The following is a 47,141-nucleotide window of genomic DNA, read 5'->3' as shown; positions in this document are numbered from 1 at the left end:
GCTAACGCCTACTACGGTCAAAACAATGCGAAGTCGAAGGGCCACGCCCACAAGGCATAAATACAAAAAATAACACAGAAAATAAAGGTAATTGACTTCACCATCCGGAATCAATTACCTTTATTTTTTATGTGTGCGATATAGAATTATTGAAAAGAATCGCGAAAGTAAACTAATATTGATTAGTATTGTGGTGAAAGGAAAATTGTAATGAAAAAACCAAATTTAGTGACCTATCCGGCGTTAATTACACCAGATGAAAATGGTACTTTTGATATTGAATTTGTAGATGTCCCAGAAGCATTATCATTTGGTAGCTCGGTTACAGAAGCAGTACAACACGGTCAAGAGGCGTTGGGACTGGCCCTGTACAACAAGCGTACTTTACCTAAAATAACACCGATTGAAAAGATTCAACAAGATAAACATCAGTTGATCGTCTTAGTGATGGTCGATTTAAACGTTATTAAATCGCAGGTTAAACGACCAACAGTTCGCAAAAATGTGACGGTTCCCTCAGACTTAGCGCAACGAGCCAAGGAACAGGGAATCAATTTTTCGGCCACTTTGACGGAGGCGTTGGAAGCAAAGTTGGAATTGTAATCTTAACGCTTTAGATTATAAAAAAGCACGCTGATTTAAATCAGCGTGCTTTTGTGCTAATACACAGTAGCCAAGTAAGTCACTGTGTATCCTTTGATCAGTAAATATCTAATAAATGATAGGTTATTGGATATCTACAATTGTGCTTTTTCGTAACCAATGATTGGTGCCAAATTAAAAGCATTTCCAACAACTGCGAATAAGCCGTCGCTCGATTATCAGTTCAAAGAACGGATTGAAAGGGGATAAATAACACATAAAACAGAATTGTATTATCGGTTAGTTGCACGGTACTCTTTCGGTGATTTTTCATATATCTCGTTGAATTTTTTATAAAAAAATGTGAGATTTGAGAAGCCACACTTTTCGGCAATTTCATCAACGGGAGTATTGGTATTAGCTAAATAAAAACATACTTTAGCCATTTTATATTCACGAATTAATCGACTGTATGTTTTACCGGTACTTTTTCGAATAAAGGTACTGAGGTAGTTGGGACTGTAGTTAAAATGGCTTGAAACACTTTTCAGGGTACAAGTATCAAAATTATCCTCGATGTACCGAAGCACATCAATTCGTTGTTCAAAAGCATGGTTTTTGATACTGGAATTGTTATGTGCGTCATACTCAAATACTCGTAGCAAATCTATAAACAATAAATTTAAATAATTTTCGATAAAAGGGTATGAACAAACTGTTGGAAAATAAGTTTCCCAGAGTATTTGTCGAATATCTTCTTTCAAGTGGTTATTTTTATTGGTGTGAAATACAATGTATTGATTATGAGTGGTGGTATATGAAATAGCGTTCAACAAAAAATCAAAAATAATTCCATTATTCGAAAGGTTTTCAAAAAACATTGATGAGAAATATTCTTTTCTAATTAATATATTAATAATAATGTCATTAACATCAGTTTTCGCAATGGAATGTGGTACTTCAGTATCAATAATGATTAAATCACCCTGATGCAATTGAACCTTTTTGCCATCAATAATCTGATTGCACGTTCCCGAATAAATATAATTGAGTTCGATAAATGTATGAATGTGCGTTGGAACTGGGAGAAACCGGTCGTGTTTTGCAATTTTAAAGTTTAGTTCTTTAGGAATTAGTCCATCGAAGATGTATACAGTTTGATCTTCTATGATAGTGGTTGGTAGTTGGGCATAGTACTCACGCATGTCAGTGACTAATTCTGATTTTAATATTTTGTTTATTGAATTATTAAGAAGTTTAATTTTTGAATTTTCCATTATTGATTCCAATCAAATAGTATATTTTGATAGTTAAACATCAACTTTATGACATTGTATCACAAAATTGTAAGCGCTATATTTGATTTGTATTAATAATACATTTCAACATGTTGAAAATTAAGTACCATTATCAGAGTTGTATTAAAAAAATAGTTTTTGTTAGTCGTTTTACGACAAATAATTAAGGGGATAGTTATTATGGACAAAGTTGCAGAAGCTCCCAAGAAAAGATTTCCCATTCATTTAGGATTTGGATTGCTCATCGGTTGCTTGGGTTGGCTGATTCCATACTGTGGTTTAGCAATTACATTATTACCAGCAAAAATAGGGCAAATTGATCCTTCGCATAAAGTTGCTTGGGTAGCAACTTTTTCTGCCACGGCGATGGTGGTTGCTGCAATTTCTAACATTATTGTTGGTGCATTATCAGATCGAACAAGAACCAAAATTGGCAAGCGAACACCATGGATTATCGGTGGGACTGTTTTCACAATTATTTTCTTTTACCTAATTTCAATTTCGACATCAATTCAAATGATGTTGGTACTTTATGCTCTTTATCAGATTGCGTTAAATAGTTGTGTTGCTTCACTCGCTGCGTTTATTCCTGACAGGGTTGCACCAGAGCATCGTGGGACTGCCTCATCATTTGTTGGTATTGCTGCCACGCTTGGTAATAGCGGTGCTGGATTGATTGCTGCGCATTTTATCATTCATATTAATTTTGGAATTTATGTTTTTGCTGGTGTTGCAATTTTATTTGAAGTTATCGCTTTGCTTCTCATCAAAGAACCGGGAAATGTGGATGAGCCTCGCGAAAAGTTGAATAAGGCATCAAGCATCTTTAAAACATTTGCTCTTCCCATTAAGGGTGCACATGATTTTTATTTGGCGTTATCGGGACGTTTAATGTTCACTTCAGCACTTAACATGATTACGGGATTTCAATTGTATATCCTGACAGATTATATGCATCTCGGAACCGGGAAAACAGCTTCAACAATTTCATTAATTTCAACGATTATGCTGATTACTGGTGTCATTTGTGGTGTTATTGCCGGACCATTTGCAGATAAAATTGGACGTTATAAATTACCAGTTGCAATTTGTATGATGATGGTAGGATTTGGTGCCTTCTTCCCGTTCTTTGATGCTCACCCATGGACCATGATGGTGTTTACGTTCATTAACGGGATTTTCAATGGCGCATATAATGCAGTCGATCAAGCTCTGACTGTTGCAGTTTTACCAGATGAACAAACAGCTGCAAAAGACTTAGGAATTTTGAATCTTGCTAATACGCTTGGACAGATTGTTGGACCGTTATTGGCAGGAGCAATTATTGCATCAATGGGTTACAAGATGATTTTCCCAACTGTCATGGTAATCTGCCTCGTCGGTGCAGGACTTATCCTGTTGATCAAACGCGATAAGTAGGGGGTTAATATGAAAAGATATTTGAACAAAGAATTAAGCGCAAAAGAAAGGGCCACCGATTTATTAAATAGGATGACAGTCGCAGAGAAAATGGCACAAGTTAACTGCTATTTTATGACTAAGAATGATAATTTTGATGGACTAAAAAAAGATTTTCCGTTTGGTGTTGGACAGATCAGTGCTCTTGAAATGCGCAACAACTACAATATTGAAGATGACGTTAAAATGCAGATCTCGGCACAAAAAATTGTTCTGAAAAATAGTCGTTTTCATATACCTGCAATTTTTCATATGGAGGGACTATCTGGTGCTTATATATCTGGTGCAACAAGTTTTTCTTCAGGGATTGGGAGAGGTTCATCCTGGAATCCAATTTTGGAGCACAACATCGGAGAAATTGTAGGACGCCAAGAGCGTGCGCTAGGAATCACGAATACTTTGGCACCAGTTCTTGATGTAACACGAGATTCAAGAATGGGTCGACAAGGTGAATCTTATGGAGAAGATCCTACTCTAGTATCTGCCATGGGTACCGCGATGGTTAAGGGGTTGCAGGAATGTAGTTTTGGTAGAACAACGCAAGCAGTGGCAAAGCATTTCGCAGCGTCGCAAAGTACGCTTGGTGGAATTCATGGTGCAGAAAATGAACAATCTCAACGAGTTGTACAGGAAGTTTATGCCAAACCGTTTCAAGCAGCTATTTCGTTGGGAAATATACGAGGTATTATGCCTTGTTACGCGTCGGTAGATGGATTACCTACATCTGTGTCTAGACCAATGCTTACGAGTTTGTTACGTAATTCTATGGGATTTGATGGTTTAACTATTTCAGACTACGTTGCCATCAGCAACGCTCATAGTGTTCAAAAAATCGGTAACACATACACTGAAGCAGGACTTAAAGCTATGACGGCAGGCTTGGATATGGAATTGCATTTCAAGCAGTGTTTTAACGATGAGTTGGGAAAATGGTTTAAAGAAAATAAGGCTGATATTGAAATTTTGAATCGAGCAGTATTTAGAGTCTTGAAGGCGAAATTTGAAATGGGACTGTTTGAAAAGCCGTATTCATTGAGCGGTGATGAGTTGAAAGAAAACTTTAGTGTCCCGAATGACAAGAAAGTAGCATTGGATTCTAGCGAAGAATCTATGATTTTGCTAAAAAATGATGGAGTGTTGCCAATTGATTCTTCAAAAACAAAGAAGATATTGGTCGTAGGTCCACACGCTGAGTCTGCAAGATATTATTTTAATGGTTATACGCATTTCAGTATGCTGGAAGGCAATCTTGCTGCAATTGCAACCATGGCGGGACTTGAAACTAAGAACGATGGAAGTATCAAGGTAAATACTATCCCTGGGAGCAAGGTCGAAAGAGACAATGAAAAATTCGAAACAGTGTTTAAAAAGTTAAACCCCAGTGTTCCTAATTTATTGGAACAATTACAAAAAGATTTTCCTGAAATTGAAATTAAATACGAACATGGATATGACATAGCAGGAAATGATTATAGCGGCTTTGATTCTGCAATTGATAAAGCTAGAGGTGCCGATGTTGTAATTATGACTCTTGGAGGTAAATATGGTACGGGATCAGTAGCAACAACAGGTGAGGGCATTGATAGTACAAATATCAATTTACCCGAATGTCAGGATCGATTTATTGAAGCAATTTCTAAGTTAAATATTCCTCTTGTGGGTGTTCATTTTGACGGTCGACCAATTTCAAGTGACGCTGCAGACAGTAAATTGAATGCAATTTTGGAAGCATGGAGCCCCGCCGAAATGGGTTCACAGGCATTGGAAAATATTTTGTTTGGTCGAACAAATCCAAGTGGAAAGTTGCCAGTTTCAGTCGCACGAAATGCCGGACAAATTCCAGTACATTACAATCATTTGAATGGTTCTTCGTATCATCAAGGTGAGAGCGTGGGTTTTTCAGATTATGTTGATATTTCTCACCGTCCTAGATATTATTTTGGACATGGTTTGTCCTACACAGAATTTAAATATCAAAATTTAGTAATTGATAAATCAGAGATTACATCAGATGAATGTGTAAACATTAGTGTAGATGTTAGTAACGTGGGTCAATTGGATGGAACTGAAGTTGTCCAATTGTATGTAACTGATAAATATGCATCAATGACTCGCCCAGTTACGGAATTGGCTGGATTCACGAGGGTGTTTTTACGTGTGGGCCAATCAAAAACAGTTAAATTTATCCTAAAAGCCAGTCAACTGGCGTTCCTAGATGAAGATATGAATTGGTGTGTAGAGACTGGTGACATCATTGTTTCGATCAATAAAAACGCGGATGAAGTTGTTTTAAATGATAAGTTTAAGATAAGCAATACAAAATTAATTCAGGGAAAGGATCGGGCACTTTATGCCGATAGTATTGTGTTAGGAGATGAAAACGATGCGTAACTCAATAACTCCTGGTAAGATCTGGTTAGATAGCGACGGAAACAGAATACAAGCACATGGTGGTTCAGTTATGTACGTGGGTGACACTTACTATTGGTATGGTGAAAATAAGGAATTTACAACCGGCGACTCAGATATTTGGACCTGGGGAATTCGTTGTTATTCTTCAAAAGATCTATGTAATTGGAAGAATGAAGGTTTGATAATCAAACCTGATGAGAAAAATTTGAATTCTTCCCTAAATCCAAAATCAATGCAGGATCGACCACATATTATTTACAACGAAAAGACGAAGAAATTTGTTTGCTGGATCAAAATAATGCATACCGATGGAACTCAAACACTTACGAATCTGATTTCCGATTCAATTTTGGGACCATTCACAATTGTGAATGAAGGAATTCGACCATTAGGAATGTCGGCCGGTGATTTTGATTTGGCAGTTGCTCCCGATGGTAAGGCATACTATTACTTTGAAAGGGTTCACTGTGAAACAATATGTGCGGACCTTACTGATGATTATTTAAATGTTACAGGGTACTACACGACTCATTTTCCACATGCTCAGCCGCCTTATGTGCGGGAAGCGACGGCACATTTTGTACGGAAAGGTAAACATTACTTGTTAACTTCAGGTACGACGGGATATTTACCCAATCCTTCGGAAATTGCGATAGCTGACACTTGGCATGGGCCTTACACAGTACTTGGGAATCCGCATGAATCAGATACATCGAACACTTCGTTTCATTCTCAGGTTTCGTCGGTGTTCAAAGTTCAAGGAAAGAAAGATTTGTATATTGCATGTGCCGATCGATGGTTACCAAATGACATGAATATTCCGTACGAGAAATATGCAGAAGAATTTCGACTTCAATTTTCTGAAGGGTATGAAGGCATACCTGGAAAAGATCTACAAGACGAAGCTCATCGGAATACGTCAATTGCAAACTATGTTTGGCTACCGATTCGCTTTGAACACTCTTCAGAACAAGGAGATATGGCATTCATTGATTGGCACGATGATTGGTCTCCAGATGATTACGAGTAAATACTAGGTGAGAGGATTGAGATGAATGCAAAGCCAACTAAATTTGGGGTGGATTACAAGTAAATATGGTCTGCAAAATAGTTGTCCAGTTTTTGAAAAACAGTTTGAAATTAATAAGCCGGTTCAGACAGTAAGTTTGGAAATCTCATCGCTGGGTGTGTATAAAGCAGAAATTAATAACAAGCGTGTGGGGGCAGATGTGTTATCGCCTGGATGGACTAATTATGAAAAACGTGTGCAATATCAGACTTATGATATTACTCATCTTATTGAAAAAAAGAATACGATTAAAGTAGTCGTCGGTCGTGGTTGGTATAGTTCCCCGATGCCAGGATGGGTGGATACGAAGGAGAAAAAGGCGCGATATAAGCGTGAAATTGCTTTAACTGCAAACATTATTATCGATTACGTTGATCATAGTCGTGCTGTAATCGGAACAGATGATTCTTGGTCAGTTAAATCAAGTCAGGTAAAATTCAGTGAAATTTATGATGGTGAGATTTACGACGCAACTACTAAAAGTGAAATAATTGGAACAGCAATCAGATACCCATTATCAACGCCGAAGTTAATTTTGCAGGTTGGAGAGCCGATTCGAGAACATGAACAAATTTCCCCTGCGAGAATTTTCAAAGATAGTAATGGTTCTGCCGTAGTCGATTTTGGTCAAGAAATTACTGGATATGTGCAAATTGAATTGGACGCTCGATCTGGTGATCATGTCAAATTCATTCACGGCGAAATTTTGGATAAAAATGGAAACTTTTATAATGGGAATTACCGTAGTGCCAAGGCGATGGTTACCTATGTATGTAAAGATGGCAGCCAAACCTGGCATCCACAACTAACATTTTTCGGCTTTCGCTATATTCGTATTGATGAATTTCCAGGTGAAATTCAAAAGGAAAATTTCAAAGCAATTGCGGTATATTCGCAACTCAAACGAACTGGTTCAATTTTGACGTCAAAGCCGGCTTTAAATAGATTAATATCTAACATTTTCTGGAGCCAGAAGGATAATTATCTGGATGTTCCCACAGACTGTCCTCAGCGAGATGAACGTTTGGGATGGACCGGTGATGCAGCGGCATTTATCAAAGCTGCAACTTATAATTTTAACGTAAATAGATTCTTTGAAAAATGGTTGGGGGATGTACGTAGTGAACAGAGTGAACTGGGCGCGATTTATGATGTTTCTCCAGACTACTTAAACGATGAAAATGTCAGTGCTGGTTGGGGAGATGTAATGACAATTGTTCCTTGGCAGTTGTATATGACATACGGTGACCCTAAAATTTTATCCGAAAATTTTGATGCTATGAAGCAATGGATAAATTACATTACTGAAACAACGAACGATAAAGGGTTATGGACAGGGGCAGCGAATTTTGGAGATTGGCTAGGTCTTGATTCACCTGAGGGAAGTTATAAAGGTTCAAGCCGAGATGATTTAATCGCAACGGCGTATTATTTTCATTCTACCGATCTGGTTGTTAAAGCTGGGAATGTTTTAAAGAAAAATACTGATAATTTTGTACGTTTGCGTGATTTGATCAAAAAAAATTTTCAAACAGCATATCCAAAATACTACACCCAAACGGAATGTGTGCTTGCCTTGGAATATGGACTGGCAAAAGATCCAGATCGAGTTGCGAAACAATTGGTCCAACTTATTCATAAGAATCATGGAAAGATGGCTACTGGATTTATTGGTACACCACATATTCTGCATGCCTTGAGCAACAATGGATATGAGAAAGAAGCATACAAGTTACTGTTACGGCAAGAGTATCCTTCATGGCTCTACTCTGTCACCAAGGGGGCAACAACTACCTGGGAGCATTGGGATAGTTTGAAGGAAGATGGATCGATGTGGAGTACGGACATGAATTCATTTAATCATTATGCGTATGGTTCTGTTATTGATTGGATGTATGAAGTGATGGGAGGGATTCAACCTCTAAAGCCTGGATTTGAAAAGGCAATAATTGCTCCTAAGCCCACAAGTGATCTTGATTGGTGTGAGGTGTCGTTCGAATCAAAATTTGGACGAATTACTTCTAAATGGATTAAAGAAGGCGTAGTTTGTCGATATGAAATTCAAACACCTGTTGAAACTGAGGTTAGGATCGACGATGTGATTCGTCATGTACTACCGGGATCATACATCTTTTGGGGTGAAAAATAGACGAAGCGGAGTAGCTGATGAACAATGATGTTAAAATGGTAAAATTTGTTTCAATAATTGGTAAATTGGCTTCTATTGTATCGATTATGATGTATGTATCCTATGTATTACAGATCGTTGATAATCTCAATGGATCTAAGGGTAATCCAATTCAACCGTTGGTTGCATCAATCAATTGTATGTTATGGGTCTCATATGCACTCATCAAGCGCCAGAAGGACTGGCCGGTGGCCATCGCAAATATTCCGGGTATTTTTCTCGGATTTACGACTTTTATTACAGGATTATAAATTACGTGGCTGACGTCAGTGGTTACATAAAAATATATTCCACTTTGTCGCCAAAACGAGAATCGGCATATATGTTTATCAACACATGATGGTACTTCTGTTGATGTATGAGGGTAACTCAAACATTGACACCCAAAGAAAAGCTGTGAGTTGGATAACTTATAACGGATGCAGTTTGAAACAAAGACATGACATAAAAAGACCCAGTTAACAACGTTTATCAGTTGTTAACTGGGCCTTTTGTATGAAATACTGAGGTGCTTGATTTCGTAGAATGTTGGTCAATTTTGATGTTCACTTTTACTCAAACACAAATTGGTTATGGTACAGTTCTGAATAAAATCCTTTAGCTTCAACTAATTCATCGTGGGTTCCTTCTTCGATCACTTGACCGTCCTTCAAAACGACAATCTTATCAGCGTTTAAAATGGTCTTTAAACGGTGCGCGATCACGAATGAGGTGCGGCCCGCAATGGCGGCTTCCATGGCGTACTGGATTTGTTGCTCGGTCACAGTATCCACGTTAGAAGTGGCTTCATCTAAAATCAAGATCTCAGGGTCCGTCAAAATTGTCCGTGCAATCGAAATTTGTTGTTTTTGTCCAACCGAGAAGACGGAGTTGTTGTCGTCTACGTAGGTTTCGTACTTATCAGGTAAGCTATCAATGAATTCATGAATATGCGTTGTTTTAGCTACCGTAATCACGTCATCCATCGTGGCGTCAGGCTTACCGAAACGAATATTATCCGCAATGGTCCCGGAGAAGAGAACGGATTCTTGAAGCACAATCCCAACCTTAGCCCGAAGCTTATCGAGGTCAAAGTCACGAATATCTGTGTCATTATAGCGAATGGTTCCCTTATCAACATCGTAGAACCGGTTCATCAGGTTCATCACAGTTGTTTTACCAGATCCAGTTGGCCCTACGAGTGCGACCATTTGCCCCTTCTTCACGTTAATATTAACGTCTTTTAGAATTGGTTTGTTAGGTTGATAACCAAAGTCCACGTGTTCAATTTGAATGCCATCGTCAATGCTGTCAAACGACTGCCCGTTTACTGGCCGAATCTCTTCGGGTTCGTCAAACATCATGTTCAAGCGCGTTGCGCCGGTAACGGCTAGTTGTAGTTGACCGAATGATGATGAGATTTGCATGATGGGGTTGTAATACTGTTGAGCATACTGAATAAAGGTTACGACCAGACCTAGAGCTGCGGCAGTAGATAGTGAGTTATCGTGCAACGCAATTCGAGTTCCCAAAAAGATTACGAGGGCAACGGTGAGCAGTGAAAAGCCATTCATTAATGGGAAAATCATCCCCGACCAAGTTTGTGCCGCAAAGGTTGATTTTTGGACCTTCTTGTTGCGAGTCACAAAGCCATCAATGGCTTCTTGTTGTTGACCTTCCACGATGATGGCCTTTTGACCGGAAATCTTTTCATCCATGTAGGCGTTCAAGTCGCCGACTTCGGCTTGTTGCCGGTCGGTATAACGCTTGGCTTGGATGATAATGATGACGGCACAGAGTACTGCCACGGGCGTCGTGGAAACCGTGACCCAGGCCATGCTGACGTTTTGATGGAAAATCATAATCAAGATACCAATGAACAGGGCAATGTTGGTTGTTACGTTAACGGCTGCCTGATTCAAAGTATTTTGAATGTTATCTAAGTCAGAGGTGAAGCGGGCCAGAATATCACCATCTTCGTGACTATCAAAGTAGGCAATCGTCATGCGTTCCAGTTTGCCAAAAAGGCCTTTACGCATCCGGTTCGTTGAGTGAGCAACAATGCGGGTAAAGAGGAGCGTGTAGATCAGTTGGGCAATCCCCGTCATGACGTAGAAGGCCAGGAGCTTCCACATGGACGCAAAGAAATCATGTTTGCTGGCCGGATTGGATGTTGCGACTTGATGGAGGCTGTGGATTGTGGTGCCATCTGGAAGAGAAGAGATGATGCTGGCTGGCACGTTAGCGTCCGTCAGCTGCTTCCAATTAGTTGGCATGTGAGCCATTTGTTGGAGACTGTGAATCGTCGTTCCCTTTGGTAGCTTATCCAGTACCTGTTGTGGGACGTTAGCATCGGTGAGGGATGTCCAAGTGATGGTATGACCACTGGCTTGGCTAAGTTGGCCGGCAATGGCCTTGAGTGAGTCTTGTGATTGACTGGCACCATCAGCGATTTTCTTGAGCGCTTTAATGGCGTCATGGGCATGCTGATGAGTGAAAAAGTCGCCTACATAGGTTGTCAAATGGGTGATTGCATCCCCCATCACAACCGGTGCTTCGACTTGCAGGTAGGTGGCCGCAAAGATGAAGATGGCAATGATGAGAAATTGAAGTTTATATTTTTTGAGGTACAAATAAAAGAACTTAATTGCACGTGCTGTATCGTTCATTCTTTTTAAGCCTCCTTTGCTTTTTGAGTATCGTAAATTTGACGGTAAACGTCGGAAGTTGCCACGAGTTCCTTGTGGTTTCCTTGGGCGACAAGGTGGCCTTCATCAAGCACCAAGATGGTATCAGCGTGCACCACTGAAGAGATTTTTTGGGCGATAATGATGGTCGTGGTGTCGTTTAATTCGCGGTTGAAGGCGTCTTGCACAAGCTTTTCAGAGCGGGCATCTAATGCCGACGTTGAGTCATCCAAGATAAGAATCTTGGGTTGCTTGATCACACCGCGGGTGATGGACATCCGTTGTTTTTGACCACCGGAGAAGTTGTTACCACGTTCTTCCACCTCGGCGTCGTAGCGGTCGGGCAGCCGATCGATAAATTCAGCGGCTTGTGCAATTTTAGCGGCACGGTTCATCTCTTCTTCGGTTGCATCGGGCTTGCCTTGTTTCAGGTTGCCGGCGATGGTACCGGAGAAGAGGATGGCTTTTTGCAGCACGATCGAAACGGTCTTTTTAAGGGTGCCCTTTGAGACGTGTTTCAGGTCCTTATCACCGACCTTAACCGTCCCATCGGTTGGATCAAAGAGTCGTGGGATCAACTGAGCAAGGGTTGATTTACCCGCTCCGGTGGCCCCGACGACCCCGACCATTTGACCAGGCTTGATCTTAAATGAGATGTCTTTCAAAGTTGGAGCATCATCATTGGGGTATGAAAATGAAACGTGATCAAATTCAACGGAACCATCAAGTGTTTCGTCGGCGACGTCGTCAAAGGTCATTGAAACCTGGGTGTCATTGATTTCACGAATCCGGCCCATTGAGACTAAACCACGAGAGGCAAACATCGACATCATTCCACCCATGATAATGGCGAACATGATTTGCATCATGTATTGAATAAAGGACATGATACCGCCCAATTGGTCCTGAGCGTACGAAGCGGACTTGGTGATGAACGTGGAAACCAGTAAGATGGCCACGAAGATTGCCAATTGTGAGATGATCGTGAACGCTGGGATCATCGTTGAAAAGGCGTATCCAACGGCGAGGTTGTGTCCCATCAGTTCATCTGATTCCTTATTGAACTTCGCTGCTTGGCTCTTTTCTTGAACAAATGACTTTACGACCCGGGCACCACGGAGGTTATCTTTGGCAATGCCGTTGATCCGATCCATCAATTTTTGGAAGGCCATGAAGTGGGGTCCCATGAGTTTCATGGAAAAACCGGTAACTAGCATGATTAAGATCACCATGACGACGATAATCCACCATAGGCGGGGCATCGTGATGATTGACAGGATAAAAGCCCCGACGAAAAGTAGGGGCACCCGAATGAGAACTTGGAAAATCATCATCAGGAGCATCTGAATTTGGTTGATATCGTTAGTCATCCGCACAACTAAGTTTTCGGATTTATATTTTTCGATATCTTCATATGAAAAGGTTTGAATTTTGCGAAAGGTCATTTCACGTAAATCTGCTGAAACAGCTTGTGAAATTTTAGCGGCCGTTACAGTGTTGAGAATCGAACCGACCAAACCAATGATCGCGATACCGATTAGGGCAACACCATAATCGCTAATCTTATCAACTTTCCCGTTGGTTGATAGCGACATGTTAGCCATGACACTCAGGATTTTCTTCATATAGCTGGGTTGCCAAAGAGCAGCACCCACCTGAAGTAGCATGGTTAATAATGCGGCAGTGACGAGTAATTTGTACTTGCCAATTGCTTTAAGCACCATATAAAAGTTCCTCCATAAATAGGTTTCAATAATTGTATTTGCAAACGACAAAGCGCGTTTGTATTCCGGTTCATTAACCGGCCAGTCAAACAGAGCAAGTAGGATTATCCCACTATCAGTTAGTGATGTAAACAGCTAATGAACCGATTTGGTAAATTTCGTGTTAATCGATTTTGATGGTACCGGAGTGGGCCCGGCCTTTGACTTCGTACTGGGCTGAAGGATCAGTTTTTCCGATCGCAGCACCGATTATCTGGACATCAAAAATGGCTTGGCGATTGACTTTAATCGTCCCCGATTTTGCTTGGAGGTTGAATTTGAAAGGTTCATCGAGTGGTAGTTCGCTCTTGATGGAGCCTGAATGAGCCTCTAAATTGATATCGCCGGTCATCTGCGTCCAGTGTAGTTTAATCGAACCCGAGTGGGCCATGAAGCGGCCTGCTCCGGTGAGGGTTGTTCCTTTGACGCTACCCGAGTGGGCTAATATATCAAATTGAGCGGTGGTGTTGCTCATTTTGATTGAACCCGAATGATTGTCGACGGTGAACTGGTCGGCGCTCACCTGATCGGTTTTGATACTACCAGAGGTGAGACGAACATTGAGCGTCGCGAATGAACTTCGTGACAGATTGGCGCTGCCGGATCGAAGGTTAAGTTTTACATCGGTGTGATTATCAAGATCACGTGCTACCAATGAGCCCGATTTTAGAGCTACATCGAGCGTTCCAGTGAAATCACTCGGTAAATTAATTTCGACAAGTGATGTGGGGTGGCGGAATGGAATCATGTATTGAAGCCAACTTGGGGCTGGAACAGTGAGGCGGATGCTATCTTGAACCAGCGCAATCTGTAATTGACCAGAATCTGTTTTCGGCCGTTGAAACTGCCGGATGTGAATGTGTTGATCACTGCTTGGGGTAATTCGGACATTACCATAATCAGCGTCCAGAAAAATTTGATGAATTGCTTGAGGTGAAAAAGTTTGATCGACTGTGGCTTGAGAATTGGGTGTTGCGATAATTTCAGATTCGGGGGTAGCAGTGATTAGCCGAAGCGGTTCAGCCAGATCACCCAACTCTTTGACAGCGATGTTGACAGCTTCTTGGGCGGAAGCGGCGTCATGGTTGTCTAGCAAATCTTGGGCATGCTCGCGGACATCTGTTTTAACTTCGTCGTAAAGATCAATCAAATCATCGGTTTGGGGATAGCCCGCAAAAATGGGGTTTAGGGCAGCGGTAATAAGAGCTTCATTAATCATTTTTTAACACTCCTGTCGTTAATTTGGTGATAATGTCCTTCGCAAATGCCCAGTCTTGATGAAACTGATTGAGTTCTTCGGTACCGACATTGGTAATATGATAGTATTTGCGTCGACCACCCTGTGTTTTATCGCCATAATAACTTTCGATGAGGCCATTTTTACTCAGTCGGCGAAAAACGGTGTAGAGGGTCGCCTCATTAATTTCGTAGGTACCATTGGAAAGCTGTTTAATTTGTTGCACCATTTGATAACCGTACGAGTCACCCTGGGACAAAATATTGAGGATGATACCGTCGGTTGCGCCACGGATCATGTCTTTTGAAATATCACGTCGAGTGGTCATGTATTTGCTCCAATCTGATTACTATTTGACGAATAGTAATTTACAACATATTACTGTGTGTGTCAAACTAATTTTAAATTTGATTGATACCGATTTGGTAAATTTCGTGTTAATCGATTGTGATGGTGCCGGAATGGCCCCGGCTTTTGACGCCGTACTGGGCTGAAGGGCTAGACGTAAATAATAGTGAGTCCAGACATCCGGAGGCGTCCTTGAAGCGTGACTGTTGGTCCGGTTTTAGTATTCGCCAGCCCCTTTTCTTCAATGCCACTCAGAAAGACATCATCTTGAATTTTGACGTTCCAATCGCGTGGCATGTATAATTCCAAGCCCCCTAGTTCAACGTTTAGGTTCATAGTCGCCTGATCTTTGATTTGGGCTTTATCCAGATAAATTTTGGCACCACCCATATAGATATCAGCATTTAATACACGTAAATCTTCAGATTGAACGTAGCGAATGCTGTTACTCATACTAACGGTCATGTTTACCGTGGTAGGGTCGTTTTTTTGTGGGGTATCCGTTTGCCACTGGGAGTGATTTCGATTAGCGTGATGATGGTACATATTGTGATGTGATTTAAAGCGGTGGTGCCAACTATATGGGGAAAAGATGAGGGATAAGCCAATGCTAAGAAGTAAAGCCGTGCCCAAAACTGTCCATGGCACCAGGGCTGTAATTCCGAGTGGTTGCGCGTAGAGCATACTAGCGAAAGCCGCGGAAAATACGATGCCTGGGATTGTTAATGAAAGAATGCTCTTAATAAAAATTGCGAGTAATACGATGGATGCGATGATCGTGAATGTACCGGCTGTGTAAGTGAGCCAGTGCATTTTGGTAGATACGAGAATAGCAGCTCCTAAAATAAAAAAGATTCCCCAAAACCAACGTTGTTGTTTCATTTTCATTACCTCATTTTCTCTAAATGCGTTTTTAGTGTTTTATAATACCTGCGTGATGCGTAAACTTGCTTATTAGTTTTTTGAAATGTCACTAAGTATGTTGAAATTGATCGTGTTATTGACCGAATTTGATAGACGTTAACAATTGCAGACTTCGAAATTCTAATAAACTGCTTGGGCAACGATTGTTCAAGTTCGTATAAATGATCGTGTGTTGTGTACATATCATCGATCGTATGAGCAATGACATGTCGATCTGCCGATTCGAGAAATAAAATATCATCAACGGGCACATAGACCTGACTTTCTTTGAGCCAGGCAGTGATTGTCTGTTGATGCTGTAATTGTTTCTCAAGGGTCGTTTTTAGTTGTTCAATCATGGGTGTTTCAGTTGGAGTTCGGATGATAAGTTCTGGTTCTGTCAAACTGGCATCCTTTTCCACTCTTACTTTCAATGTGACCCACATCCTTTCGCGTTGTTTAGTACACCATATTTTGTGATTGACGTAAATAGCAATTGTCTAAGAGGTTGGTAAGCGTGATCAAGTGGTATTGTTAGAATACAAAAGGCCAAGAAACACGTTCGTTTCTTGGTCTTTCAAGTCACTATTCTATTGTGCTTACCACACCATGTTTTTTAATTCATCTGGTAATTCGATTCGACCATGTTCAAAGTCATCAAAAACTTCTGCCATGATGGTAAAGACCTGATCGAGTTGGTCGCGGGTGATGACCAGAGGTGGCTGGAAGCGTAGGACGTTGCCATTTAACTTAACGAGGATGAGACCCTTTTGGAAGGCCCGGAAGATAATGTGGGCTGCTGCGTCATTATCAGGTTCCTTTGTTTCACGATCTTTCACGATCTCGATTCCGCCGTTTAAGCCGTACATCCGAACGTCACCGATGAATTCGTACTGATCCATAAACTTGAGAAACTGGGCTTTTGCGTATTCGCCATCTTTGGCCGACTTTTCAGGCAGGTGTTCGTCCTCGATCACATCAAGCGTGGCCATCGAAGCGGCCGCACAAAGTGGATTTCCTCCGGCCGTGAAGACGTGGGCAGAGGTTCCAAGCGCATCCATGATGTCACTTTTACCGATCACAGCGCTCAGTGGCAGTCCGGTGGCGAGTGATTTTCCAGTAGAAATAAGATCTGGTTCGATATCAAAGTGTTCGATTGACCACATCTTACCAGCACGTCCGAGTCCTTGGTTGATTTCATCAACCGCAAAGAGGATTCCATTGGCTTGGCAGAAATCGTAAACTAAGTGGACGTATTCAGCCGGTGGTTTGATAATGCCCGAGTCTCCCTGAATAGGTTCCATGAGCACGCAGGCAACCTCCTCGGCAGGTAAGTAGGTTTCAAATGGACGCTTGAAAGCCGCAAAGTAGCGTTGCGCAATCGCATGCTCGTCTTCGCCGGCCATGTGCCGATAGGTGTCTGGGTAGGGGACGTGGACGACGTTGGGGACTAGCGGACCGACTTTTCGAACCATGTCAACATCACAAGCACCAACGGTCAACGCTCCAAATGTTGACCCATGATACGCATTTTCATATGACACAATGTAGGACCGCCCCGTTGCGGCCCGTGCGAACTTGATAATGCCATCGTTGGCGTCTGATCCGGATGTTCCAAATGAGACTTTACGCGCAGAATTGCCGGGGGCAATTTGTGTTAGGCGTTCACCTAGTGCGATGCTGGTAGGATTGGTGAAGTAGCCAACGTCGTAGCTAACGAGTTTATCGATTTGGGCTTTGAGTGCTTCCGTTAGATGGGGATGATTGTGTCCAATGTTAGCGGCCGAAGCACTTCCCAATAAGTCGATGTATTGCTTGCCAGCCACGTCAGTGACGGCAGCGCCACGGGCTTCTTTAATCACTAAATTGTAGTATTGAATAATCCCCGTGGGGGCGATATTGTTCATGTTTTCATGGAACAATTGGTCGCCCAGCTTGTTTTCCCAAACCATATTAAAACCTCATTTCTTATATTAGAAACTCATTAAATTGTTACCAGCATACCGGCTGTAATGGGCGATTGTCAAGATGGGAAGTGGATGAGAATAATTGGTGGTGAATATGGGCCGGCTTTATTGAATCGAAAAAATAAGTACATAATTTTTAATTAAAAAAACTTTCCCGTTAAGAACACAGGAAAGCCTAAATACTGTTGTTTAACTTTCAGATTAAGTGGGAGCTAGTAGTTGATCTGAATCAGTGAATAATTGTAAGTTGATTAACTAATAAAATAAACTATTTTAAGTGTAACTTCTTATAGTCGTCAAAAATTAGATGTGTAGCTGCAGTGTCTTCATCAATCGATGGAATTCTGGGTAACTTTTCATAAAATCTATTGTCCGTATTATCGTCATTCGTAGAAGAAACTTCAAATAACATAATTTTTCCTGTCCCTTTTTGACCACGCCAACGATGATAAATTTTTTGTGTCAAAGTGATACTTTCTCCTGGGAGGAGTTCTAATGTTGTCCCTGCTGGCACAGTGATATGATGACCATCCATAACAACGGTGACTTCACTATCAGTATCAAATTCTTCATCTGGTGTTGAATTATAGAGCGTTAGTTCTAGTGTTCCGCCACCGCGGTTAATGATATCTTCTTCTTTATACCAATGAAAATGGAAGGGAAGTTCTTGTCCATCTTCAACAATTAATAGTTTTTCACAATATGGCTTGGGATACTTTTCTTTATTATTGAAGTTACCATTACGGAATGTAAAAGTTGTTAATCCACGTTTAAAGTAATGTCCTTCATTGAAGTCGGTAACATCCCAACCAAGCATATTATCAATAATTTCTTGATATGAGCTATCGGCTGAATCCCAATTATCCATATTCCAGTACGCAAAAGGTGGTAAATATAGTCCACGTTCTTTTGCAAAAATAATTGTATCGTCTATTATTTCATTAATTTTTGATCGTTTCATAGGCTTTTTCTAGTTCCTTTCTTAAGATGACCCTTATTTTTTGATATTCATCATCATCTAAATATTGAGGGTTGCTTGGATTATTGACGAATGCATCATCCCAGTCATCATTTGTCGGTAATTTTGGTACGATGTGAACATGCAAATGTGACACTGTATCACCATAAATTCCGAAATTGATTTTTGATGCATTGTAGTGTTTTTTTATGGTTTTAGCGGTAAACGAAACTTCTTGAATAAATTCAAAACGTTGTTCACTAGTTAGTTCAAAAATTTCATCAACGTGCCAATTAAGTGCTACAATAACCCGTCCCGGGTGTGTTTGGTCTCTATTTAAATATACTGTTGTTGCATCAAAGGTGATAATTGGAATCATTCTTTCATGCATAGTTTGATTGTGCTCACAATAAAAGCAATTGTCCCTAAATCGATTGTTCATTGTTACTTGTCCTCACTAGTGGCTTTATTCACGCCTTCTGGAATATTACCGTTTTCGTAACGGCCATCATCATGTGTTGAATCGCAGTCAATCATGACATGAATCACATCACCACGTGTTTGATTCCGAAGTGAAAAGGCTTCTCCAATCTTTGAAAGTGGGAAAATATTTGTGACTGTTTTTTCAGTATTAATCAAACCATTAATAACCATATCACGACCCCGACGGAATAAATCATGATTATCAACGTCACGCTTAGGTTCGGTGGTTAAGATATCAACACGTCGACGATGCATTTTGAAGAAATCAATGGTTTTACTTGTTTTACCAATACCGCCATACATAATTAGTCGTGCATCTTGAGCGCAACAGTCCAGAGCATCAATCACTGAATCACCTTCGAGACGAGCGGGAATGACAACGTCAAAACCATCAGGGAAATCTTTGCCGACTACATCCATGGTTGGAGTATCTTCTGAAGGAATTTTATAAGTTTTATTAGCGCCAAATTCTTTTGCAATTTCTAGCTTTTCGTCAAACAAGTCTGTAACGACCAAATTTCGTGGACTATATAGATGAGCAAATTGAGTAAGTTGCAACCCACTTACACCTTGTCCCATGATAAGAACATTTTTGGCTTGATTGATGTCAGCTCGCTCCATACCGGTTTGAATGGTTGGAGTAATTTCAATTAGAGAACCATGCATTAGTGGAAATTCTTTTGGTAGTACAACTGCTGAAAATGGATCACAAGTAATATATTCAGCAAAAGCACCCCATACATAACGGAGAGAAACATGATCACCAACGTTAATACCAACAACGTCTGGACCAACTTCATCAACAATTCCGGCAACTTCATGTCCCAATCTCATTGGATAACTCAAGAATTCTGGGGTGCGAGCACCGCGATAAACTTCGAGGTCACTACCACAAATTCCAACCCATTTAACATCGACACGAATTTCACCACTCTTGGCATGTGGAATTTTTGCATATTTGATATCAACAGTTCCAATTTTTTCCATAACGGCTACTTGTTGAGTTCCGGCTTCTTTTTGATCTACCCATTCCATTTCAGGAACTTCCATTTTACGTACACTCATAATTAAATTCCTCCTAAATAATTAAAGTTCTTGTTGTTCTACTTTTTTTACTGGATCATTACCACGGCGTAACGATAGTACGATTAAACCTGCTAAGATTAAAGACGTGGCCAGGAAAATCATTGCGGTAATTTGTGAACCTGTGGAATCTTTTAGCCAACCAACAGCATATGGACCGACAAAACCACCTAAATTACCTAATGCATTGACAATTCCTAAGCCAATTGCGGCAATGCGAGGGTCCATCATTGTTGTAATTGCCCAATATGGCCCGGACCATGCATAAATACCGATGGCGGCTAAGCATAAGAATCCCATGGCGACCCATGGCATATGGCCAGTTAATGCGGCACCGATAAAGCCAATACCACCTAGAAAAGCGCCACAGGCAGTATGCCAAATCCGTTCGTGTGTTGAATCTGAATGGCGTGAGTTTAGGACTAGAGCAATGGCACCGAGTAAGTATGGCGCGGCAGTTAACCATCCAATAGTCATGGTAGAAAACTTGGAAGATAATTCACCAATCATTTGTGGTAACCAAAACGTTAATCCATATAATCCCACAACATAAAAAACGTTGATGAATGTCATTTTCCAAACGCGACCATTGGTGAACGCCTCTTTGAATGGAGCACCTTGAACTTTATTATCTTCAGTTAGTTTTGCATCAAAGGCTAACTCTTCATTGAGGGCTTTCTTTTCATCTTGCGTTAACCAGCTAGCTTTATTTGGATTATCTGCTAGATACCAAAAAGTAAAGAAGCCTAATAATACAGCTGGAATACCAACGATCAAAAATAACCAACGCCATCCAGCTAAATCAAGAGCCATGTGAATGTGTGTGATAATCCATGTGGCTAGTGGTGCTCCAAATGAATTCGCTAGCGGAGGAGCTATCATGAAAAGTGCGACGGCTCCAGCACGATCAGCGGATCGTACCCAGTACGTAATTATCAAAGTCATACCTGGAAACAGAGCTGCTTCGAACACGCCTAAGAAAAAGCGCAGCGTCGTCAGTTCAACTGCTGAATGAACAAATGCAGTCAGCAAGGTTACTGCACCCCAGAGTACTAAAATTAGACCAATCCATTTACGAGCCCCGACCTTTTCAAGAATCATATTTCCTGGAACTCCGAACACAAAGTATCCGATAAAAAATATTCCGGCAATAAATCCATATGTTGTTGCTGTTAATCCTAGTGATTGATCCATTCCACCAATAGAAGCGTAGGTAATACTACTTCTATCTAGGAAAGCAACAAAATAAATGATGAAAAGATAAGGGAGAATATGCCAGCGTACTTTCTTTCTGGCACTTAGAATATCTGTCGAATTCATTGTTGATCCTCCTTCAGGTAATTTGCCCGATTTAAATGAAACAAGTTATAATGACGTTTTAGATTTTTAGTTGTTAGGTATCTTTGCGCAATTAATACTTCAACTTGACTTGATATTAGCATCATAAAAGCGGTTACATTCGACGGTAAAATAACTGTCAGTCGCTGATTATTTAAAAATAGTGGCAAAATAGCTTTAAATAAAGCGCTTTAATAGTGTTTTTAGGCTTTTTCGCTTAAAATACAGCTTTTTATCGCTGATTATTTATAATGTGCAAAATTAGCGGTTTTTTTATTGAAATGGATATATTATAAAAGTACAAAAATATGAAAGTTGTGATGAAATTGGCAGATTTGAGAGATAGTCAACTAACAATTTTATGGATGAGTGGAAAAAAATATTCTAGGGAAATGACAGTCAAGCAGCATCGGCATAATTTTTATCAACTTCAATATTTATTGGAAGGAAACGAAATACTAACTATTAACGATAAAATATATACATTGAAACCCAACGATATAGCATTAATTGATAGCAATATTAGTCATTCATATTCATTTGAAAAAGAATCAAAAATTATTGATATTAAATTTAATATGATCGATGGACTACATGACTTAATGAAAGCCATTTTTATAAATTCTGTTTTCCATATTGATGATGAAATGATTCGAAACAGATTTTCTCAAATTATTGACCAAGGAGTGTATTTTCAGCACTATAAAAAAAGTAATATTTTAATTAACATTGATACTCAAGTTAAATTATTGTTACTTGAGCTCTCACAGCCAACAGTTCCAGAGCCACTTCAGTTGAGTCCTAAGGAAATTAAACTTCCATTTAGTGATTCTTATGATTCTGAAGATGCAGCCCAAATATTATCTTACATGATCGATAATTATCAATATAAGGTTTCTTTAGATATGCTCAGTGAGAAATTTCATTATAGTAAACCACAAATTATCAAGTTATTCTCAGATTCATATAATCAAACGCCGATCCACATATTACAAACTATTAGACTTCAAAAAGCAAAAGAATTATTAACAGAAACTACTAAATCTATTGGACAAATAGCTAATGAAGTTGGATTCAGTAACAACTATTTTACAAAAGTATTTTTTAAATACGAAAACCAATTACCATCTGATTATCGTCTCGGAAATCGACGTAAGTCTGAAGAAATTGTGATGGATACGTCCTTTGATATTACTGCTGAACCCTAAGATTAAAAATTACTTTAGATAATTAATAAAAAGAGATGCCTGTGAAGTGGGCCCTCGAGATTGAACAACGATCTCGGTGGCGCTTTAATGCAGACATCTCTTTGTTTATTTTTTATGTCGTTAAGTAACATAAGCACGTAACTTAAGAATGGAAAAAGACAGATAGTGACGTCCTATTTTTTAATTTGTTCTAATACTTGTGTAACTGTGGTTGCGGATTTTAAGTGTTCAAGCCAATCTTTATTTTGAATATTTTGGAAAAGTTCGGAAAGTACTTTAAGGTGACTGCTTTGATCAATTGGGGCCAATCCAATAATGATGTTCACGTTTTTTTGTGGATGGTTTGAAGTTGTTAACGCAATGGGGATTTTGCTGATATAAAGTGATAAGCCAATTTCTTTAACACCATCTTGTGGTGCAGCATGCGCAAGAAAAACACCATTCCCTAAATACATATAGGGCCCTTTTTGTTGAGTCAAAGCGATGATTTTATCAACATAACTTTGTGAAATAGAATGGTTTTCGAGCATGTTATTAAAAGCATGTTGAATTGCATATTGCCAACTTTCGGCATGAGGTGAATCGTTGATAACGATGTTTGTAGTAGTTAATATTTTTTGAAGTTCATTGACCGGTTTATTTAGAGAAAGCGGATGAGATGTTTTTTGAGATGAATTTAAATAGTTATTAAGTGCTTCACGTAGTTTATCAAAGTCTTCAATTCGAGCAAATTCGCTAATAATGTCAATTAAGGCATCTGCATTAGGGTTATTAGACGTGGCAGTGTGATGACTACTTAAAATTGCATTATCAATTTTTTTGAGATCTCCTTCAGTAAGTAGCGGGGAAACTCTAAGTGTTGGTACACCATAATCTTTGTCAAAACTAATTGTTGAAATAATTAGTTTAACGTCGTCGAGCGGGCAGTTTTCAAATTGGAAAATGCTAAGTGGTTCCGAAAATGATACATCAGGATATTTTGCTGTTAACTGATTTTTTAGTAACACAGAAGTTCCAATTCCGCTAGAACAAACTAGCATAACGTCCGTGTTCCAACGATTTTTGCGACTGATCTCTCGTAGTTGACCGCCAAAGTAAATTGCAATTAACGAAATTTCATCATCAGATAGTTTTTGACCCACATAGGACTCGAAGGGGTGAATTGCATATTTGGTAAAGATAAATAGCTCGTGGTATTTTTTGAGAAATGTTTTTAAGTCTGGATGCGTATATTTGATCCCGAGAGTAACTCGATATAGCGTACTTAATAAGTGTGTCGAAAGAGCGACAACTAGTGAGTAAGAGTTGATGTTAGATCCTGAAACAATATTGAATTTATCAATAACTTTTTGAGCGACGTCCTGAATCTCGAGTGTTTTTTTACTAGAAGCATTAATACTTGAAAACTGACTCGTATTAAGAATTTGAGATAGAAAGATTGGCTCAAATTGGTTATTGATATGGTGCTGCTGTAAGAGTTCGTTGGCCCAGTGAAGGACAGTGGAATTAGTAATATCAAACTGTTTATCAATATTAGTCAATAAATATTCTGGATTATTTAGTCGATTTAATAACCAGGTAATAAATTTATTTAAAGTGATGTGGGCATTGTCAGTAAAGAAATTTTGGGTCCAGGCTTCTAATTCCTTAAGTGATAGATCAATTTTTGTTAGGGAGTCATCATTAAAGTGAAAGACCCTATGAATTGGAGAAACTGGATTATTCAGCTGTTCCAATACCCATTTTCGTTTTGTCACTTCTGAACCAACTAGTGTCTTACCATTATTTTGCTGTTTTAAGTGTAAGTTGATGTGTTCTAGTTGAATGGATATTTTATTCAAATCAGTAATTGCGGTGTGGTTCGAAATGTTAAACAGGGTCATTAAGTTAGAAATTGAAATAGTTTGACCATTGATGAGATTCCAAATACATAGTATTTCTCGCTCATTGGCAGAAAAATTTTTGTCTGAGGATATGGAAATATTTGCTGCCTTAATGTTTTTTTTAGCATTATCAGTTAAATAGTAACCAATGCCCTTTAAATTTGCGATTGGCTCAATGTGATTATGATCCAAATAAGTATTTATTTTTTTAAGAGAGTAGTAAAAGCTACGTCGTGATATAGATAATTTTTCTTGTATTTCAAGTGACGTAATATAGTGCTCTGTGTTTTGCAAAAGATTAAGAATGGCACGTCCATGCGGAATTGAGTCAATATTAGTGATGAAATTCACCTTCCTGCTAATTAATAGTGAAATAGTTGCACTTTTACTCTGGACATTATTGCACTTGTTAGCGTTTACATCAAGAGTAAGATATAAACCATACAGGAGAGGAGGACAGGAGTTGTTAGATAAATTATTAACCAAAAGGACGGTCCAAATTGTAAACGGCAATGATTTAAATTGGAGTGATGCGATCAAATTATCAGCACAACCCTTAGTAAATAACGGATCAGTCAAAGAGACATATGTTCAAGCAATGTTAGACACGGTTATTGAGAAAGGACCATATTTTAATATTGTTTCAAGAATAGTACTTGCACATTCACGACTAGAAGCGGGAGTGAATAAAATATCGTTGTCCCTGTTAAAGACTGATCAAGCAGTCAATCTAGTGAATCCTGATCATCCTGTTAATCTGTGGTTTGTATTGGCGGCGACAGATAACCAAACACATTTAAGTGTTATTCAAGGTTTGATGGAATTATTAATGAACGAGCAGAAAGTTCAAGCGATGTGTAATGCAACAAAAGTTGAACAGTTATTAGAAATTATTGGAACAAAATAAATTGGGGGGTCAAAATTATGAAATTTTTAGCAGTTTGTCAAAGTGGTTTAGGAAGTAGCTTTATGGTTCAGATGAATATTCAACAAATTTTAAAAGATGAGGGTGTTCAAGAAGAAATTGTGGTTGATCACTCAGATGTTGGTAGCACTACAGCAGATTCTGCGGATTATTTCTTTGTTGAATCTACGTTGGGAGATACGTTGGGTAGTATTCCATCAGATAAGTTAATTTTATTGAAGAGTTTAATTGATAAAGATGAAATCAAAGAACATGTTAACGGTATTTTGGATCGAGAAAATATTGCCCATAACTAACCATTGAAAGGAGAACAGCTATGAAGGGAATATTAAATTTATTCGTTTCAATTGTGACACAGCCTTCCATTTTAATTGCTCTAATTGCGCTTTTAGGGCTGGTGTTACAGCGTAAAAAGACAACTGAAGTTATTCAGGGAACGATCAAAACTTTTGCCGGTTTTTTGGTGTTAATTGGTGGTTCTACTATTTTGCAGGGTGCGCTTGATCCTTTTGCTAAGATGTTTAAATTTGCATTACATGTTCAAGGGGTAGTTCCAAGTAACGAAGCGGTAGTCGCGATTGCACTTGTTAAGTATGGTTCGGTAACTGCACTTATTATGTTTGTTGGTATGATTGTTAATATTTTATTGGCTCGCTTCACACGTTTTAAATACATCTTCTTAACAGGTCAAGCAATGCTTTATGTTTCTTGTTTGACTGCCGTGGTATTAATCTCTGCTCATTTGGGCGCTGGTTGGAAAACCATTATTCTAGGCGGGATTTTTGAAGGTACATTACTGACGGTTACGCCAGCTTTATGTCAGCCGTTTATGCGTAAAATTACTGGTGGTGATGCGGTTGCCATGGGGCATACAGGTAACATTGGATACGCAACTGCTAGTTTGATTGGGAAACTGTTTGGGAACCCGAAGAAAACAACGGAAGATCTTGATATTCCAAAGAGTCTCAGCTTTTTACGTGATTCTACAGTATCGATTACATTGTTGATGTCGATTGTCTATCTTGCTCTTGCAATTGTGACGGGACCACACTTTATCGAAACTAAGTTAAGCGCAGGTACTAACTATTTAGTTTACTCGTTAGTTCAAGCTGGTACTTTTGCTGCTGGATTTGTTGTTGTTCTCCAAGGTGTTCGGATGATTTTGGCTGAAATTGTTCCCGCTTTCCAAGGAATTGCTCAAAAACTGGTACCAAATTCAAAACCTGCATTGGATGTTCCTATCATCTTTCCGTATGCGCCAAATGCAGTTTTAATCGGATTCTTTACAAGCTTTATTGTTGGAACGATCAGTATGTTTATCATGATCGGTATGAAAACAACAGTCATTATTCCCGGAGTTGTGGGTCATTTCTTCTGTGGTGCCGCAGCCGCAATTTACGGAAATGCATATGGTGGTCGTCGTGGAGCGGTTTTAGGTTCGGCATTTAACGGAATTCTGATTAGTTGGTTGCCGCTATTTATTTTACCCGTACTCGGTAACTTACAAATGGCTGCATCGACCTTCGCAGATACTGATTACTTGATTCCTGGTATCATTCTAGGAAATTTAGGAAATCTAGGAACTGTCGCACTTGTGACATCAATTTTAGTATTCCTAGTTTTGGTTATTTTGATCAGCATGATGTTGAACGCACGGGATCGTCGTAGTAAAGCAGCAAAGTAGCTAATAGGTATTAAAAATTACATTTTTTGGAAACGTGGTAAATTGCGATCATCCAAGGGATGTAATTTTTTTGAAGAAAAATTACGTGGAGGTACTTATTTGATATGACACAGAAACAAGCAAATGCAAAGTTTAATGAAATTGATACGTTAGCGGTTAACACATTACGAATGTTAAGCGTGGATGAAATTCAAAAAGCTAATTCAGGTCATCCGGGAATTTGTTTAGGCGCGTCTCCAATGGCCTATGTACTGTGGAACTATCATCTGAAAGTCAATCCAGAGCAACCAACTTGGTTTGATCGTGATAGATTTGTTTTATCAGCAGGGCATGGATCAGCAATGCTGTACAGTTTACTTCATTTGAGTGGTTATGATCTTCCAATGAGTGAGTTAAAGCAATTTCGTCAGTTGGATTCCAAGACCCCAGGCCATCCAGAATATGGGCATACGGTTGGTGTAGAGGCAACCACTGGTCCTTTAGGGCAAGGAATTGGAATGGCCGTCGGAATGGCAATGGCCGAGAAACATTTGGCAGAGGTTTACAATCATACCTATAACATCGTCGATCATTACACTTATGCACTAGTCGGTGATGGAGATCTTATGGAAGGCGTTAGTCAAGAAGCCATTAATATTGCTGGTAATGAAAAACTCTCAAAATTAATTGTCCTATATGACTCGAATAACATTACTTTGGATGGTCCATTATCTAACGAATCTGTCGAAAATGCAGCCATGCGATTTAAGGCAGCCGGTTGGGACTATTTAAAAGTTGATGATGGTGAGAATTTAGCTGAAATTGATCAGGCAATAACAACCGCTAAAGCAACTTATAAACCAACGCTAATTGAAGTGAAGACAATTATCGGGTTTGGTTCTCCAGAAGCGGGAACAAACAAAGTTCATGGTGCCGCGCTGGGAAATGAAAATGTAAATATGACGCGTAATGCACTGCACTACCAGTATGCGCCGTTTGAAATTGATGAGCGAGTATATGATGTTTTTAAGAAACATATGCAGCAGCGTGGTAAGCAAAAATATAATCAATGGGAAAAAGAATTTACAGAGTTTCAGTCTAGTGATCCACAAGCCAAAGAATTTAGTTTACAGGCCAAACCTGAACTTAATATGGAAAAGGTTGCGGTGCAAGAGCAGACCGGCGATATGATTGCAACTAGGGCTGCTAATTCGGAAATTATGCAACAGATTTCCGAATGTAATTTAAACTTTTGGGGTGGTGCTGCGGATCTTTCTTCCAGCAATAAAACGCAATTAGCAACTAGTGGTCGTTTCTCAGATGAGGATCCACAAAATCGAAATATTTGGTTTGGAGTTCGTGAATTTGGAATGGCAACAGCGGCAAATGGCATTACGCTGCACGGAGGAACCCGTTGCTTTATCAGTACCTTCTTTACATTTTCGGACTATATGAAGTCAGCTATCCGCTCTGCCGCAATTCAAAAGTTACCGGTTACCTATGTGTTCACCCATGACTCAATTGCGGTGGGAGAAGATGGTCCGACCCATGAGCCTGTCGAACAACTGGCAGCATTACGATCAATGCCGGGGATTAATGTTATTCGGCCGGCAGATGCAAATGAAGTTCTTAATGCATGGCAATACATTGCCACAGACGTAGACACCCCAAATGCATTAATTTTGTCTAGACAGAAACTACCAGTTTTGAAGGAAACTTTAGATGCAGATGTTTCTAAAGGTGGTTATGTTGCTTCTCCAGCACGGACAGATTTACCTGATGGAATTTTGATAGCCACTGGATCTGAATTATCGTTGGCTTTAGAAGCTAAAAAAGTTTTGGAAGCTAAGTCATATGATATTAGTGTGGTATCAATGCCATGTGTTGAACTATTCCGTCAGCAAACTGCTGGTTATCAGCAACAGGTACTCCCTAATGACGTTACACATCGGATTTCAATTGAAATGGAAAGTACATTTGGATGGCATGAGTTTGTCGGACTTGGTGGCTGTACCATTGGGGTTGATGAGTTTGGTGCCAGTGGAAATGGAGAAGCAGTTCAAAGAAAATATGGATTTACTGTTGATCGCATTGTTTCTGAATTCGAAAGACTTTGGAAAAAATAGTGGTATGCGGTGAATAAGAAATTATTTACTCAATTAACGTAAAAAATGTAATCGGCCGTTTATTTGCTGATTACATTTTTTAAATCAAAGAAAAAGGATGATAGTTGATGAATCAAGAAACTTTAAAAAAGTTAGTTGGAAAATACGCGACTAGGTATGTGGAAGATGACATGACCGTTGGGGTTGGTAGTGGGACAACCGTTAAATATTTTGTAGAGGCACTGGCAGAAAAAGTAAAAAATAATAACTTAAAAATTAAGTGTGTAGCGACGTCTAGTCAAACTGCGCGACAGGCAAAACGATTGAAATTACCGGTGTACTCGTTATGTGATATTAACCAAATTGATCTTACCATTGATGGTGCAGACGAAATTGACAGCAACATGAATGGTATTAAAGGTGGTGGTGCTGCATTACTGCGAGAAAAAATTGTCGCTACTAATTCGCAAAAGAATATTTGGATAGTTGATCACAGTAAACTGGTAAAGAATTTGGGGCGTTTCCCGTTACCTGTAGAAGTAATCCCGTTTGGATACGAACAATTAATGAAAAAATTTGAAGCGCTTGGCTATCAGCCAGTTTTAAGAACTAATGAAACCAGTGCGATTGTAAAGACTGATTCAAATAATTATATTTTAGATTTACATTTGGGAAAAATTAACGACCCGATTAAATTAGCAACTATCCTAGATAGCACAGTTGGAGTTGTTGAGCATGGTTTGTTTCTGAATGTGGTAGATGAGGTGGTAGTTGGTAATTCCGATGGCATTTCTGTATTAAAGCGATAGGGGTAGTTGAGTGGAATTCTAAAGAAGATCGTGGAATTAAAAAAGTGGAGTCCTTTGTTTTTTGCGGCATATGGCAAGTTATTCAAATTTGCTGGGTATGCTTTCGAAATTTGGATAGTAGGGTATCCATTTTATTTTTATCTAAATGTGAGCGTTCAATAGCAAAGAAAATGATCGCTAACGCGAAATTTGAAAAAACACTAATGACCGATGCAATATCCAATGCGGTTTCATCTACTAATATTTCAGCTACCAGTTCAAGGGGAATGCTAATTAAGGTGATGATCATTAATAAGTTCCAAAATCTAATTTTAGATAATTCTATCAGACAGACAATGAGTATGAAAAAGATAAACCAGAAAGTGCCGATTTGAAGCATCCGAATGAAATTAAGGGTTGGTGTAGTAAGGTAAATTGACCAAAATAGGATAATCCCTGGAATAAAAACACTAATACTGGCCTTAATGAGATAGTAGCTGCTGGTATGTTTAAAAACGGTGATAAAAGTTCCTGATAATAAGCAGGCGGCTAAAACAATTAATGACCATGTTAGTGTATGGTTTAATGCCATATCCACAATTGCTGTAATTATGCCACCAATAGTTAAACTGATCATGAACGAAATGTAGCTGACTTCTCCTAAGGGACGCTTCTTCAAACTAGATATCATGTTGATATCCTCCTTCAGTAATTTGTCGAGAGAGAGATCAAACATGTCACTCAGAGCGATAAGACTTTCGATATCAGGATAGCTGCGACCAACTTCCCAATTCGAAATGGTTTGTCGTGATACATGAAGTCTTTTACCGAGATCTTCTTGTTTCAATTTTAATCGGGTTCGATTTAATTTAATTTTTTCTCCAAGTGACATATGATTTGCTCCTCGTGTCATTACTTTAGGAAAAGTATATCAGTTTAACAATCATAGAAAATGGGAATATCAAAAAAAGCCATGCTCAGTTTATGGGCATGGCTTTGTATCAGTCTTTAAGTTGCTATTTGAGGATAAAAAAGGACTACCGAGCTGGGGAGCTCAGTAGTCGAGGCGTAATTTTGTCTAGAAAAAATTACACTATTATTATCCTACATACGTATGTGGATATCAACGTACAAATACGTGAAGTGGTTGATATATTGAGTAGCTGTGCTGCTAAGTTAATTGAAAAGTATTTCCAAGGAAATAATCGAAATCTTAGTATCTGGTTTAGCATACCAGCAAAGTTCACGGCGAGTTAATCTACTACCAACAACGATTTAATCGCTTGGCGATTATCCATGGCCTGATAGGCGGTGTTAATCTCATCAAGGGTAAAGCTCTTAGTGAAGACCTTACCAGGATGAATTTCACCATCAAGAACGGCCTTCAAAAGTAACTGCTTATCATAGGTTGTAACCGATGCAATACCACCAGCAATGGTGATGTTGTTGAAGAATGAAGGCGCCATGTCCATTTTGGGTTCATGAGGCAATCCCACACGACCAATCGCGGCACCAGGGCGTGCGACTTGCATGGCGGTGACGTTGGCCAGCTCTGATCCCACGCATTCTAGTACGGCGTCGGCACCATCTCCATTAGTGAGTGCTTTAACTTTGGCGACAGCCTCGTCTCCCCGTTCGGCGACGATATCGGTCGCACCAAATTCACGTGCTAGTTGTTGCCGATCTTCATGCCGACTCATGGCGATGATTCGCTTAGCACCGCGAAGACGAGCGGCAATTACACCGCATAAGCCGACGGCACCGTCACCCACAACGACAACGGTATCACCCGTCGATACTTGGGCCATACGAGCGGCATGGTAACCAGTTGCCATGACATCGGCTAACGTGAGCAAGGATTTAAGCATTTCTTCGCTATAATCTTCTGGTTGGCCGGGCACTTTAACAAGTGACCATTCGGCATGGGTGAACCGAAGATATTCGGCCTGAGCACCAGCAGTAAAGTTATTGGCATGTTCCTGACAAACGCCGTCGAATCCGGCACGGCAGGCCGCACAGTGCCCACAACCGTGGGTAAAGGGTGCGATAACGAAGTCCCCTGGTTTGACGGTGGTAATGGCGGTCCCAACTTCTTCGACAATCCCAATGGCTTCGTGGCCACCATTTTCAGAATCGTGAGCTTTTTCTTCTAAGCCGCGGTAGGCCCAAAGGTCTGAACCGCAGACACAAGTCCGGACGACGTGTAAAATAACGTCGTCGTCGGCTTGGATAGTGGGTTTATCTACGTTTTTGATTGCGACGTTTCCTGGTTCGACAAAAATTGCAGTTTTCATATGAATAAAGACTCCTTTTAAGTTGAAAAATGTTTAACGAGGTAATACACGGACGGTTGCAGTACGGGGACCATCGACCGATTTTTCAGTCATGTGTTTAGTGGATCGGGCACTTTTAGCTGTGTACTTATCAATGTAGGCGTGATCGATGGCCGTCATTAAGGCCTCATGCCCTGTTTCGGGAACCAGTTCAAACTTGACGTCGTACAGGTGGCCGCCAAGTTGGATTTGGCCAGCTTTTTGTTGCCGAGCTGCGGCATACCATTTGGAGTGTTGGCCGTAGCCGCCACGAATATAGAGCTGATGATCGGCGACGACGGACCAGATGTAGGTCAGCGTGCCGGTCGTTTTCATATCTGGATGAAAGGGCGCAACATAGAAATCATCTAGTTGTGCGAAGTGTTGCAGTTGATCATTGGACCACATAGCAAGGCCTCCTTTGCGGTTATCATACCGCTAATGTGGTGGAATTTGAAGTGACGACGTTACAGTATGCGAACACTTTATAAAAATTAAGGTTGCGGCCGCGTCAATTGTTTAGCTCTGACTTAGATTCGCGTATAATAAGAAAGACGAATGATGACTACGATTAATAAGGAGGCTCCCATGAGTTTAGGCTTTGTACTCGGTACTGCAGCAAAGGACCACCGCAAAGTATTATTAGATCAGTTAGCGGCCGATATGGTGCAGTTTCCCAACGACCAATTTTTTTATTTAGTACCCAATCATATTAAATTTGAATCTGAAATTACCGTCATGAGTGAGCTGGTCAAGCGTGACGAACACGCTACAGAGAGTGGCTATGCCCAGTCCAACCTGCAAGTGCTGTCGTTTAGTCGACTGGCTTGGTATTTGTTGCGGGATACGGCAGCTTATCAGGTTCCCCGAATCTCACGGACGGGTTTATCAATGCTGGTGTTTCAGATTATTAGCGATCATGCTGGCGAACTGCAGTTGTTTGCCGGTGAAGTGAACCATCCTGGTTTTGTACAGGAACTAGTTGGTCAGTTAGAACAGTTAAAACAGGCCAATATTACGGCCGATGAGCTGGCCCAAATGACCGCTGATATGCATCACGATGATCCGACACTGACAGTGAAACTGCATGATATGGTTCTTGTTTATACTCGGTACGAGCAGGCATTGACCGGTCAGTATCTCGGTAACGCAGAAGTATACGATCAACTCGTGAGCTATCTCAACACACAGCCGATGAAGCACGCCCATTTTTACCTTGCGCGTTTCTCACAGTTTACGGCTAGTGAACAGAAGATTGTCGCCGCAATTGTGGCTAACGCCGCTTCCACGCTGATTTCATTGAACCTTGACCAACCGGCGCCGCACGAAGATCCGGATGTAAATAGTCTCTTTTTCGAGTCTGGTCGAGTTTACCATCGACTGTATCGACAAGCGGCTGCCCAACAGATTCCCATTTTAGTGGACCGGTTTGCAACGACCCCCCGAGTTAGTCCGGAGTTACAGCAGCTGGATCGTTTCTGGGCGGCGGAAACTAAGATGGCTCAAATTGAGCCCGTTTCATTGGCACACCCGCAAAATCTACAGATCTTTACGGGTGATAGTCGATTGACAGAGCTCCAGCAGGTTGCCCGCCAAATTCGTCAGTTAGTGGCGACCGGTCGGTATCGTTACCGCGATTTTTTGGTGTTGGCTCGCCGATTGGACCCCTATGCGGCCTTTTTGGAACCTGTATTTGATCAGTATGATATTCCTGCTTTTAACGACCACGAACGGTTGATGGATGATCATCCACTCGTTCTCTTTTTAGATGCGCTGTTCGCGGTTAAGGAGCACTACTATCGCTATGATGACGTGATGCAGCTTTTGAAAACGGAGTTACTGTTGCCCAAGATTAATGGTGAGTATATCTCCCGTGATCGGTTTGAAACGGCACTGGCGTTAACTGAAAACTGGTTATTAAAAACCGGTCTGCATGGTGATGATTGGTTGCGTGACGCCGACTGGCAGTATTATCGTTTTCAGGCTACCGACAGTGGTCAGACACAAAGTGATAAGGTTGCCCACTATACGACTGAAATTAACTTAATTCGGCACTTCATTAAAGAGAGCCTACCACCGTTATTTGACGCGCTAGAAACGGCAACTACGGGGACGCAAGCCGCGCAAAGTCTGTATCAATTTCTGGTCCAAAACGGCGTCACCGAACAGCTTGCACGGTGGCAAAATCGCCAACTAGATGTGGGACAACTGGACGCGGCGTCTCAACCGCAGCAGGTTTGGCAGACATTTTGTGGCATTTTAGACGAATACGTGGCAATTTTGGGTGACCGCCCCTTTAATCCCGATGACTTTCGCGATCTGTTGCAGGCCGGATTCAGTGCGGCAACGTACTCACAGATTCCTTCGACACTGGATCAAGTTGTGATTTCGGAAACCGGAATTATTCAAAGCGATCAGCGGCGAGTAACATTTATGATCGGAGCTACGGACGCCGAAATGCCAACCGTTAGCACCAGTCAGAGCCTCTTGACGGACGCCGATAAGGAACAGTTACAGACGCATCTGGATGAAAGTCAGTTTTTACCAGCGGATAATATTGAACAGCTGGCTAACGAACCTTACGTGAATTATTTGGGCTTCATGAGTGGCTGTGAGCGCCTTTATTTGTCAGCACCAGAGCTTGATGATGGTGGACAAGAAATTCGGGTGTCACCGTACGTGACGGCGATCATGAATTTCTTTAAACTCACCCCTCAACACTATACCCAGGTACCAGAATTGGGTGCGTCCAAGATTGCGCCCTATGTCAGCAGCCCGGCCGCAACGCTGAGCGCACTGATTCGGGTAAGTCGACAGGCGGCGGATCGTAATCAGTGGTTAGCGCCCAAGTGGCGATTTGTTTATCAACAACTGAACCGAAAGTCGCAGCTGCATGATCACTTTATGACCGTTATGGCGAGCCTACACTACCAAAATCAACCACAACCGTTACGAGCAGAAATTGTACAGGGCCTTTATGGCAATGTTATTAACACGTCGGTTTCAAAACTAGAAGAGTTTTATCGTAATCAATACGCCTACTTCTTGAAGTTTGGGCTAAAGCTTCAGGAACGGGAAATGTTTGAACTGACACCAGCCAACACGGGTGAATTCTTCCATTCAGCACTGGATCAATTAATCAAACGGGTTAATCAGTTGGGCCTTCGCCTCAACGAACTTTCTCAAGCGCAGTTAGATGAACTAATCAATGAGGTGGTTGACAATGTCAGTCAGGCACCGCAATTCATGATTTTAGCCAGTTCCGCGCGAATGCAGTACCTGCACCGTCAACTGAAACGGACGGTACAACAAATGAGTTATGCGCTCCAGCGACAGAGCCGCTATACACCAGCCCGACCAATTCAAACCGAAGTATTGTTTGGTCAGATTCAAGATCAACAGGGGCTTGACGGGCTCGTCTTCGATTTGCCAGATCATCATCAGGTACGGGTGCGTGGAAAAATTGATCGAATTGATGAATTTAACACGGGCACCGGGGATTATTTGGGGGTCGTTGATTACAAGTCGAGTGAACACGAGTTTAAGTTTGGTGAGGCATACTACGGGTTAGCGATGCAAATGCTCACGTACCTCAACGCGGTCGAACAGAACTTAGACAAGCTTGATAATCATCAACGTAGCGAATTAGCCGGTGCGCTGTATATGCATATTTTCGACCCGAAGCTTAATTTTGATCATGTGGCAGGCAAGGATCTCGATCAAGAACGGATGAAGGTTCACCACTATAAGGGAATTTTACTCAACGAGCCCGATCTTCTGGATAGTCTTGATCAGCAACTGGACGATAGGACTGGCTTTTCTGCAATTTATCCCTTTCGCAAAATCAAAAAAGGGTTTAGTGGTGACAGTCTAGTTACCCGTGATCAGCTGGAATTACTGCTGAAACGAAATCGGGAACGGATCGTATCGGCAGCCAAGGATATTTTTGCCGGTGCGGTGGCCTTGAATCCGGTGAAGATGCCGGATCAATCAACGAGTCTGCAAAACTCACCGTTTTTAGATGTATTTCAATTTGATGCTATGTTACCGGAAAATAATTATCGTCAATTGGAATCACTGAGTGCCAAGGATGTATTAGCGAAACTAAGGGAGGAACAAGATCATGAGTAAAACGCATTTCACCGTGACGCAGCAACAAGCGATTGATGATCAAGGACAAAACATTCTTGTATCGGCCTCTGCTGGGTCCGGTAAAACCTCCGTCCTAGTGGAACGGGTCATCCAAAAAATTCTCGGTGGTGAAAGTATTGATCGTCTCTTAGTCGTCACCTTTACGGAGGCTGCCGCGAAGGGGATGCGCGACCGGATCGGTCAGGCGCTCAAAGAGGCCATTGCCCAGACCAACACGACCGATGTGAAACAGCATCTTAAAAATCAACTGAATCGATTGGCAGTGGCGGATATTAGTACGTTGCACGCATTTTGTCTGCACCTCATCAAGCAGTATTATTACCTGATTAATTTAGACCCACAGTTTCGGTTGTTAACGGACGAAACGGAGGGGATTTTACTGCGTGAAAACGTATGGAATGACGTCCGTGAAACACTTTATGCCAGTGGCGACCCAGCGTTCGAACAGTTAACTCGGAATTTTTCAAGTGATCGTAGTGACGATGGATTAACGACCGTTGTCAATCAATTGGATAGTTACGCGACCGCTACCCCTCGGCCGCATGAGTGGCTTGCTCAACTGCCGACCACGTATGCGGTAGGTGGGGGTCCGTTGATTGAAACGGCGATGTACCAGCAGCAGGTTTTGCCAGCGCTAGTTGATGTCCTGCAACAAATCGAAGCCGATCTGGCCGATGCCTTGCACCAGGCTGGTGGAGATGGGTTTGAAAAGGTCCAAGCGGTACTGGAAGCAGAACTCGAACAGGCAAAAACGGCCGAAAAGCTGGTGGGAAGTGCGAGTTGGGATGATTGTCGTCAGTTTTTACAAGCGTTAAAATTTAGCACATTGCGGGGCCCCAAGGACGATGAAGCGAAAGCTACATTTGAATCAATCAAGGAACTGCGTAATAACGCGAAAAAGGCAATTAACGCTCTGGCACCGCACTACTTTGCACTCGATGAGGCAACCACGAAGCAGATTTCAAGTCAGGCCGAGCAATTAGTGACCACGCTGGTCGATGTGGTGGAACGCTACCGTGCGGCCTATCAGGCCGAAAAACAACGTCGGCACGTACTCGATTTTAGTGATCTGGAACACTATACCCTTCAAATTTTAACCACGGCAACGCCCGATGGTCAGGCCGTGGTAGCTCAATTGCGGGATCACTATCATGAAATTATGGTTGATGAGTATCAGGATACGAATCAACTGCAGGAAAGTATTTTACAAACGTTAGTTAATGACGATCCGGGTAACATGTTTATGGTGGGGGATGTCAAACAGTCCATCTACCAGTTCCGGCAAGCCGACCCGAGTCTCTTTTTGCGAAAGTACACGACTTACCGTCAGCCGGAGAGTACGGACGGGGAAACAATTGTCTTAGCCGAAAATTTTCGCTCGGTGAATAATGTGACCGACTTTACCAATCTGATCTTCCAACAGCTAATGGATACACAAGTCGGGGAGATGGATTACGATGAGGACGCCCATTTGAAGTACGGGGCGACCGACTATCCGGACCGAGGCGTGCCGACCGAAATTATGCTGTATGATTCGACGACGGAACCCACGGCGCTTGATCAAAAACTACCGCTGTTAGAAGCCGGTGATAAGTTGACTGGTGAGATTCAGATGGTTGGGTTACGAATTCAGCGGATGATTGAGCAGCATGAACTGGTTTACGATCGAAAGGCCCAGCAGATGCGGCCCATTTCATACGGCGATATTACCCTATTATCAGCAACGAAGAATAATAACAATCTAATTGTGGAACAGTTTAGCCAACTGGGCATTCCAGTGACCGTCCGTGACGCTCAAAACTACTTTCAGGCCACGGAAGTTCGGATCATGATGGCGCTTCTCCGGATCATTGACAACCCCTATCAGGATATTCCGTTAGCGGCTGCGTTGCGGTCACCGATGGTCGGACTGGATGAAAATGAGCTGGCCTATCTCCGGATTCAGGATAAAACGGATGAATATTTTGCGGCCGTGACAAAGTTTGCCCGTGCAACGCCCAAGGATGCATTTGCGGAACAATTGCAGGTTAAGATCCGGCGCTTCTTGGATCAATTAACCAAATTTCGAACGATCGCTAACCAAAACCGGTTAGTCGACCTGATCTGGGCCATTTATGACGAGACCGGGTTCTTAGATTACGTAGGTGGAATGCCAGGTGGTAAGCAACGACAGGCCAATTTACACGCATTGTATCAACGCGCAGCAATGTATGAGCAAAGTAGCTTTAAAGGTGTTTTTCAGTTTGTTCGGTTTATTGAACAGATGCAAAAGCGCAATAAGGATCTTGCTCAAGCACCGGCGCAAACGTCTAGTGATACGGTATCCGTGATGACGATTCACGGTAGTAAGGGGCTGGAATTCCCGGTTGTGTTCCTGATTGATGCCACGCACCAGTTTAATATGGAAAGTTTGCGGCAGGACTGTCTCTTGGATGCCCATGCTGGAATTGGGGTCACTTATTTGAACGACGAGAACGTGAAAGTGGCCACATTGCAGAAACAGATAGTGAAAGATACGATTCAAAATAAAAGTCGTGCGGAGGAAATGCGAGTTCTTTATGTGGCATTGACGCGCGCCGAACAGCGATTAATTATTGCTGGCGCGTACAAGGATGCGAATAAGGCGATTGCCAACTGGCAACGGGCCTTTCAAAGCTCGGGGATGCTGCTACCAAACCAGCAACGAGCACAGGCCACTAACTTTATGGACTGGATTGGCATGAGTTTAGTACGACACCCGCAGTTTGATCAGAATCTGCTGACCGATCCGCAACCATGGTATGGCCTTGGAAAAGATCAAACGACGTTTACGGTGCAAGTTGTGACGGCGGCAGACTTGCAACAGGATGCGGCGGACGAACCAGTCGGGGTGCCCTCAATTGACGAACAGATTGAAACGGCGACGGACGGTCAACTGAGCTCCGCTGAGCAGCAGGCTGTGTTGCAGGTACTAAACCTGCAGTACGACTACCAAGCCGCTACAATGACAACGGCATACCAGTCGGTTTCTGAGATTAAACGCTTATTTGACGATCCTGATAACCAGGAGTTGATTCAAATTGAATTAAACCCACAGGCGCGTTCTGAAGGGCGCTATGTCAAGAGTGAGTTTGGCCAACCACATTTTATGCAGCAGGAACAAACAGCGACCCCCACGCAGATTGGGACGGCCACGCACTTGGTGTTACAAACGTTATCCATGGCGACCCGTCCGGATGCAACGGCAATTAGTCAGGTCGTGACACGATTACAATTGAACAATATTATTTCGCCGGAAGTGGCACAAAAAATTAACCAGTCCCAAATTGAAGCATTCTTTGATACGCCACTGGGGCAAGCACTGTTGACGCATGCCGATAGCTTGCAGCGGGAAGCACCGTTTTCGATGCTGCTGCGGGGAGATCAACTCTTCACCCAGCTAACAGCGGACGAAAAAATTCTAATTCATGGGATTATTGACGGCTACTTTGAGACGGCTGACGGGCTGGTACTGTTCGATTACAAGACTGATCACGTAAAGGGAGACAACCCAGTTGCAATCCAGCAGGTGGTAGATCGCTATCGAGGGCAGGTCAACCTCTATGCACGGGCACTTACCAGTATTAAGCATCAAAAAGTGGCCCATAAGGTGCTTTATTTATTGGATATTGGGAAAATGATCGAAGTTTAAATCGAGAAAATAAGGTAAAAACCGAAGCTTCGTGTTATAAAACATAACATGAAACTTCGGTTTTTTTTCTTTCCTTAATTTGCTGTGTTCACTGTTATATATGGAAAGAAGGTTTGGTTTGAGTAATATGTCCAGTAAAAGAAGTTAACGAGATCATGTAAAAATATTGAAATTGAGTACAGAACTTGTAAGATATATCTCAATAACATGGTTTATGTTATGTTTTATAACATTGGAGGAAACGGAATGCGAATTGAAACTGATTGTGTCGGAAGTTTGGCAATTCCAGACAAAGCACTGTATGGCATCCATGCTGCACGGGCGCAGCAAAACTTTCCCATTAGTTCTGAGAAAACTGATGTAGCGCTGATGAAAAACATAGTCTTGATTAAACAGGCCGCTGCGGTTGTGAATCAACAGGCTGGAACACTAGACTCACAAAAATCACGGGCGATTATTCGGGCATGCCAAGATGTTTTATCGGGTAAGTATGATGATCAATTTGTTGTTGCGGCAATTCAAGGTGGCGCAGGAACATCCGCTAATATGAATGTGAATGAGGTCGTGGCTAATGTGGCTGGTCAATATACGGCAATTGTAATTCATCCGAATGATGATGTTAATCAGTCTCAGTCGACTAATGATGTTTTTCCAACAGCTGGGAAGATGACATTACTACAATTATATCCAGCCCTAAGACAGCAATTACAACGATTAGTTCACGTGTTGTTGGATCGAGCTGAAACTTTTAAAGATGCAGTTAAAGTTGGCCGAACACAATTGCAAGATGCCGTCCCGACGACATTTGGCAATAGTTTTCATGCGTACTATTCCTTGTTTAAACGTGATCTTCAGCGAGTAAATCAAGCAGTGGACGTACTGCGAAATGTTAATTTAGGAGGCACAGCAATTGGTACAGGATTGAACGCATCTGAGTTTTATCGAGAACATATTGTTGATGAAGTAAATGATCTAACAGGAGTGAAGCTTGTTGTGTCTGAAGACAAGATTGATGCTACGCAAAATTGTGATGCTTTAGCGGCATTTTCAAGTTCTCTTAAGATGTTATCGTTGGATTTAATTAAGCTATCAAATGATCTTCGATTGCTTGGAAGTGGGCCACAAGCAGGACTTTGTGAATTACGATTACCAGCCGTACAGGCAGGTTCTTCAATCATGCCAGGAAAAGTGAATCCAGTTATTCCGGAGGTAGTGAATCAGGTTGCTTTTCAAGTGATTGGATATGACACAACAGTGAGTTTAGCCGTGCAAGCGGGACAGCTGGAGCTAAATGCCTTTGAACCAGTAATATTTAAAGATTTGATTGATGGTGAAGCAATTTTAACTGGAGCGCTTGAAACGCTAGTTACACGTTGCTTGGAAGGAATTCAGGTAAATGCTGAATACGGAAAGGAACAGGTTGAAAAATCAGCTATTTCTGCAACTGTTCTGGCACCGGTGATTGGCTATGAACGTGCTATGAACTTAGTTAAGCAAGCGATTAGGCAAAAAAAGTCAGTCAAAACGCTTTTGAAAACACAAGCAATTATGAGTGATGAACAAATTGATTATCTTTTTTCTACACAGCATCTTATCAATCGGCCGAATGATAAACGATATGTGAAGGTGGTTAATTGATAGATATTACATTTTATGACATTAACAAATGTGATTTTGGTGATTTTGCTGAAAGTTTAGTTATTATTGGTGATTATGAACCGTGCTGTTTTAATAACTTATAGTTATAGTGATTAGTAATTACTAAGAAAGAGGTGTTAAGAGAGTTGAAGCAAACGACAAATGACATGCTAGGATATACATCGGCGGAATATTCACTGTTCAGAAAATATGCGTGGCGAGCTGTAATTGGGTTTTCACTAGTTTATTGTCTACTGTACAGTGGCAGACTTAATCTTAGTTCCGCGATTCCACTAATGGTAAAGGAAATGGGGTGGACAACAGCACAGTTGGGAGTTCTTTCATCCGTATTTTTTTGGACATATGGGGTGGGACAGCTCATGAATGGTCGATTAAGCGAGATGTTTGGTGTTAATCGATTCATTGTTTCGGCAGTGTTACTATCTGCATTTGCCAATATTGTGATCGGATTCCAATCCTCACTGATAGTAATTACAATTTTATGGGCATTCAATGGTTATTTTCAGTCAATGGCATGGGCTCCGGGGATGGCACTCCTATCACGATGGTAGCCAGCTAATAAGCGGGGATTTGCAACAGGAATGGCAAATGGCTTTTCTGGATTTGGTCAGGCAATTGCCATGATCATGGTCGTTATTGCACTTAAGATCAGTCCGAATCTTGGATGGCGCTCAGCATTCTTCTTACCTGTTATTGTTGCTGCAATTGTTGCCATTATCTATTGGAGATTGACGAAAGATTCACCGGAGTCATTGGGATTACAACCATTTACAGATGATGCAGCACTGACACAGTCGGAAAATGAAATTCAAGCGTCGATGGGGAATCACGGTCAACTTTATCCATATATTTATTTATTAAAATCATGGAAATATGACGTTTGGTTAGTGATTATTGCACTTCAAAGTATTGTGCGTTATGGTCTCCTGACTTGGATACCACTGTACTTTACTAAAATGCTGCATTTTGATGTGAGTTCTGGGCTGATTCAAAGTTTAGTATTACCAATTGGTATGGGATTTGGTGCTTTATTTGTACCAATGCTCGCAGATCGATACCTTGCCAGCAATCGACTACCGGCAGTTATTATGTGTGCGTTAGTTGGTGGTGTGGTGGCATTAATTTTCCCATTTACACGTAATGAATTATTAATTAGCATTTTGTTGTTCGTTGCGGGATTTTTTGTTTACGCCATTAATGGACTGACATGGGCCCCTGCGATGGAGGCTGGAGGTCGTCAATATGCGGCTACTGCTAGTGGCATGATGGATTTTGTGGCTTATATTGGGGCATCGGTTCAGGCAATTATTTTTGGATTTACGCTAGATGGGAATAACTGGGAGTTACTCTTTCTGATTATTACGATAGTCAATGTCATGATGATAGCCCTAGCACTGATTGCAGGGAAAAGGAAATAGATGGAGGAAATTAGCTGATGATGAAGACGGATGAATTACCAAAAATCAAACGAAATGTGTTACTTAATCCAGGGCCTGCGACAACGACTGATACAGTTAAATACGCACAAATTGTGCCAGATATATGTCCTCGTGAAGATGAATTTGGTGACATAATGAAACAAATTGGCCGTGACTTGGTTAGAGTTGTTCACGGTGAAGATGCCTTTACAGCAGTCCTTTTTTGTGGGTCTGGAACGATTAACATTGATGCCACAGTAAGTTCATTAGTACCCGCAGGAAAGAAAATATTGATTGTTGATAATGGCGCCTACTCAGGACGAGCAGTTGAAGTTGCTCAATATTATCATATGGACTATGTCGATTTAAAGCTGGACATTACTAAACCAGCTGATCTAGGTGCTATCCGAGCAGCCTTAGAACAAGACTCAGATATTGCCGTAGTTTACTGTTGTCATAATGAGACTGGGACTGGAGTTCTGAATCCGATTCGTGAAATTGGTGCACTGGCCCACGAATATGGCGATACAATGGTTGTTGATACAACTTCAACATATGCAATGATTCCAATTGACATGGAACGTGATAATCTCGATTTTGTGATGTCGTCAGCACAAAAAGGCATAATGGCTTTTACAGGCCTATCGTACACGATTGGACGAACCTCTATTTTGGAAGCTTCTAGAGATTATCCAACTAGGTCCTATTATACAAATCTATATATGCAGTACAGTTTTATTGAAAAAACTGGGCAAATGCATTTTACGCCACCAGTTCAAACAATTTATGCTGCACGACAAGGTCTCAAGGAGTACTTTGCTGAAGGAGAAACTGCTAAATGGGGGCGTCATCAGGCTGTTTGGCAAGCACTAGTGGATGGTGCCGAGGCACTGGGGTTTGAATTGTTGATTGATAAGAAGTATCAATCTAAATTGGTTGTATCATTAAAAAATCCAAATGATACACGTTTTTCATTTGATCAAATGCATGACCTTGTGTATAAAAAAGGTTACACGATCTATCCAGGTAAGGTTTCGGATTTACCGACCTTTAGACTATGTGCACTAGGGGCGATTACTCCAGAAGATATTCAAAAATTTTACGTTGTTTTGAAAGAAGCACTTACTCAAATGGATGTTCAGATTCCAGTGCAGTATTAGCCAAGGAGGCGTTGAAATGGCGACTAGTGTTTCAAGTGCGCAGACAAAAACAATGGTACAAGATCTGCAGCAATTAATTCAAAAGTATCATAGTCATCGTCCCTTCTTGGTTTGTGGTCATTCGTTTATGACGACACACTCGTACCAAGAGTTGTTAATGATGAAAGATGTGACAATAACCACCTTTCATGATTATGAACCGAATCCTAAATATGAATCAGTAGTAAAAGGGTTAGCGGCATTTTATCGGAATAACTCTGATTTGTTAATTTCGATTGGCGGCGGAAGTCCAATGGATGTGGCAAAGAGCATTAAAGCATTTTACAATATGAAGCCCGATATTCCGTTCGTCAATCAACCAATTTTTGCCAATCCAATTGTGCATATAGCAATTCCAACGACAGCTGGGACGGGGAGTGAAGTCACACACTTTGCGGTCATTTATTATCAAGGCAAGAAATACTCAATTTCAGATGAGAGTCTATTGCCAGAGGCATATGTATTGGCGCCATCATTGCTAGATAGTTTACCATTGTATCAACGGCAAGCAAGCATGTTAGATGCGTTGTGTCATGCCATTGAATCAATATGGGCGCTAAAAGCGACCAGTCAAAGCCAAGCAGATGCACAACGGGCGTTAGTGGAATGGGTTGATAACTATCAGAGTTACTTAGCTGGAGATGCGAAGGCAAATGGACCGATGCTAGAAGCTGCGAATTTAGCAGGTCGGGCCATTAATATTTCAACGACGACCGCGGCACATGCAATGGCCTATAAACTAACTTCGTTATACGGTATTGCACACGGTCATGCTGTCGCCCTATGTTTGCCAAAAATTTGGCGTTACATGATAGCACATCTGGATCGCGTTCAGCAGGGACTTGATGCGCAGATAGTAAGCCGACGATTTGAAATGATTACGCAAGCACTGGGTCAAAAAGATGTTACAGCGGCAATTGAGTGGTTTGAGGCACTTACGGCCAGTTTGGGACTAACGGTTCCAACGCTTCAAAGCAAGGAACAGTTAGAGGAGTTGACCAATTCCGTAAACTTGCAGCGTCTTCGCAATAATCCGGTCAAATTAGATCGATTGGCAATCAAAGAAATTTATTTGGATGTCTTACAGTGATGATAAAAATGGTCATTTCCAAGCAAATGGAAATGACCATTTTAGTTCATCAGCAGTATTAAAATCGGGATAACGACTAAACTTAAAATCGTGGTTTCGGCCACCATGATGGCCGCATAGTCTGAATCGGCACCGTAGAGTTTAGCGACGACGGGCGCGTTAGTCATGGCCGGCATCGCCGATTGGAGAATGAAGACCTGTTTCATGAGCACTGGCATGGATGAGGGGAGCACCAGCAAGCTCATGAGGGCGGGGGCGAGGAGAAAACGGCCGAATAAGACGCCGAGATTGTAACGATTGAAGCGAATATGGGTGATGCCGGCATTCGCCACCGAAATACCAATAAAGATCATTGATAAGGGGATGGTGAGGCCACCGATGTAGCCGAAATCGGCCATTAAAAACGGTGGAAGTTTCACGTGTAACAATACGAGAACGACGGCGAGTGCGAATCCGAGTAGTGGTGGTGAAAAAATTTGCTTGAGAGTTTGCCGCCAATTAAGGTGTCCTCGTTGACCGCCATCGCGGCCGATGAGGTAAACGCCAAGGGTCCAAAAGAAGGTTGTATTGGCCATGTAGTAAACCAACACATAGGGCAGACTTTTTTGGCCGAACAGAGCGACGTTAACTGCTAGCCCAACAAAAACAGTGTTGGAAATGAAGAACATGGACTCAAATAATCCCTGTCGATTTCGCCGAATATGGAGGATATGGGCGACCAGAATTGAAACTACAAAGAGCACCGACATGGACAGTACGGGAAACTTAAGGTCTGGTAGCAGTGCTTTCAGTTCTTTGGTGGAGAAATCGGTCATAATGGTCGAGAGCATGTAACAGGGCAGCGCGAGCTGGGTCACAATTTTAGCGATTAATTTAGTACTGGCTTCGTCAAACCAGTTGCGTTTAGCCAATACGTAGCCAACCGCGATCATCCCCAAGATAACTAGTACGCCACTGATCGCATGGAGAAACATTGCCATAGTCCTCGTCTCCTCAACTTCTAAGATATGGGGACATTGTAAGCGGTAGATTCAGTTATGGTCAAATTTGACAAAGTGATAATAATAATTGATATGACTAGTGGTGTTGAAATTAGCCTCACGGTAATTTCACACCTTTTTTTCTATTGTAACCTCATTTAGCTCTACGATTTTTCTCAATGTTATCATTATAATATTATAGTGAACGTACGTTCGCTTATGTGCTATAATAATTCTATCCTAGTTGAGGGGGTGAAACTAATTGAGTAAAGCCATGGCAAAACTTCCCTATCACTACGGCGTAAAATTACGTATTTTTCCATCTAATGAGCAGAA

At 41.3% G+C, this 47,141-nt stretch carries 34 protein-coding genes and 1 pseudogene; 18 read left to right on the top strand and 17 right to left on the bottom strand.

Annotated elements, in window-relative coordinates:
- Positions 1 to 210 precede the first annotated feature (210 nt).
- Positions 211 to 603: a type II toxin-antitoxin system HicB family antitoxin gene (locus FC26_RS00535; RefSeq protein ID WP_057777111.1), complete on the top strand. Its 393-nt coding sequence runs from the start codon at positions 211 to 213 to the stop codon at positions 601 to 603.
- 272 nt (positions 604 to 875) lie between these two features.
- Here FC26_RS00535 and FC26_RS00530 read toward each other — a convergent pair whose 3' ends face one another.
- Positions 876 to 1,859, bottom strand: coding sequence for an AraC family transcriptional regulator (locus FC26_RS00530; RefSeq protein WP_057777110.1), 984 nt, complete (start codon positions 1,857 to 1,859; stop codon positions 876 to 878).
- 201 nt (positions 1,860 to 2,060) lie between these two features.
- On the opposite strand from FC26_RS00530, the gene FC26_RS00525 reads away from it, so the two are divergent.
- Genes FC26_RS00525 through FC26_RS00505 form a run of 5 tightly spaced genes read left to right on the top strand, consistent with a single transcriptional unit; the run spans position 2,061 to position 9,258 of the window.
- A complete protein-coding gene (locus FC26_RS00525; protein WP_057777109.1) occupies positions 2,061 to 3,299 on the top strand; it encodes an MFS transporter in 1,239 nt (412 codons plus the stop codon).
- Between the two features lie 9 nt (positions 3,300 to 3,308).
- Entirely contained in the window at positions 3,309 to 5,729 is a 2,421-nt protein-coding gene (locus FC26_RS00520) for a glycoside hydrolase family 3 N-terminal domain-containing protein (protein ID WP_057777108.1), read from the top strand.
- Positions 5,722 to 6,780 carry a family 43 glycosylhydrolase gene (locus tag FC26_RS00515; RefSeq protein WP_057777107.1) on the top strand — a complete coding sequence of 353 codons (1,059 nt, stop codon included), beginning with the start codon at positions 5,722 to 5,724 and terminating at the stop codon, positions 6,778 to 6,780. Before FC26_RS00520 ends, FC26_RS00515 begins: the two co-directional genes overlap by 8 nt.
- A gap of 25 nt (positions 6,781 to 6,805) precedes the next feature.
- Complete coding sequence (locus FC26_RS00510) at positions 6,806 to 8,968, top strand: alpha-L-rhamnosidase (protein WP_057777106.1); 2,163 nt, start codon at positions 6,806 to 6,808, stop codon at positions 8,966 to 8,968.
- 17 nt (positions 8,969 to 8,985) lie between these two features.
- Positions 8,986 to 9,258 carry a SemiSWEET family transporter gene (locus tag FC26_RS00505; protein ID WP_057777105.1) on the top strand — a complete coding sequence of 91 codons (273 nt, stop codon included), beginning with the start codon at positions 8,986 to 8,988 and terminating at the stop codon, positions 9,256 to 9,258.
- Between the two features lie 300 nt (positions 9,259 to 9,558).
- Here the strand turns inward: FC26_RS00505 and FC26_RS00500 are convergent, their stop codons facing one another.
- The 11 genes from FC26_RS00500 to FC26_RS00450 all read right to left on the bottom strand — a co-directional run bounded on the left by FC26_RS00500 (position 9,559) and on the right by FC26_RS00450 (position 21,735).
- Positions 9,559 to 11,655, bottom strand: coding sequence for an ABC transporter ATP-binding protein (locus FC26_RS00500; protein ID WP_057777104.1), 2,097 nt, complete (start codon positions 11,653 to 11,655; stop codon positions 9,559 to 9,561).
- Between the two features lie 5 nt (positions 11,656 to 11,660).
- The gene (locus FC26_RS00495) at positions 11,661 to 13,397 is read right to left on the bottom strand and encodes an ABC transporter ATP-binding protein (RefSeq protein WP_057777103.1); all 1,737 of its coding nucleotides are present in this window, start codon (positions 13,395 to 13,397) and stop codon (positions 11,661 to 11,663) included.
- 163 nt (positions 13,398 to 13,560) lie between these two features.
- Positions 13,561 to 14,655: a DUF4097 family beta strand repeat-containing protein gene (locus FC26_RS00490; RefSeq protein ID WP_057777102.1), complete on the bottom strand. Its 1,095-nt coding sequence runs from the start codon at positions 14,653 to 14,655 to the stop codon at positions 13,561 to 13,563.
- Positions 14,648 to 15,001, bottom strand: a complete 354-nt coding sequence (locus FC26_RS00485) for a PadR family transcriptional regulator (RefSeq protein ID WP_057777101.1) — start codon at positions 14,999 to 15,001, stop codon at positions 14,648 to 14,650. The genes FC26_RS00490 and FC26_RS00485 overlap by 8 nt, the downstream gene beginning before the upstream one ends.
- A gap of 170 nt (positions 15,002 to 15,171) precedes the next feature.
- On the bottom strand, positions 15,172 to 15,903 hold the full coding sequence (locus FC26_RS00480) for a LiaF transmembrane domain-containing protein (RefSeq protein WP_057777100.1): 732 nt from the start codon (positions 15,901 to 15,903) through the stop codon (positions 15,172 to 15,174).
- A 5-nt stretch (positions 15,904 to 15,908) separates the two neighbouring features.
- Positions 15,909 to 16,358 carry a LytTR family DNA-binding domain-containing protein gene (locus FC26_RS00475; RefSeq protein ID WP_057777099.1) on the bottom strand — a complete coding sequence of 150 codons (450 nt, stop codon included), beginning with the start codon at positions 16,356 to 16,358 and terminating at the stop codon, positions 15,909 to 15,911.
- 165 nt (positions 16,359 to 16,523) lie between these two features.
- Positions 16,524 to 17,876: an aspartate aminotransferase family protein gene (locus tag FC26_RS00470; RefSeq protein ID WP_057777098.1), complete on the bottom strand. Its 1,353-nt coding sequence runs from the start codon at positions 17,874 to 17,876 to the stop codon at positions 16,524 to 16,526.
- Between the two features lie 283 nt (positions 17,877 to 18,159).
- Positions 18,160 to 18,852 carry a D-lyxose/D-mannose family sugar isomerase gene (locus tag FC26_RS00465; RefSeq protein ID WP_057777097.1) on the bottom strand — a complete coding sequence of 231 codons (693 nt, stop codon included), beginning with the start codon at positions 18,850 to 18,852 and terminating at the stop codon, positions 18,160 to 18,162.
- Positions 18,833 to 19,291 carry an HIT family protein gene (locus tag FC26_RS00460; RefSeq protein ID WP_057777096.1) on the bottom strand — a complete coding sequence of 153 codons (459 nt, stop codon included), beginning with the start codon at positions 19,289 to 19,291 and terminating at the stop codon, positions 18,833 to 18,835. Before FC26_RS00460 ends, FC26_RS00465 begins: the two co-directional genes overlap by 20 nt.
- 2 nt (positions 19,292 to 19,293) lie before the next feature.
- Entirely contained in the window at positions 19,294 to 20,397 is a 1,104-nt protein-coding gene (locus tag FC26_RS00455; protein ID WP_057777095.1) for a zinc-dependent alcohol dehydrogenase, read from the bottom strand.
- A 21-nt stretch (positions 20,398 to 20,418) separates the two neighbouring features.
- The gene (locus tag FC26_RS00450) at positions 20,419 to 21,735 is read right to left on the bottom strand and encodes an MFS transporter (RefSeq protein WP_057777094.1); all 1,317 of its coding nucleotides are present in this window, start codon (positions 21,733 to 21,735) and stop codon (positions 20,419 to 20,421) included.
- Positions 21,736 to 22,061: 326 nt separating this feature from the next.
- Here FC26_RS00450 and FC26_RS00445 point away from each other — a divergent pair, with 326 nt between their 5' ends.
- Positions 22,062 to 22,961: an AraC family transcriptional regulator gene (locus tag FC26_RS00445; RefSeq protein ID WP_057777093.1), complete on the top strand. Its 900-nt coding sequence runs from the start codon at positions 22,062 to 22,064 to the stop codon at positions 22,959 to 22,961.
- 173 nt (positions 22,962 to 23,134) lie between these two features.
- Here FC26_RS00445 and FC26_RS00440 read toward each other — a convergent pair whose 3' ends face one another.
- On the bottom strand, positions 23,135 to 25,195 hold the full coding sequence (locus FC26_RS00440) for a BglG family transcription antiterminator (RefSeq protein WP_157060989.1): 2,061 nt from the start codon (positions 25,193 to 25,195) through the stop codon (positions 23,135 to 23,137).
- Between the two features lie 112 nt (positions 25,196 to 25,307).
- Here FC26_RS00440 and FC26_RS00435 point away from each other — a divergent pair, with 112 nt between their 5' ends.
- The 5 genes from FC26_RS00435 to rpiA all read left to right on the top strand — a co-directional run bounded on the left by FC26_RS00435 (position 25,308) and on the right by rpiA (position 30,346).
- Positions 25,308 to 25,751, top strand: coding sequence for a PTS sugar transporter subunit IIA (locus tag FC26_RS00435; RefSeq protein WP_057777091.1), 444 nt, complete (start codon positions 25,308 to 25,310; stop codon positions 25,749 to 25,751).
- A gap of 17 nt (positions 25,752 to 25,768) precedes the next feature.
- Positions 25,769 to 26,065, top strand: coding sequence for a PTS sugar transporter subunit IIB (locus FC26_RS00430; protein WP_057777090.1), 297 nt, complete (start codon positions 25,769 to 25,771; stop codon positions 26,063 to 26,065).
- Positions 26,066 to 26,085: 20 nt separating this feature from the next.
- Positions 26,086 to 27,453: a PTS ascorbate transporter subunit IIC gene (locus FC26_RS00425; RefSeq protein ID WP_057777089.1), complete on the top strand. Its 1,368-nt coding sequence runs from the start codon at positions 26,086 to 26,088 to the stop codon at positions 27,451 to 27,453.
- 104 nt (positions 27,454 to 27,557) lie between these two features.
- Positions 27,558 to 29,558 carry a transketolase gene (gene tkt, locus FC26_RS00420; protein ID WP_057777088.1) on the top strand — a complete coding sequence of 667 codons (2,001 nt, stop codon included), beginning with the start codon at positions 27,558 to 27,560 and terminating at the stop codon, positions 29,556 to 29,558.
- Positions 29,559 to 29,665: 107 nt separating this feature from the next.
- Entirely contained in the window at positions 29,666 to 30,346 is a 681-nt protein-coding gene (gene rpiA, locus FC26_RS00415; RefSeq protein ID WP_057777087.1) for a ribose-5-phosphate isomerase RpiA, read from the top strand.
- Between the two features lie 82 nt (positions 30,347 to 30,428).
- Here rpiA and FC26_RS00410 read toward each other — a convergent pair whose 3' ends face one another.
- The 3 genes from FC26_RS00410 to FC26_RS00395 form a co-directional block, all read right to left on the bottom strand.
- Positions 30,429 to 31,217 (bottom strand): helix-turn-helix domain-containing protein, encoded by a 789-nt coding sequence (locus FC26_RS00410; protein WP_057777086.1) that lies wholly within the window; start codon positions 31,215 to 31,217, stop codon positions 30,429 to 30,431.
- A 361-nt stretch (positions 31,218 to 31,578) separates the two neighbouring features.
- Entirely contained in the window at positions 31,579 to 32,619 is a 1,041-nt protein-coding gene (locus FC26_RS00400; protein WP_057777084.1) for a zinc-binding dehydrogenase, read from the bottom strand.
- Positions 32,620 to 32,652: 33 nt separating this feature from the next.
- The gene (locus FC26_RS00395; RefSeq protein WP_057777083.1) at positions 32,653 to 33,045 is read right to left on the bottom strand and encodes a DUF2255 family protein; all 393 of its coding nucleotides are present in this window, start codon (positions 33,043 to 33,045) and stop codon (positions 32,653 to 32,655) included.
- A 180-nt stretch (positions 33,046 to 33,225) separates the two neighbouring features.
- Here FC26_RS00395 and FC26_RS00390 point away from each other — a divergent pair, with 180 nt between their 5' ends.
- The 6 genes and pseudogenes from FC26_RS00390 (at position 33,226) to FC26_RS00360 (ending at position 45,825) form a co-directional block, all read left to right on the top strand.
- Positions 33,226 to 36,768, top strand: coding sequence for a PD-(D/E)XK nuclease family protein (locus tag FC26_RS00390; RefSeq protein WP_057777082.1), 3,543 nt, complete (start codon positions 33,226 to 33,228; stop codon positions 36,766 to 36,768).
- Positions 36,761 to 40,459, top strand: coding sequence for a helicase-exonuclease AddAB subunit AddA (addA, locus tag FC26_RS00385; RefSeq protein ID WP_083483700.1), 3,699 nt, complete (start codon positions 36,761 to 36,763; stop codon positions 40,457 to 40,459). Before FC26_RS00390 ends, addA begins: the two co-directional genes overlap by 8 nt.
- 246 nt (positions 40,460 to 40,705) lie before the next feature.
- Positions 40,706 to 42,097: an aspartate ammonia-lyase gene (locus FC26_RS00380; RefSeq protein WP_057777080.1), complete on the top strand. Its 1,392-nt coding sequence runs from the start codon at positions 40,706 to 40,708 to the stop codon at positions 42,095 to 42,097.
- A gap of 167 nt (positions 42,098 to 42,264) precedes the next feature.
- A pseudogene (locus FC26_RS00370) lies at positions 42,265 to 43,536 on the top strand (MFS transporter).
- Between the two features lie 17 nt (positions 43,537 to 43,553).
- Positions 43,554 to 44,696 (top strand): 2-aminoethylphosphonate aminotransferase, encoded by a 1,143-nt coding sequence (locus tag FC26_RS00365; RefSeq protein WP_057777077.1) that lies wholly within the window; start codon positions 43,554 to 43,556, stop codon positions 44,694 to 44,696.
- Between the two features lie 16 nt (positions 44,697 to 44,712).
- Positions 44,713 to 45,825: a phosphonoacetaldehyde reductase gene (locus FC26_RS00360; RefSeq protein WP_057777076.1), complete on the top strand. Its 1,113-nt coding sequence runs from the start codon at positions 44,713 to 44,715 to the stop codon at positions 45,823 to 45,825.
- A gap of 41 nt (positions 45,826 to 45,866) precedes the next feature.
- Here the strand turns inward: FC26_RS00360 and FC26_RS00355 are convergent, their stop codons facing one another.
- Entirely contained in the window at positions 45,867 to 46,805 is a 939-nt protein-coding gene (locus FC26_RS00355; RefSeq protein ID WP_057777075.1) for an AEC family transporter, read from the bottom strand.
- Positions 46,806 to 47,141: the final 336 nt, after the last annotated feature.

Source organism: Paucilactobacillus vaccinostercus DSM 20634, assembly GCF_001436295.1.
GTDB classification, from domain to species: Bacteria; Bacillota; Bacilli; order Lactobacillales; family Lactobacillaceae; genus Paucilactobacillus; species Paucilactobacillus vaccinostercus.
The sequence above is the reverse complement of the archived record's forward strand: the minus strand, read 5'-3'. Positions and strand labels throughout refer to the sequence as shown.

Bases quoted from the DNA above. Each gene is read 5' to 3' on its own strand.
- tkt (WP_057777088.1), top strand. From the start codon at position 27,558: ATGACACAGAAACAAGCAAATGCAAAGTTTAATGAAATTGATACGTTA.
- FC26_RS00455 (WP_057777095.1), bottom strand. From the start codon at position 20,397: ATGAGTGTACGTAAAATGGAAGTTCCTGAAATGGAATGGGTAGATCAA.
- FC26_RS00510 (WP_057777106.1), top strand. From the start codon at position 6,806: ATGCAAAGCCAACTAAATTTGGGGTGGATTACAAGTAAATATGGTCTG.
- addA (WP_083483700.1), top strand. From the start codon at position 36,761: ATGAGTAAAACGCATTTCACCGTGACGCAGCAACAAGCGATTGATGAT.
- rpiA (WP_057777087.1), top strand. From the start codon at position 29,666: ATGAATCAAGAAACTTTAAAAAAGTTAGTTGGAAAATACGCGACTAGG.
- FC26_RS00495 (WP_057777103.1), bottom strand. From the start codon at position 13,397: ATGGTGCTTAAAGCAATTGGCAAGTACAAATTACTCGTCACTGCCGCA.
- FC26_RS00465 (WP_057777097.1), bottom strand. From the start codon at position 18,852: ATGAAACGATCAAAAATTAATGAAATAATAGACGATACAATTATTTTT.
- FC26_RS00380 (WP_057777080.1), top strand. From the start codon at position 40,706: ATGCGAATTGAAACTGATTGTGTCGGAAGTTTGGCAATTCCAGACAAA.
- FC26_RS00505 (WP_057777105.1), top strand. From the start codon at position 8,986: ATGAACAATGATGTTAAAATGGTAAAATTTGTTTCAATAATTGGTAAA.
- FC26_RS00480 (WP_057777100.1), bottom strand. From the start codon at position 15,903: ATGAAACAACAACGTTGGTTTTGGGGAATCTTTTTTATTTTAGGAGCT.
- FC26_RS00390 (WP_057777082.1), top strand. From the start codon at position 33,226: ATGAGTTTAGGCTTTGTACTCGGTACTGCAGCAAAGGACCACCGCAAA.
- FC26_RS00485 (WP_057777101.1), bottom strand. From the start codon at position 15,001: ATGACCACTCGACGTGATATTTCAAAAGACATGATCCGTGGCGCAACC.
- FC26_RS00525 (WP_057777109.1), top strand. From the start codon at position 2,061: ATGGACAAAGTTGCAGAAGCTCCCAAGAAAAGATTTCCCATTCATTTA.
- FC26_RS00520 (WP_057777108.1), top strand. From the start codon at position 3,309: ATGAAAAGATATTTGAACAAAGAATTAAGCGCAAAAGAAAGGGCCACC.
- FC26_RS00530 (WP_057777110.1), bottom strand. From the start codon at position 1,859: ATGGAAAATTCAAAAATTAAACTTCTTAATAATTCAATAAACAAAATA.
- FC26_RS00410 (WP_057777086.1), bottom strand. From the start codon at position 31,217: ATGTCACTTGGAGAAAAAATTAAATTAAATCGAACCCGATTAAAATTG.
- FC26_RS00470 (WP_057777098.1), bottom strand. From the start codon at position 17,876: ATGGTTTGGGAAAACAAGCTGGGCGACCAATTGTTCCATGAAAACATG.
- FC26_RS00460 (WP_057777096.1), bottom strand. From the start codon at position 19,291: ATGAACAATCGATTTAGGGACAATTGCTTTTATTGTGAGCACAATCAA.
- FC26_RS00355 (WP_057777075.1), bottom strand. From the start codon at position 46,805: ATGGCAATGTTTCTCCATGCGATCAGTGGCGTACTAGTTATCTTGGGG.
- FC26_RS00445 (WP_057777093.1), top strand. From the start codon at position 22,062: ATGAAAGTTGTGATGAAATTGGCAGATTTGAGAGATAGTCAACTAACA.
- FC26_RS00360 (WP_057777076.1), top strand. From the start codon at position 44,713: ATGGCGACTAGTGTTTCAAGTGCGCAGACAAAAACAATGGTACAAGAT.
- FC26_RS00400 (WP_057777084.1), bottom strand. From the start codon at position 32,619: ATGAAAACTGCAATTTTTGTCGAACCAGGAAACGTCGCAATCAAAAAC.
- FC26_RS00450 (WP_057777094.1), bottom strand. From the start codon at position 21,735: ATGAATTCGACAGATATTCTAAGTGCCAGAAAGAAAGTACGCTGGCAT.
- FC26_RS00490 (WP_057777102.1), bottom strand. From the start codon at position 14,655: ATGATTAATGAAGCTCTTATTACCGCTGCCCTAAACCCCATTTTTGCG.
- FC26_RS00430 (WP_057777090.1), top strand. From the start codon at position 25,769: ATGAAATTTTTAGCAGTTTGTCAAAGTGGTTTAGGAAGTAGCTTTATG.
- FC26_RS00500 (WP_057777104.1), bottom strand. From the start codon at position 11,655: ATGAACGATACAGCACGTGCAATTAAGTTCTTTTATTTGTACCTCAAA.
- FC26_RS00425 (WP_057777089.1), top strand. From the start codon at position 26,086: ATGAAGGGAATATTAAATTTATTCGTTTCAATTGTGACACAGCCTTCC.
- FC26_RS00395 (WP_057777083.1), bottom strand. From the start codon at position 33,045: ATGTGGTCCAATGATCAACTGCAACACTTCGCACAACTAGATGATTTC.
- FC26_RS00515 (WP_057777107.1), top strand. From the start codon at position 5,722: ATGCGTAACTCAATAACTCCTGGTAAGATCTGGTTAGATAGCGACGGA.
- FC26_RS00535 (WP_057777111.1), top strand. From the start codon at position 211: ATGAAAAAACCAAATTTAGTGACCTATCCGGCGTTAATTACACCAGAT.
- FC26_RS00365 (WP_057777077.1), top strand. From the start codon at position 43,554: ATGATGAAGACGGATGAATTACCAAAAATCAAACGAAATGTGTTACTT.